Annotated in this window: 46 protein-coding genes and 1 pseudogene (1 of these 47 running past the window's edge); 13 read left to right on the forward strand and 34 right to left on the reverse strand. The window is 45.0% G+C overall.

What is annotated here, in order from left to right:
* On the reverse strand, window positions 1-289 hold a 289-nt coding region (locus FTU42_RS08920), incomplete at its 3' end, for a helix-turn-helix domain-containing protein (protein WP_180083288.1).
* Between the two features lie 991 nt (window positions 290-1,280).
* Between FTU42_RS08920 and FTU42_RS08925 the strand changes: the two genes are divergently transcribed.
* Entirely contained in the window at window positions 1,281-2,150 is an 870-nt protein-coding gene (locus FTU42_RS08925) for an SDR family oxidoreductase (RefSeq protein WP_180083289.1), read from the forward strand.
* A gap of 184 nt (window positions 2,151-2,334) precedes the next feature.
* Window positions 2,335-2,505 (forward strand): hypothetical protein, encoded by a 171-nt coding sequence (locus FTU42_RS08930; RefSeq protein WP_005096870.1) that lies wholly within the window; start codon window positions 2,335-2,337, stop codon window positions 2,503-2,505.
* Between the two features lie 89 nt (window positions 2,506-2,594).
* On the opposite strand, the gene FTU42_RS08935 is transcribed toward FTU42_RS08930, so the two are convergent.
* The 6 genes from FTU42_RS08935 to FTU42_RS08960 all read right to left on the reverse strand — a co-directional run bounded on the left by FTU42_RS08935 (window position 2,595) and on the right by FTU42_RS08960 (window position 9,824).
* On the reverse strand, window positions 2,595-3,656 hold the full coding sequence (locus tag FTU42_RS08935; RefSeq protein ID WP_005096872.1) for an enoyl-CoA hydratase/isomerase family protein: 1,062 nt from the start codon (window positions 3,654-3,656) through the stop codon (window positions 2,595-2,597).
* 20 nt (window positions 3,657-3,676) lie between these two features.
* Window positions 3,677-4,450, reverse strand: a complete 774-nt coding sequence (locus FTU42_RS08940; protein ID WP_005096874.1) for an enoyl-CoA hydratase — start codon at window positions 4,448-4,450, stop codon at window positions 3,677-3,679.
* A 19-nt stretch (window positions 4,451-4,469) separates the two neighbouring features.
* Window positions 4,470-5,597, reverse strand: coding sequence for an acyl-CoA dehydrogenase family protein (locus FTU42_RS08945; RefSeq protein ID WP_180083290.1), 1,128 nt, complete (start codon window positions 5,595-5,597; stop codon window positions 4,470-4,472).
* A 59-nt stretch (window positions 5,598-5,656) separates the two neighbouring features.
* Complete coding sequence (locus FTU42_RS08950) at window positions 5,657-7,306, reverse strand: AMP-binding protein (protein WP_005096878.1); 1,650 nt, start codon at window positions 7,304-7,306, stop codon at window positions 5,657-5,659.
* Between the two features lie 86 nt (window positions 7,307-7,392).
* The gene (mmsB, locus tag FTU42_RS08955) at window positions 7,393-8,283 is read right to left on the reverse strand and encodes a 3-hydroxyisobutyrate dehydrogenase (RefSeq protein ID WP_180083291.1); all 891 of its coding nucleotides are present in this window, start codon (window positions 8,281-8,283) and stop codon (window positions 7,393-7,395) included.
* A gap of 11 nt (window positions 8,284-8,294) precedes the next feature.
* A complete protein-coding gene (locus FTU42_RS08960) occupies window positions 8,295-9,824 on the reverse strand; it encodes a CoA-acylating methylmalonate-semialdehyde dehydrogenase (RefSeq protein ID WP_005170980.1) in 1,530 nt (509 codons plus the stop codon).
* Window positions 9,825-10,000: 176 nt separating this feature from the next.
* Between FTU42_RS08960 and FTU42_RS08965 the strand changes: the two genes are divergently transcribed.
* Together FTU42_RS08965 and FTU42_RS08970 are read left to right on the forward strand one after the other, a co-directional pair.
* On the forward strand, window positions 10,001-10,885 hold the full coding sequence (locus FTU42_RS08965) for a LysR family transcriptional regulator (protein ID WP_180083292.1): 885 nt from the start codon (window positions 10,001-10,003) through the stop codon (window positions 10,883-10,885).
* Between the two features lie 150 nt (window positions 10,886-11,035).
* Window positions 11,036-11,713: a type 1 glutamine amidotransferase domain-containing protein gene (locus FTU42_RS08970; protein WP_005096885.1), complete on the forward strand. Its 678-nt coding sequence runs from the start codon at window positions 11,036-11,038 to the stop codon at window positions 11,711-11,713.
* A gap of 86 nt (window positions 11,714-11,799) precedes the next feature.
* On the opposite strand, the gene aliA is transcribed toward FTU42_RS08970, so the two are convergent.
* The 4 genes from aliA to FTU42_RS08990 all read right to left on the reverse strand — a co-directional run bounded on the left by aliA (window position 11,800) and on the right by FTU42_RS08990 (window position 16,289).
* A complete protein-coding gene (gene aliA / locus FTU42_RS08975; RefSeq protein ID WP_180083293.1) occupies window positions 11,800-13,455 on the reverse strand; it encodes a cyclohexanecarboxylate-CoA ligase in 1,656 nt (551 codons plus the stop codon).
* 51 nt (window positions 13,456-13,506) lie between these two features.
* Window positions 13,507-14,664 (reverse strand): cyclohexanecarboxyl-CoA dehydrogenase, encoded by a 1,158-nt coding sequence (aliB, locus tag FTU42_RS08980; RefSeq protein WP_005096887.1) that lies wholly within the window; start codon window positions 14,662-14,664, stop codon window positions 13,507-13,509.
* Window positions 14,665-14,676: 12 nt separating this feature from the next.
* Window positions 14,677-15,459 carry a 2-ketocyclohexanecarboxyl-CoA hydrolase gene (badI, locus tag FTU42_RS08985; protein ID WP_180083294.1) on the reverse strand — a complete coding sequence of 261 codons (783 nt, stop codon included), beginning with the start codon at window positions 15,457-15,459 and terminating at the stop codon, window positions 14,677-14,679.
* A 62-nt stretch (window positions 15,460-15,521) separates the two neighbouring features.
* On the reverse strand, window positions 15,522-16,289 hold the full coding sequence (locus FTU42_RS08990; protein ID WP_180083295.1) for a glucose 1-dehydrogenase: 768 nt from the start codon (window positions 16,287-16,289) through the stop codon (window positions 15,522-15,524).
* Window positions 16,290-16,714: 425 nt separating this feature from the next.
* Between FTU42_RS08990 and FTU42_RS08995 the strand changes: the two genes are divergently transcribed.
* Window positions 16,715-17,206, forward strand: a complete 492-nt coding sequence (locus FTU42_RS08995) for a MarR family winged helix-turn-helix transcriptional regulator (RefSeq protein ID WP_005170960.1) — start codon at window positions 16,715-16,717, stop codon at window positions 17,204-17,206.
* 81 nt (window positions 17,207-17,287) lie between these two features.
* Here the strand turns inward: FTU42_RS08995 and FTU42_RS09000 are convergent, their stop codons facing one another.
* Window positions 17,288-18,559: an MFS transporter gene (locus FTU42_RS09000; RefSeq protein WP_074382789.1), complete on the reverse strand. Its 1,272-nt coding sequence runs from the start codon at window positions 18,557-18,559 to the stop codon at window positions 17,288-17,290.
* A gap of 332 nt (window positions 18,560-18,891) precedes the next feature.
* On the opposite strand from FTU42_RS09000, the gene FTU42_RS09005 reads away from it, so the two are divergent.
* The gene (locus FTU42_RS09005; RefSeq protein WP_180083296.1) at window positions 18,892-20,115 is read left to right on the forward strand and encodes a CaiB/BaiF CoA-transferase family protein; all 1,224 of its coding nucleotides are present in this window, start codon (window positions 18,892-18,894) and stop codon (window positions 20,113-20,115) included.
* Window positions 20,116-20,193: 78 nt separating this feature from the next.
* Here the strand turns inward: FTU42_RS09005 and FTU42_RS09010 are convergent, their stop codons facing one another.
* From FTU42_RS09010 to FTU42_RS09045, 8 genes are all read right to left on the reverse strand, one after another.
* On the reverse strand, window positions 20,194-21,876 hold the full coding sequence (locus FTU42_RS09010; protein WP_100357182.1) for an AMP-binding protein: 1,683 nt from the start codon (window positions 21,874-21,876) through the stop codon (window positions 20,194-20,196).
* 76 nt (window positions 21,877-21,952) lie between these two features.
* Window positions 21,953-23,449 carry an NAD(P)/FAD-dependent oxidoreductase gene (locus FTU42_RS09015; protein ID WP_005096896.1) on the reverse strand — a complete coding sequence of 499 codons (1,497 nt, stop codon included), beginning with the start codon at window positions 23,447-23,449 and terminating at the stop codon, window positions 21,953-21,955.
* Between the two features lie 15 nt (window positions 23,450-23,464).
* Entirely contained in the window at window positions 23,465-24,304 is an 840-nt protein-coding gene (locus FTU42_RS09020) for an alpha/beta fold hydrolase (RefSeq protein ID WP_005170949.1), read from the reverse strand.
* A gap of 135 nt (window positions 24,305-24,439) precedes the next feature.
* Window positions 24,440-26,242: an acyl-CoA dehydrogenase C-terminal domain-containing protein gene (locus tag FTU42_RS09025; RefSeq protein ID WP_180083297.1), complete on the reverse strand. Its 1,803-nt coding sequence runs from the start codon at window positions 26,240-26,242 to the stop codon at window positions 24,440-24,442.
* Between the two features lie 211 nt (window positions 26,243-26,453).
* Window positions 26,454-27,434, reverse strand: a complete 981-nt coding sequence (locus tag FTU42_RS09030) for a nitronate monooxygenase family protein (protein ID WP_180083298.1) — start codon at window positions 27,432-27,434, stop codon at window positions 26,454-26,456.
* 11 nt (window positions 27,435-27,445) lie between these two features.
* Entirely contained in the window at window positions 27,446-28,234 is a 789-nt protein-coding gene (locus FTU42_RS09035; RefSeq protein ID WP_180000070.1) for an enoyl-CoA hydratase-related protein, read from the reverse strand.
* Window positions 28,235-28,269: 35 nt separating this feature from the next.
* A complete protein-coding gene (locus FTU42_RS09040; protein WP_100328626.1) occupies window positions 28,270-29,193 on the reverse strand; it encodes a glyoxylate/hydroxypyruvate reductase A in 924 nt (307 codons plus the stop codon).
* Window positions 29,190-29,945: a class II aldolase/adducin family protein gene (locus FTU42_RS09045; RefSeq protein ID WP_180075435.1), complete on the reverse strand. Its 756-nt coding sequence runs from the start codon at window positions 29,943-29,945 to the stop codon at window positions 29,190-29,192. Before FTU42_RS09045 ends, FTU42_RS09040 begins: the two co-directional genes overlap by 4 nt.
* A 110-nt stretch (window positions 29,946-30,055) precedes the next feature.
* Between FTU42_RS09045 and FTU42_RS09050 the strand changes: the two genes are divergently transcribed.
* Window positions 30,056-30,493: a PaaI family thioesterase gene (locus FTU42_RS09050; protein ID WP_005170934.1), complete on the forward strand. Its 438-nt coding sequence runs from the start codon at window positions 30,056-30,058 to the stop codon at window positions 30,491-30,493.
* 126 nt (window positions 30,494-30,619) lie between these two features.
* Here the strand turns inward: FTU42_RS09050 and FTU42_RS09055 are convergent, their stop codons facing one another.
* The 3 genes from FTU42_RS09055 to FTU42_RS09065 are packed head-to-tail and all read right to left on the reverse strand — an operon-like array spanning window position 30,620 to window position 34,153.
* The gene (locus FTU42_RS09055; protein ID WP_005170929.1) at window positions 30,620-31,831 is read right to left on the reverse strand and encodes a 3-oxoadipyl-CoA thiolase; all 1,212 of its coding nucleotides are present in this window, start codon (window positions 31,829-31,831) and stop codon (window positions 30,620-30,622) included.
* Between the two features lie 25 nt (window positions 31,832-31,856).
* Window positions 31,857-33,377, reverse strand: a complete 1,521-nt coding sequence (locus FTU42_RS09060; RefSeq protein WP_180075434.1) for a 3-hydroxyacyl-CoA dehydrogenase — start codon at window positions 33,375-33,377, stop codon at window positions 31,857-31,859.
* Between the two features lie 2 nt (window positions 33,378-33,379).
* Window positions 33,380-34,153 (reverse strand): enoyl-CoA hydratase, encoded by a 774-nt coding sequence (locus FTU42_RS09065; protein ID WP_005170924.1) that lies wholly within the window; start codon window positions 34,151-34,153, stop codon window positions 33,380-33,382.
* Between the two features lie 447 nt (window positions 34,154-34,600).
* On the opposite strand from FTU42_RS09065, the gene FTU42_RS09070 reads away from it, so the two are divergent.
* The 3 genes from FTU42_RS09070 (at window position 34,601) to FTU42_RS09080 (ending at window position 38,609) form a co-directional block, all read left to right on the forward strand.
* Entirely contained in the window at window positions 34,601-35,899 is a 1,299-nt protein-coding gene (locus FTU42_RS09070; protein ID WP_005170921.1) for an MFS transporter, read from the forward strand.
* A gap of 227 nt (window positions 35,900-36,126) precedes the next feature.
* Entirely contained in the window at window positions 36,127-37,392 is a 1,266-nt protein-coding gene (locus FTU42_RS09075) for a DcaP family trimeric outer membrane transporter (protein WP_180075431.1), read from the forward strand.
* 17 nt (window positions 37,393-37,409) lie between these two features.
* Window positions 37,410-38,609: an MFS transporter gene (locus FTU42_RS09080; protein ID WP_005170915.1), complete on the forward strand. Its 1,200-nt coding sequence runs from the start codon at window positions 37,410-37,412 to the stop codon at window positions 38,607-38,609.
* A gap of 24 nt (window positions 38,610-38,633) precedes the next feature.
* Here FTU42_RS09080 and FTU42_RS09085 read toward each other — a convergent pair whose 3' ends face one another.
* From FTU42_RS09085 to FTU42_RS09110, 6 genes and pseudogenes are all read right to left on the reverse strand, one after another.
* Window positions 38,634-41,219, reverse strand: coding sequence for an EAL domain-containing protein (locus FTU42_RS09085; protein WP_180072863.1), 2,586 nt, complete (start codon window positions 41,217-41,219; stop codon window positions 38,634-38,636).
* Between the two features lie 133 nt (window positions 41,220-41,352).
* Window positions 41,353-41,733: pseudogene (locus FTU42_RS09090) on the reverse strand (CoA-transferase); the annotation flags it as partial.
* Window positions 41,733-42,404 carry a 3-oxoacid CoA-transferase subunit A gene (locus FTU42_RS09095; RefSeq protein ID WP_005170906.1) on the reverse strand — a complete coding sequence of 224 codons (672 nt, stop codon included), beginning with the start codon at window positions 42,402-42,404 and terminating at the stop codon, window positions 41,733-41,735. The gene FTU42_RS09095 and the pseudogene FTU42_RS09090, both read right to left, overlap by 1 nt.
* 41 nt (window positions 42,405-42,445) lie before the next feature.
* A complete protein-coding gene (locus FTU42_RS09100) occupies window positions 42,446-43,726 on the reverse strand; it encodes an MFS transporter (RefSeq protein ID WP_005170902.1) in 1,281 nt (426 codons plus the stop codon).
* Between the two features lie 251 nt (window positions 43,727-43,977).
* Window positions 43,978-45,177, reverse strand: a complete 1,200-nt coding sequence (locus tag FTU42_RS09105; RefSeq protein WP_159515765.1) for an acyl-CoA dehydrogenase — start codon at window positions 45,175-45,177, stop codon at window positions 43,978-43,980.
* Window positions 45,178-45,208: 31 nt separating this feature from the next.
* The gene (locus tag FTU42_RS09110; protein ID WP_180075430.1) at window positions 45,209-46,363 is read right to left on the reverse strand and encodes an acyl-CoA dehydrogenase family protein; all 1,155 of its coding nucleotides are present in this window, start codon (window positions 46,361-46,363) and stop codon (window positions 45,209-45,211) included.
* 480 nt (window positions 46,364-46,843) lie between these two features.
* Between FTU42_RS09110 and FTU42_RS09115 the strand changes: the two genes are divergently transcribed.
* Window positions 46,844-47,680 (forward strand): IclR family transcriptional regulator, encoded by an 837-nt coding sequence (locus FTU42_RS09115; RefSeq protein ID WP_005170895.1) that lies wholly within the window; start codon window positions 46,844-46,846, stop codon window positions 47,678-47,680.
* Between the two features lie 220 nt (window positions 47,681-47,900).
* Window positions 47,901-49,613, forward strand: a complete 1,713-nt coding sequence (locus FTU42_RS09120; protein ID WP_074382773.1) for an electron transfer flavoprotein-ubiquinone oxidoreductase — start codon at window positions 47,901-47,903, stop codon at window positions 49,611-49,613.
* A gap of 300 nt (window positions 49,614-49,913) precedes the next feature.
* Here FTU42_RS09120 and FTU42_RS09125 read toward each other — a convergent pair whose 3' ends face one another.
* From FTU42_RS09125 to betI, 5 genes are all read right to left on the reverse strand, one after another.
* Complete coding sequence (locus FTU42_RS09125) at window positions 49,914-52,112, reverse strand: OsmC domain/YcaO domain-containing protein (RefSeq protein ID WP_180075429.1); 2,199 nt, start codon at window positions 52,110-52,112, stop codon at window positions 49,914-49,916.
* A gap of 363 nt (window positions 52,113-52,475) precedes the next feature.
* Complete coding sequence (locus FTU42_RS09130) at window positions 52,476-53,246, reverse strand: hypothetical protein (protein ID WP_100535111.1); 771 nt, start codon at window positions 53,244-53,246, stop codon at window positions 52,476-52,478.
* 147 nt (window positions 53,247-53,393) lie between these two features.
* Entirely contained in the window at window positions 53,394-55,061 is a 1,668-nt protein-coding gene (gene betA / locus FTU42_RS09135) for a choline dehydrogenase (RefSeq protein WP_180075847.1), read from the reverse strand.
* A 15-nt stretch (window positions 55,062-55,076) separates the two neighbouring features.
* The gene (gene betB, locus FTU42_RS09140; protein WP_180083299.1) at window positions 55,077-56,552 is read right to left on the reverse strand and encodes a betaine-aldehyde dehydrogenase; all 1,476 of its coding nucleotides are present in this window, start codon (window positions 56,550-56,552) and stop codon (window positions 55,077-55,079) included.
* Window positions 56,553-56,566: 14 nt separating this feature from the next.
* Window positions 56,567-57,154: a transcriptional regulator BetI gene (gene betI, locus FTU42_RS09145; RefSeq protein WP_005170886.1), complete on the reverse strand. Its 588-nt coding sequence runs from the start codon at window positions 57,152-57,154 to the stop codon at window positions 56,567-56,569.
* Window positions 57,155-57,414: 260 nt separating this feature from the next.
* Here betI and FTU42_RS09150 point away from each other — a divergent pair, with 260 nt between their 5' ends.
* Window positions 57,415-57,671 carry the start of a choline transporter gene (locus FTU42_RS09150; protein WP_100535114.1) on the forward strand. The gene runs 1,780 nt beyond the window's last position, so 257 of the gene's 2,037 nt are visible here — the first part of the coding sequence; the start codon lies at window positions 57,415-57,417; its stop codon lies beyond the right edge, outside the window.

The following is a 57,671-nucleotide window of genomic DNA, read 5'->3' on the forward strand; positions in this document are numbered from 1 at the left end:
CATGTACGGTGGTGAGCTTTTCATGCGCTAAAGTGGGTCCGAAACCATGGAGTTGGTCAGAAACAATATTGAGGCACTTGAGTCTGAGTTCTTCAGGAAGTTTGGAATTGCTGATTTGGCCACGACCAGCATGGGCTAATGCAGCGGGACCTTGAGCTTGGTATTTCTGCAGTAAGCGTCTGATCTGACGTTCTGAAATATGAAGTAGCTGAGCAGCCTGGGATTGAGTTATGCGTTGATCGCAGATTTCCTGCAAGACCGACAATCGTTTAAGTTCTTTATCCGACATAGACACCAACATATCAAACCGTCCGCTAACGAAATTGCAAAAGTGCATATTCTAAAAGCGGACATTTTTACTTTGGAGAAACCGGACATTTCTATTTTGGAGTTACACACTGATTTCGTATAATGTATATTATGTTAAATTGAGTACATGATACTTTAAGTTCATCTATCTTCTACTGTTCATAAAAGTTAATTTTGAAATTTTCAGCTTCATTACTTTTTAATCTCAACAGCTCATTTCTTTATAGAGATATGCCTCAAAATCTTAATGAGGTGAATCTCATATTTCCTTTTTTTCAAATGAAATTTCTCATGCACTATTAGGTCAGCTATTACATTTAGTGTGACCATGTTAGTTTGGCTGCTTCAACACCTTCATGTAATTTTACTGGTGTATCTTCTTGCTAATATATTTATTGACCCTGCCAAACCTGGTAAAGGCCTATCCTTATCTGAAGTATGATCTGCTAGAGATTCTAGCCCATATACATCTGGTAAATCATGAATAGTTTCTCTTTCAATGGGGTTTTCTGCTTTATCTTTATTATTTTAATAAGTTTGCAATATTGCTGCTTTTTAAGCTTTGCAATATCTAAAGCATTTTTTTGCTATTTGTTAATTAGATAATTTCACAAAAGTTTTATCTACTTGCTCTTTAGATAAATTTTAATGAATATAATAATTACTAATTTATTCAATAATTTCAGATGTTTGATTAAATATAAAGCTATATCCTAAAAGGACATAAAAGCTATGATAGAAATGGTTGCTCAAAATGTGAGAGATAGAATGCTGTAAACCATAGGCGGTATTCTGTTCTATTAAGATTTAGACAATGGCGGTATCTAGTTTTACTTAAAATCATGTCAATCACAGCTCTATGAATAATTGATAAATCTCGAATGCATTCTGTTATTAAATGTTGAGACCGAATGCATAAAGCTAGAAAGCCTCTAAGATATTTCTAAACTTTGTACAGAAAAAGGGAAAACATGAATAACTATCCTGAAACCCCTGCTTCAAATGAAACTCAAGATCATCAACCTGGTGTGCAAACCAAAATGGATCCTGCACCGGAAGTCATCAAACCGAATTATAAAGGTAGCGATAAACTTAAAAGTAAAATCGCCCTGATCACAGGTGGCGATAGCGGTATAGGTCGGTCAGTCTCGGTCTTGTTTGCCCGTGAAGGTGCTGATATTGTGATTTGTTATCTGGATGAAGATCAGGATGCTCAAGATACCAGAAAGATGGTAGAGGATGCAGGACGGCGTTGTTTACTGATCAAGTGTGATTTACAAGATCAAGATGAAATCAAGAAAATGGTTGAGCAGACGCTTCAGGAATTTAAAACCATTAATATTCTGGTCAATAATGCCGGGGTTCAATATCCGCAAAAAAGTATTAGCGATATTTCTCCTGAGCAACTTTTTAAGACCTTTAATGTGAATATTCTGTCGATGTTTCACTTGACTCAGGCTGTGATTCCGCACATGCAAGAAGGTGACAGCATTATTAATACCACCAGTATTACCAGTTATCATGGACATGATGAACTGATTGATTACTCAAGTACCAAAGGTGCCATCACCACATTTACCCGCAGTCTTTCCACCAGTTTGTTAAAAAATAAAACCGGGATCCGGGTCAACGGCGTAGCACCCGGCCCCATCTGGACTCCCCTCATTCCAAGCAGTTTTGATGAAGAACAGCTCAAAGAGTTCGGTAAACAGACACCCATGGGTCGGATGGGCCAGCCTAGTGAAGTCGCACCAGCGTATTTATTTCTAGCGAGTGAAGAAGCCAGTTATATTTCCGGTCAAGTCATTCATGTTAATGGAGGCAGTATCATTAACGGTTAATTAGAATTTGAAGATAACAGTCAGTGAGAACCGTTATCTTCATTCATTTATTCTTCAGGTTTCCTATCACTTAAAAGATGCTGGTTTTATAAAATAATTTCAACAAATACATGACAGATATTTACCGCCATAGAAACAGGTCATTGTTATAGTAATTTCAGCCAACCTTGATGAGGACAGCAATATGCCTAGAGGTGACAAATCCGCCTATACCGATAAACAAAAACGGCAGGCCGAACATATTGAAGAAAGCGAAAAAGAACGCGGTCATTCTGAGGAGGAAGCCGAACGTATTGCCTGGTCTACTGTCAACAAGCAAGATGGCGGTGGCAAGAAAAGGAAAAAATCCCATTAAGAATAGAAAGTTAGGGTAAAACCCTATGTTGAAAGCTCGGCGAAAAACCCTCTCATTACTGCGTATGAGAGGGTTTTTAATCTGAATCTTTAATATGTATTTTCTACGCGCTGTTGAGTCCAAACCGGCCAGAGTTTTTCCAGCGTTTTTTCAAATTTCGAATTATCGGTTTGCCATTGTGGATTTTTATCTTTATCAATAATCAGTGCACGTACACCTTCAATAAAGTCGCCTTGCTCCAACCAGACATCCTGCAGATCTCGCTCCAGTTGCATACATTTTTCCAGCGATAAATTTTGTCCTGCCTGCTGTAACTTCAGACTCGTTTGCTTGGCCATGACTGGACGTTGCTGCAAGATGACCAGCATTTTATTGGCCCACTCCTGATCGGTAGCACTACTTGCATGTGCCAAACTCTGTTCGATCTCATCGAGGTTTGGATGGCCAAAATGCTGACTAATCAGATCTGCACGTTTTTGCAACTCGCTTTCTACCGGATGGGTAATGTACGCACTGATGATTTTCTGGATTTCAATCTGATTTAATACCGGTGCAGCAATCAATGCGGTTTCTAGTTCAGCAAAATTTTCACTCGGTACATGATAATCGACCAGATCCAGATATAGCGCATCACTGCTGCTGATCTGCTCCCCTGTCAACGCCATATAAATGCCTACATCATCCAGTCGGGAGAGAAAGTGGGTGGCTCCCACATCCGGGAAAAATCCAATCGCGGTTTCTGGCATGGCAAAGCGTGATTTTTCACTGCTCACTTTAATATGACAGGCTTGAGCCAGACCAAAGCCACCGCCCAGAACATAACCATCCATCATCACGATGACAGCCTTTGGAAAATTGCGCAGTGTGCTCAGCATGCTATATTCAGTGGCAAAAAAATCCTGATATTGGGTATTGCCTGCCTGATAGCTGTCATACAGATAACGGATGTCTCCTCCGGCACAGAATGCCTTGGGACTGTTAGAATTGATCAGAATCGCTTGCACCGCTGGATCATGGCGCCACTGATCTAGTTGTGACTGAATCCCTTGAATCATCCGCAGGGTTAAGGCATTTAAATGACTGGTGCGGTCCAGGCTGATAATGCCTAAACGTCCTTGTACCCGAATCGCTAAATTATTTTCATCACTCATTTTATTTTCCTATTTTTGTTTTATTGATGGGTGAATTTGGCTGGGCGTTTTTCGACAAAAGCCTGCATGCCTTCCTTTTGATCAGCACCGGCAAAAATGGAATGGAATATCCGTCGTTCAAAGCGTAGACCTTCGGCCAGACTGACTTCAAAAGCCCGATTAATTGATTCTTTAATCATCATCACGGCCGTAAGCGACTTTTCAGCAATTTTTTCGGCAGCTTGCAGAGTTTGTTCTAGTAACTCTTCTTTGGCAAAGACACGTGCCACTAACCCACTTTGCTCGGCTTCTTGCGCGCCCATGTGACGTGCAGTCAGACACATTTCCATGGCTTTGGCTTTACCAATCGCCAAGGTTAAACGTTGCGTTCCGCCAATGCCGGGCAATACCCCTAAAGTGACTTCAGGCAAACCAAATTTTGCATTATCAGCGCAGTAAATAAAATCGCACATTAAGGCCAATTCACAACCACCGCCCAAGGCATAGCCACTCACCGCAGCAATTAAGGGCTTACGGCGCTGGGCAATCCGGTCGGCCAGACTGAAAAAATCATCCAGATAAATTTGCGGAAAGTTTAAATCTGCCATTTCTTTGATATCTGCACCTGCAGCAAAGGCTTTTTCCGAACCAGTGATGACAATACAGCCAATCTGCGGGTCTTTTTCCAGCTGATCCAGCGCCTGATTCACCTCAACGATCAATTGATTATTCAAGGCATTTAAGGCTTGTGGACGATTTAAAGTAATCAGCCCGACCCCGTTACGCTGTTCGAGTAAAATAGTTTGCCATTGCATGATAAAAATCCCTTTAAAATTATAAACTACGTGCAATTACCAGACGCTGAATATCGCTGGTGCCTTCATAAATCTGACAAATACGTGCATCGCGATAAATGCGTTCAATCGGAAAGTCTTTCAGATAACCGTAGCCACCAAAAATCTGTAAGGCCTTGGAACAGACACGTTCTGCCATTTCCGAAGCAAAGAGTTTGGCCATAGAGGCTTCGGTTAAACAGCTTTTACCTGCTTCCTTTTTACGTGCAGCAAAATGGACCAGTTGTCGCGCCGCTTCAATTTCGGTGGCCATGCTGGCCAGCCTGAAAGAAATCGCTTGCTGTTCAAAAATCGGCTTACCAAAGGCCACGCGATCATGTGCATAAACAGTCGCTTCTTCCAATGCAGCGCGAGCCAGACCCACTGCTTGTGCGGCAATACCAATCCGTCCACCTTCCAGATTAGCGAGAGCAATTTTCAGACCTTCACCTTCTGCACCGAGTCTTAAACTTTCATGAATGCGGACATCGGTTAAAGAAATCTGACAGGTATCCGAAGCATGCAGACCGAGTTTTTCTTCGACCCGAATCACTTCATAACCGGGAGTGTCGCGTGGGATTAAAAATGCACTCATGCCTTTTTTTCCCGCACTTGGATCGGTCACGGCAAAGACAATAATCATCCCGGCATTATGACCCGAGGTAATAAACTGTTTGGCGCCATTGATAATATAGTGATCGCCATCTTTGACTGCACGGGTTTTAATCGCTGCAGCATCCGATCCGGTATGCGGTTCGGTCAGGGCGAAGGCACCAATCATTTGCCCTTGAGCCAAAGGTTTTAGAAACTGCTGCTTTTGCTGTTCCGTTCCAAACTTGAGAATCGGCACACAACCCACCGAGTTGTGTACGCTCATGATGGCGGACGTTGCACCATCTGCCGCTGCCACTTCTTCGAGGGCCAGTACATAAGCCAGCGTGCCTGTACCTGAACCGCCCCACTCTTCTGGAATCAGCATGCCTAAAAAACCTAGCTCACCCATTTGAGACAAGGTCTGTTTAGGAAATATGCCTTTTTGATCCCACTCGCCGGCAAAAGGTTTAATCTGTTCCTGAGCGAAGCTTTTGGCCATATCCTGAATCAGTTGTTGCTCTTCCGTAAATTGCATGGATGCTTCCTTCAATCTCTTTATTTAATATTTTTATTCAATCTGCTGGCTTTGGCTAGTTATGCGGTCTTTACCTGCTGCTTGTTGATTTCCTGATTACGCAGTAAGAAACGCTGAATCTTGCCACTCGGGGTTTTTGGCAATTCTGTGACGAATTCAATCAGGCGCGGATAGGCATGCGCAGACAAACGCTTTTTCACAAACTGGCCTAGTTCTTCTTCCAGATGAGATGAAGCTGCAAAGTTATTCGCCAGAATCACAAAGGCTTTAATCACTTCGGTACGTTCAGGATCAGGCACGCCAATGACTGCTGCTTCAATCACGGCATCATGTTCCAGCAAGGCACTTTCCACATCAAATGGCCCCACGCGATAGCCTGAGGTGGTAATGACATCATCACTACGTCCAACAAAGCTCATACTGCCATCAGCATGAATTTCCGCGGTATCACCGGTTAAATAGTAATGTCCAACAAAGGGCGATTTACGGCTTTCTTCATAACCCGAGAACCACATCATGGGTGATTGACTGATATCCACTGCCAGGACGCCCGGAACGTCAGCCGTTAACTCATGACCTTGTTCATCGACGACTGCAATCCGGTAACCCGGGCTGGCAAAGCCTGCCGAACCTGAACGGACCGGATGTTGTAGCGCATGATGATTACACACCACCATCCCGACTTCAGTCTGGCCATAATGGTCATAAATTGGCACATCCAGCACCTCTTTAAACCAGCGGATCACTTCCGGGTTTAAAGGTTCTCCAGCACTGCTGACCACGCGCAACTTGCCCCGTAGCTGTGCCATCTGTTCAGCATCTGCTGCCATCATCATGCGGTAAGCGGTCGGCGCACCGGCCAGATTGGTAATGCCATATTGCTTGACAATGTCGCAGACACTTTCGGCATTGAAACCACCCTCATAAAACAGGGTCGAGTGTCCGAGCAATAACGGGCCGGTAATCCCATAGTACAAACCATAAGCCCAGCCCGGATCAGCAATATTCCAGAAAGCATCATCTTCGGTTAGACCGATGGCATTGTGCATATAGCCAGCAAAAGCAATCAGGGCTTTAAGTGGAACTTTTAAGGGCTTGGCCGGTCCAGTGGTTCCAGAGGTAAACATCAATAAAAATGGCTCATCGATACTGAGCATTTCCAGTTCACAACCTTCAGCCTGGCGATTTAACACAGTCCAAAAACTGAGGTCCTGTGGATAACGCTCTGCCTCGGTTTCAACATGTACGGTGACGATCGTGGGACAAGCACTAAGATTGGATAGTTTCTCCCGATTCGCCAGATCAGTCACTACCAGCTTGCTTTGCGCCAGCTGAATGCGATGTTCAATAGCTTTGGGACCAAAGGCTGTAAATAAAGGTTGATACACTGCACCAATCCGCCAGGTCGCTAAAATGGTAATGATCAGCTCCGGAGTCCGCGGTAATAATCCGGAAACGCGGTCGCCTTTGCCAATGCCTTGAGATTTTAAGAAATTTGCAAACTGGCTGGAATATTTCTTGAGTTCGCGAAAGCTATACTGTTCTTTACGGCCATCTTTACCGTACCAGTGTAAAGCAATTGCATCGGAATCTGCATGGCGGTCGCAGCATTCATAACAGGCGTTCAGCGCCTGCATCGAACCGGACAGATACTGCTTTGCCACTGCATCTAAATCAAAATTTTCAATTGTTTTTTGATAATCTAACATGTTAAACCTCAGCCTGAATTTATCGTTATTACTGACAAGGTATTGTTGATGAAGCGAATCCTTGCTCCATCTGGATATTTTAAGTTTTAAGCAGGTGGCGTGGTGTATTGATGCATGATGCTGGAAAAATCCAGATGTGCATCCCCTTCCTGACAAAGCTGTTGATAGAGTTTCTGCACCATGCTACCCAGAACCACCGGTTGGTCCACCTGTTGCGCTGCATCGACAGCCAGGCCCAAATCTTTAAGCATCAGCTGTGCTGCAAAACCATCGGTATAACCCCGTGATGACGGTGCATTGGCACAGATATCCGGCCAGGGATTATAGATTTCAGAACTCCAGCAACGTCCGGTGGAACTATTGATTACCCCGGCTAGTGCTTGCGGATCAATTCCCAGTTTGGCCCCAAGTGCCATGCCTTCTGCGACAGCAGTCATGGAAATCCCCAGAATCAGGTTATTACAGATTTTTGCAACCTGTCCTGTTCCCACCGCACCACAATGCACCAGATTTTTTCCCATACAGCCAAGGACCGGTTTTACGGCCTCAAAGGTGGCATCGTCTGCACCCACCATAAAGGTCAAGGTACCGTCTTTGGCGCCCAAAGTCCCGCCAGAGACTGGCGCATCGCAGACGCGAATCTGTCTGGCCTGCGCTGCTGCAGCAACTTCCTGAATGGTTTGCGGGTCAATGGTACTGCTGTCGACACACAAACTGCCCGCCTGAAGCACGTTCAGAATACCGTGCTCACCGAGATAAACTTCACGTACATGCTTGGCTGCAGGCAACATGCTGACCACAATATCTGCCTGTTTTGCGGCAGCTTGTGGACTGTCACAAACGATACCGCCCGCTTCGGCAAAATGCTGTAAAGCGACTTCACTCAAGTCATAACCAAAAACCTGATGCCCTGCCTTGAGCAGGTTCTGCGCCATCGAGCCGCCCATGTTGCCCAAACCAATAAATGCAATCTTCATGCTGATGCTCCTTAGCGCAGGCTAATCGTGGTATTGACGCCTGTGGTTTCCTGATCATCTTCAAACCAGCGGCTGGTAATGGTTTTGGTCTGGGTATAGAACTGCACTGCCTGCTTGCCATAAGGACCTAAATCCCCCAGTTTTGAACCACGCGAACCGGTAAAGCTGAAGAACGGCACAGGTACAGGAATTGGAATGTTAATACCGACCTGACCGATATCAATCTGGTGCTGGAATGTGCGTGCAGTATTGCCATTTTGGGTAAAGAGTCCAACGCCGTTACCGAATGGATTGGCATTAATCAGCTCAATCGCTTGTTCTAAAGTATCAACATGTATGATCGCCAGTACCGGACCGAAGACTTCTTCTTGATAAATGCGCATATCGGTCGTGACCTGATTAAAAATCGTTGGCCCGACAAAATTGCCTTTTTCATAACCCGGAACATTTACATCACGGCCATCCAGCAGCAGTTCAGCGTCCTGTTCAACGCCACTGTTAATTAAGTCTATGACACGGGCTTTGGCACGGGTCGAAATCACTGGCCCAACATCAGTATTCGGTTCATGCCCGGCATTCACCTTTAAGGTTTTGGTTTTAGCCACCAGTTCATCGACCCAGTGCTTGGTGTCCCCGACCATCACGGCCACCGAAAGCGCCATACAACGCTGACCGGCTGCACCAAATGCTGCACCGACCAACGCATTTAAGGTCTGTTCTTTATTGGCATCCGGCATCACCACGACATGGTTTTTCGCGCCCATCATCGACTGTACACGTTTACCGTGCTGGCCGGCCAGATTGTAGACATGCGTACCCACAGCGGTTGAACCGACAAAGGAAATGGCTTTGATGTCACGATGGGTACACAGCAGATCCACCACTTCTTTACCGCCATGCACTACATTCAGCACACCAGCAGGTACGCCTGCCTCAATTGCCAGTTCCACCAGCATCATGGTCGATAGCGGATCCTGTTCCGAGGGCTTTAAGACAAAGGTATTACCGCAGACAATCGCCATCGGGAACATCCACAGTGGAATCATCGCCGGAAAGTTAAACGGCGTAATTCCCGCACAAACACCGAGTGGTTGCTGCAAGGTATAGGTATCGACCCCACGTGCCACACCTTCAACATATTCACCCATTTGTAGTGAACCAATAGAACAGGCATGCTCCACCACTTCTAAGCCACGCTGAATGTCACCTTCGGCATCAGCCAGGGTTTTGCCCTGTTCCGCCGTTAATACTTGGGCAATACTTTTTAAGTTAGTACGAATCAGATCCTGCAGCTTCAACATAATCCGCATACGTGCCTGAATCGGGGTTTGGCGCCAGCTGGCAAAGGCATTTTGTGCGGCAGCAATCGCGGCATTGACTTCTTCTGCAGTTGCAAATGGTACCTGACCCAAAACTTCTTGAGTGGCAGGGTTGATAATATCTTGCCAATGACTGGTTTTTGATTCGACAAATTCACCATTAATGAGGAGTTTTGCGGTGGTGAATCCGGTACTTTGCTGTGGATGATGAATGGCGTTCATGGTCGCTCCGTGCTGGTTTGTTATTGTCGTTGTGTCTGCCTTTACTGGCTGTTTTAAACGTATTATTTTTACGCTGTTTCAGCAGACTAACAAAGAACACTTTGACCACCAATAGAAATTGATGCACGATAGATGTGCAAATATGCACAGGGATTTAACAGGATGTTAAATAGAAGATGAAAGTAGATTGGGATCATTTACGTTTCTTTTTGGTTTTGGCACGTGCCAAAACGCTCACCAATGCAGCACGCTTGATTGGGGTGGAACACAGTACCGTGGCACGGCGGATTCAGGCGCTGGAAAACACCTTGGGTACTCAACTGTTTAAACGCGAAGCGACAGGGTATGAGCTGACCTCGGAAGGTCTGGCATTGGTGCCGCGTGTGGAACTGATGGAACAATCCTTTATCCAGATTGACAAACGCAACGATCCCTTGCAAGGCCGGGTCCGGATTGGTGCACCAGAAGGTTTTGGTACGGCATTTTTAGCGCGCTTACTGGCCGAGTTCTCCCAGCACTACCCTTTACTGACCATTGACCTGATTCCGGTGCCGAAAGCGATCAAACTTTCGCATCGTGAAGCCGATATTGTAATTGCGATTGACCGGCCCAAATCGGGCCCCTATATCATTACCCGTCTGTCGAATTACTGTCTAAAACTGTATGGCAGTCAGCATTATTTACAGAAAAATCCGCAAATTAAAAAACTGGAAGACCTCAAGCAGCACCGTTTTGTCGATTATATTGATGATCTGGTCTATAGCACTGCACTGTATTCGCTGGAGCGTCTTCCCTTGCAGGTCAGTGCCTGTTTTCGCAGTAACAGTATTCTGGCCCAGCAAATTGCGGTCAGTGCCGGTGCCGGGCTAGCTATTTTACCGAAATTTTTGGCCCATGATAAAAGCGAACTGCAACAGGTTCTGGGCGATCAGGTCAGTTTTACCCACACTTTCTGGATGCTGACGCTGGTCGATCTGCAACACGAACCGAAAATTAAACTGGTCTGGGATTTTCTGCGTAAACAGGCGGACCTTCAGCAAGACCTGTTAATGGGCAGATAATTGCGCTATAAATACAGCCTTAAGTTAATTCAACTCAAACACAAACGTATCGATACAGCAAATGAACGTATCACAACATTCCTGATGCCCGCGACTTGTTAAATTAACAAGCAGCCATTCGCAATATTTAATGAGATACAGGAAAATAATATGAAAATTCTGATCGTTCTGACTTCACATGACACGCTTGGCGATACCGGAAAGAAAACCGGATTCTGGCTGGAAGAACTAGCTGCACCTTACTATAGCTTTGTTGATGCAGGTGCAGAGCTAATTTTGGCTTCTCCTGCGGGTGGCCAGCCGCCCTTAGACCCAAAAAGTAATGAACCGGATGCACAGACTGAAACCACCCAGCGTTTTGAAGCAGATGAAGTGGCCATGCAGCAGCTTGCCAATACATATAAATTAAGTGAAGTCTTAAATCAGGATTTTGATGCAGTGTTCTATCCCGGTGGTCATGGTCCATTATGGGATCTAGCCGAAGACCAGAACTCTATTTCCTTGATTGAGCAGACTTTGCAGGCCAATAAACCTGTGGCATTGGTTTGTCATGCGCCGGGCGTACTTCGTGATGTTCAAGATGCTGAAGGTCGCTCGATTGTCGAAGGTAAATCGGTCACCGGTTTCAGTAATAGCGAAGAAGACGGCGTGGGCCTGACCGATATTGTGCCATTTCTAGTGGAAGACATGCTCAAAGAAAAAGGTGGCCAATATTCCAAAGCTGAGGATTGGCAGGTTTATGTCCAAGAAGATGGTCTGCTCATTACCGGACAAAATCCTGCCTCTTCGGCTGCGACAGCTGAAGCTTTATTGAAGTTATTAAAATAACGCGATAAATCAATTTAAGGTTTGGCTTCCCATTTCAATCTATAGCAAAAACTCCTGAATATATTTCAGGAGTTTATCTTTAACGATCAATTGGCTGAGGCAAGATGACTGGCCAGCAGTTCACGAAGTTTAAACTTCTGGATTTTTCCAGACGGCGTCATTGGAATATCTTCCCAAATCTCCAAACGCTCTGGAATATACTGCATCGCCAGATTATGGGTTTTCAAAAAGTTGACGATATCACTTAGTTCTAATGGCTGACTTGGATCTTTAAGCTTGATAATCGCACAGGCTCTTTCACCGAGTCGTTCATCGGCATAAGCCACCAGCGCCACGACGGCAATATTCGGGTGTTTATACAGCAGAGATTCAATTTCTGCGACCGGAATATTTTCTCCACCACGAATAATTACATCTTTTTTGCGCCCCCAAATCCGGATATAGCCTTGCTCATCCTGATAGGCAATATCTCCGGTATCAAACCAGTCATCTGCATCGGTATCATTTAAATGTGCACGTTTTAAATAACCGCCAAAACTTGAACAGGCACGAATCATTAAGCGTCCCGGCTCATTCAGCGGTTTAATTTCTCCCGCTTTATTGACGATTTTGATCTCTACACCGGGCAAAGCAATCCCATCCGTATTAAAGGAACGTTCATCCTCATCTTCAGGTCGTGTGGTGGTAATTGCGCCGCACTCGGTCATGCCCCAAGCAGAAATCACTTTGACACCTAAGGTTTCCCGTGCTTTTTGTACCAATGAGCCTGGAATCGGTGCACCTGCACACAAGAAGGTTTTCAGGCTGCTGACCTGATTCTGCTGCTCCGCAACGGTGGTAGACAGGTCATTCAGGAATGGTGTGGACGCCATGGTGAAACTGACCTGATGCTGGTGAATTAAATCGACAGCTTGTGATACATCCCAGACATCTTGCAACACCACTTTGGCATTCAGTTCAATCGGCATCATCAGGCCATACATAAAGCCGGTTTGATGCGCCATCGGTGAGGCCATGAGTACCACATCATCTTCATTTAAATGTAGCCGTTTTGCATAGGGAACAATATTGGAAAATAAAGTGTTGGCGGTATGCATCACCCCTTTCGGCTCACCGGTAGTGCCTGAGGTAAAAATCAGCTGGGTAATATCATCAGGACGAGCTTCAAGCTGATCTAGGTTTGTAACGGCGGAAGAATCTTGCTCAAGACCATGATTGACCAATACCCGATCAAAATTATTCTCTTCAAGACCATTGACCACCACCACATGTTGCAAGGTCTCAATTTTAGTCTTTAAGTGATTTGCCAACTGTTCATGATCAAAATTACGGAAGCTTTTTGGTACGATAAATACTTTGGCTTCACCATGTTTCAGCATGAATTCCAGTTCCCGTTCCCGGAAAATCGGCATCAATGGATTCAGTATGGCGCCGATTCGACTACAGGCCAGATACAGCAAGGTAAATTCCCACCAGTTCGGCAACTGACACGAGACCACATCATTTTTAGTCACGCCCAATTGCTTTAAACCTAAAGCAATTTTATTGGTCATGTTCCAGAGATCCTGATAGCTAAACACTTGCTCCGTTTGATCTTCTACTTTAAAACTGACCAGTGCGGTTTTATCTGGATTCTTGTCGATGGTCTGACGCAGAGAATCAATAATGGTTTTATTTAACCAGTAGCCTTCTTTCAGCATTTTTTCTTTTCTGGAAGCTATAAGAACTGCATCGAATTCCATTCGGTTACTCCTGATTTTAATTATATCGGCCAGGGCTGAGCTCAATATGAGCTAAGCTGGTACCGCTTTGCGTCCTGCTTTTTTACGCGCAATAATGGTTTTCATGATCTGCGCTGTTCCGTCACCAATCTGGAAGCCGAGTACATCACGCATGCGCTGTTCCATCACACCACGGTCATATCCGGCATGACCAAAGGTCAATAAGCATTGATGAATCACGTCATAGGCCAGTTTTGGCCCCCACCATTTACACATTCCAGCTTCGGAAGTATGTGGCAGATGATTGTCTTTGAGCCATAAGGTTTGCAGACAGAGTAAACGCGCGGCTTCTACCTGGGTTTCATACTCGGCCAATGGATGCGATACGCCTTGAAATGCTGTTAAGGGCTGACCAAAGGCTTCACGTTGCGCCGCATATTCCCAGGCTTCATCCAGACTGACACGTGCAACAGCCAGAACCTGTAAACCAATCAAGGCACGTGAAAAGTCAAAGCCTTGCATGACCTGCACAAAACCTTTGTTTTCATCACCTAAGCGATGATTGACCGGAACGCGAACATTATCAAAGAAGATTGAACCGCGACCAATGGCACGTTGCCCATGACAGTCAAAACGCGTGGTGCTAATGCCAGATAAATTCATGGGAACCAGAAGTGCTGTCACGCCATGTGCGCCGTCCTCATGGGCACCAGTACGGCCAAACACCACCGAAGCATCGGCCTGATCGGCAGCCGAAATCGAAGTCTTTTCGCCATTAATGATATATTCATCGCCGTCACGTTCGATTTTTAAACGCAGGTTGGCAGCATCTGAACCGCCACGCGGCTCGGTCAAGGCAATCGAAAAAATTGCTTCACCGGCGGTCAGTTTCTTCAGCCACGGTTCAACCACTTCGGGTTGACCATGTTCCGCCAGAATCTGGCCATTTAGCGAAGCGAGCAGATTGATATAGGAAAAACTTAAATCCGCTTTGGCTACCGCTTCATGAATAATGCCTGCTGCCAGACGTCCCATGCCTTGGCCGCCATATTGTTCCGGAAGTTCCGGTGCAATAAAGCCCATCTCTCCCATTTTTTTGACCAGATCACGATCAAACACCCGACTTTGATCGCGTTCTAAAAAACCGGGGGCAATATATTTTTGCGCAAACTTTTCAGCAGTTTCTGCTAAAAACTCTAAGTCTTCCGTAATATAAGGATTTTTAGTCATGCTGTATCTTCCTTATTTATAAAATTTACGAAATTCAGGCTGGCGCTTTTCTTTGAGTGCATTGACGCCTTCACGCGATTCTTCCGTGTCGTAATACAGTTTTAGTGCATACATGCCCATACCGGCAATCCCCGCCTGATGTGCGGTATCCATATTGAAGCTACGTTTGGCAATGGCGATGGCTGTCGGACTACGCTGGCAGATTTCTTCGGCCCAAGCCTGTACTTCAGCATCAAGTTGATCTGCAGGTACACATTTATTGGCAAGACCCATTGCAACCGCTTCTTGGCCTGTATAGCGACGGCATATATACCAGATTTCACGGGCTTTTTTCTCACCGACTACACGTGCTAAATACGCTGTGCCATAACCCGGATCGACTGAACCCATTTTCGGTCCCACCTGACCAAAAATGGCATTCTCTGAACAAATGGTCAGGTCACAAATAGTCGCCAAAACGTTACCGCCACCTATCGCATAACCTTGTACACGAGCGATCACCGGTTTAGGCACATCACGCATTGCGGTATGTAATTCTTCCATTGGCAAACCAATGGTGCCACGGCCATCATAGTTTCCATCATGCGCGGATTGATCCCCGCCAGTACAGAAAGCACGATCACCGGCGCCAGTCAGTACAATCGCACCCACTTCACGGTCATAGCCGGCCTTGTTTAGGGCCTTGATTAATTCATCACAGGTGGTGCCACGAAAGGCATTCATTTTTTCTGGGCGATTGATGGTGATCCAGGCCACACCGTTTTTCACTTCATATAAAATATCTTCAAAATTCATTGTTATAACTTCCTGTATTTATCTATCTGACCTTATTTTTCGTATTTTCTAGCAATTTTTGCTTAACCACTCATGGTTAAACCACCAGAAACACTGAGTACTTGCCCGGTAATAAAGCTGGCATCTTCACTTAAAAAGAATGCAATCGAAGAAGCTAAATCTTCCGGCTGGCCTAAACGACCAAGTGGAATAGCACGAGTGAAAGCCTCACGTAATTTTTCTGGATTCGATGCACCCTCGGTGACACCTGCCAGTAAGGCTGTATCGGTTGGTCCGGGACAAATCACATTAATTTTGATGTTATGACGAGAATGTTCACGGGCCAGTGTTTTTGAGAATGAAAGCAGTCCGCCCTTACATGCAGCATAAACCGCTTCACCTGAAGAACCGACTCGGGCAGCATCAGAGGCAATGTTGACAATACTGCCAGAATTGCGCTCGACCATACCTTTCAGAACGGCAAAGTGCATATTCAGCATACCGACCAGATTGATCTGAATCAGTTTTCCCCATTCTTGCGGATTCGTTTTGATAAAAGGTTTGAAAATATCCCAACCGGCATTATTGACCAGACCATCAATCGGGCCAAGCTCGGCTTCTACTTGCTGTACAGCCTGCTCGACCACATCGCGATCGGTAATATCACACTGCACCGCCAAAGCTTGATTATTGTGCTGATTAATGTCCTGAGCCAATTGTTCAGCGGCTGCAATATTCATATCAAAAATCGCAACTTTGGCACCTTCTTCCGCCAGACGGCGACAGGTTGCCGAACCAATTCCACCTGCGCCACCAGTCACGATGATTACTTTGTCCTTTAAGCCTTTCATTTAGCTCTCCCTGGTATATTTTTATCTGATTCTGATTAACTATTGTTCATATATCGCCTGTTATCACTAAAATAGGATTAGAATATTTTTATGTCAATATATTTACATAAATTAAAATTAAATATTTATTTAATCATTTAATATCAATAAATTAACTTTTTAACAGAATAAATACATTGACATATATTGGCTTTGATCTTAACGTTTAGCATTAAAACACAGGTATGTGACAGCATAAAGAAAGATGTTGGAACGCCTACACAATCCAGAGAATGGAACGCTAAAAATGTAGACCATAAGCAACCTAAGCCTATATCGAACGTTTCCTCATCATAGAGCGATATAAAACGGAATTTGATTTCTAGCAGATACCTTTTAGGTATAATGCTTCTTATTTAAACGCTTTGATCAGGGTGATCTTTAAAATGAGTGATACTGTGTCAAAAAAATATGATCAATCCTTATACTCTGCCCACAATAGACTTTTTTTCAGGCTGTTTCAGGTGGGGAATACGCTGGATCGCAAATGCTCGAATGAACTGGGAATTTCTCCAGTGCATTGGGCTGTACTGGGAGCCTTGTCTCGGCCGCGGGTAAAATCAGGGATGTCATTTTCTGATTTGACCGAATACCTCGGTGTAAGCCGGCAAAATCTGGACGCAGTTTTAAAACGTCTGGAACGTGATGGTCTGGTTGAACGGATTATCAGTGAGCAAGACAGACGTGCTAAAAATGTCGCGCTGACCAGCGAAGGCTTTAAAACCTGGGATAGTTTGCAGAATGATTTTTTTGATTTTTATGGACAGGCTTTGAACAAGCTGACTTTTGATGATGCCATTACTCTGATTCACCTTCTTAATAAAGTCAATGACGGCCTGAAAAATATTCATTTGCCAAAAGAAATGAATGCAGAATAAAAAATGAGAAGCACGATGCTTCACTTTGATTCATATAAAAATGAGCCCGAGCAGGCTCATTTTTACAGACTTTATGAATAGTTATGCTTTTTGCGGATCATATTGACGGTCCTTGATAAAGATCCCGGATACAGCACCACATAAGAAATATGCACCGCCCATAATCAGGAAGCCCAAACCGATAGAGCCACCACTTGCAGCCGCCCCGATAATTGCAGGTGCAAACATGGCGCCAATACGCCCGGCATTATAAGCACCACCAACCGCAGTACCACGAATCGAGGTTGCAAAGCTTTCGGTCATGTAGGTGGCATTAATCGCATAAGGAATACCGTACAGGAAACCAAAGAAAATCAGCAGATAGGCAATATTGTCAGGGCTATTAAACAGTACAATCACCGGCAGGAAGATCGCTGTGCCAATAGCACCAAAGGCAAAGACAAAACGGCGTCCTAAACGGTCTGCTGCAAAGCCAGCCAGAACCTTGCCGAAAATCATGGCGACATAAGTCCCAATCATATAACCTGCCATCGATTTAAAATCCATATGTAATTCAGATTCTAGATAGGCCGGCATCCAGTTGTTGACGCCGTAATAACCAAACTGTAAAAAGCCAGCGGTTAAAATCCACAGGATAAACATTCTGCGGTTTCTAGGATCGGCAAAAATTTCCTTGGTGGTACTTTTTTTAACAGGTCGATTTGCCGTTACATCTGCAGGCGCATATAAACGTTGCAGTCTGGCCCGCTGCCAAGACTCTGGTTCTGGCACCAGTTTCTGGATAAAAAATGCCATGGCGGCTGGAATAATCGCGACAAAGAACAGCATCCGCCAGCCGTAGTCTGGAATAATCCAGCCAGCAAGCAAGGTCGCCACAATATAACCGACTGTCCAGCCTGCCTGTAAGGTTCCCAAGACTGTTGTCCGATATTCAGTAGGTACATATTCTGCCATCAATGTATTGGCTGCAATATATAAAGCGCCAATTCCGAATGCAGACAGAAAGCGTAATAGCGCGAACTGTTCAAAATTCTGGGTAAAACCCAGTGCCGCAGTCAATGTAGAAAAAATCAGGATGGAAATGACCACGGTGCGTACCCGGCCTAAATGGTCACAGGCCCAACCGCCCATAAATCCGCCAATGGCCATCCCGGCCAAAGTGAAACTTCCCAGTGCTCCTGCCTGTAAATTGCTTAAGCCAAACTCAGCTTTGAGACTGTTCAAGCTAAATGACAGCAATAACATGTCTGCGCCATCGACCAGTAAGGCCAGAAAAGCAAATATAAAGGCAATTTGCTGGGTTCTTTTGGTCGTGGGCTTGATTTTTCCTAATTCTGTTGCGAGATCCGTCATTGTAAATATCCTTGTTATTGCTTATTTCGTATTGATGTTTTAATTGCCATCTTGCACATAGACGGGTTGCTACAAATGCAATCCTGACAATTTTTAGCTCCTGTTTTTCTTGGTTTCTCTGAGAGATTTTCAGATCTCCTTTTATTTTTGCTGTTCCTGTCGAGCCCAATCAAGGTAATTAAGATAAGTTGAATTTTCAACAATATTTGATATTAAGTTTTGTTATACGAAATTAGTTATCGCTAATTTGATTATTAAATCATTTTAAGATATTTTGATATGAGGATTAGAAATTAGATGATATTGAATACAATAAAACAGGGAGTGTAAGGATGGGTGCTTTAACAGGCTTTCGCGTACTGGATTTAAGCCGTATTTTAGCCGGCCCGTGGTGCAGTCAAATTTTGGCCGATTTAGGCGCCGAAGTGATTAAAATTGAAAAACCTAATCACGGGGATGACACGCGAATCTGGGGCCCGCCCTGGCTAAAAAATGACAAGCAGGAAGATACGCATGAATCGGCATATTATCTTTCTGCCAACCGCGGTAAACATTCAGTTGCCGTGGATCTGTCTACGCCTGAAGGTCAAGAGATCATTAAAAAAATTGCCCAGCAAAGTGATGTGGTCATCGAGAATTATAAAGCGGGTTCTCTAAAAAAATATGGTCTGGATTATGAAAGTCTGAGTCAGTTAAATCCGCGTCTGGTGTACTGTTCAATTACCGGCTTTGGTCAGAACGGCCCACGTGCACACGAACCAGGTTATGATTTTATTATTCAGGGCATGGGTGGCATGATGAGCGTCACCGGTGAACGCGATGACTTGCCGGGAGGCGGCCCGCAAAAAGCCGGTTTGGCCTTTGCCGATCTGACTACCGGTTTATATTCTGCAATCGCTATTCAGGCGGCATTATTGTCCCGGGAAAAAACCGGTGAAGGTCAGCATATTGATATGGCGCTGCTGGATACTCAGGTTGCTTCTCTCTCCGTTTTGGCCATGAATTACTTGACCTCAGGAAAAGTGCCAGGACGTTTTGGAAATGCCCATGCCAATATTGTGCCTTATCAGGTCTTTAAGGCACAGCAAGGTGAGTTTATTATCGCCTGTGGCAATGACCTGCAATTCAAGGCCTTGTGTCAGGCAGTGGGCTTGGCTGAGGTCGCCGAAGATCCTCGTTTCCTAAAAAATTCAGGACGGGTGATGCATCGTGAAGAGCTGACCACAGTGCTACAGGCACATTTCTATAAGCAACCCGCACAAACCTGGGTGGATCTGATTCATGCAGTCAAAGTTCCGGTTGGTATGATTAATAACCTGAAGCAGACTCTGAAAGAAGAACAGGTATTGGCACGTGAGATGGTCATCCAGATGCCACACACTTTACGTGAAGATTACACCTCGATTGGCTCACCGATTAAACTTTCCAAGACCCCGGTAGAGTATAAAAAAGCGCCACCCTGTTTAGGTGAAGATACCGATGTAGTCTTAAGCCAGTTTTTAAGCCCGGATGAAATAGATGAGCTGAAAAGCAAAAAAGTCATCCAGCAGCGATAAGCTAGCAAGCAATAAAAAAGGAATCTTTATGATTCCTTTTTTATTTTCACCGTAATTAGCCAGATTTTCTATTCTTTTTTAACAGGCTTTGGTATTGGGCTGAACAGTCCGAGGCAGTTCACGACGCAAAATTTTGCCGACCGCAGACTTTGGCAATTCAGATACGAATTCTATATATTTTGGCATTTTATAACTGGTCAGTTGCTGTTTCAGGAAAGCCATGACCTCGTCCTGAGTCAGGTTGGCGTCCTGTTTCACAATAAATGCCTTGGGTACCTGTCCGGATTTTTCATCCTCAATCCCGATCACGGCACATTCCAGTATTTTGGGATGTTTGGACAGTACGCCTTCCAGCTCATTCGGATAGACATTAAAACCGGAAACCAGAATCATGTCCTTTTTACGGTCTAGAATGGTGATATAACCCTGCTCATCCATACAGCCGATATCGCCTGTCAGAAAGAAGCCGTCTTTCGTAAATGCCTGAGCCGTTGCTTCCGGTTGCTGCCAGTAACCTTTCATCACCTGAGGTCCTCGAATGGCGATTTCTCCAGCCTGCTGAAACTCAACCGGCTTGGCCTCATCGTTTAAAATCAGGATTTCGGTTCCTGCCAGTGGCAAACCAATGGTGCCACTAAAGCGTCGGCTCAGCGGTGGATTAAAGGTCGCAGTAGGTGATGTTTCAGAAAGTCCATAACCTTCATAAATCTGGCAGCCTGTGATTTCATGCCATAACTCGGCAGTGCTTTTTAAAATAGACGATCCACCACCTGTGGTGGTTTTAAGACGTGAATGATCCAGCTCACGAAATCGAGGATGATGTCCCAGCGCGTTAAACATGGTATTCACGCCCGGAAAAACAGTCGGTGGGTGTTTCTGATATTGATCCAGCAAAGCATCCAGATCTCTCGGGTTCGGAATCAGGACATTGGCGAAACCGCGACTCAAACCATAACTGAACAGGCAGATAGTAAAACCATAAATGTGATACAGCGGTAAGGCACAGAACACATATTCATCTTCGGTAGCATAGCGATCTCCGAAATGACTGATAAAGACCGTACTGTTCTGCGCGATATTAAAAAGAATATTGCGATGGCTCAGTTCAGCACCTTTGGATACACCCGTTGTTCCACCAGTATATTGCAGAATGACCGTATCTTTCTGATGCTGTACAGGCGTCTTAAAATCGATCGTTTCGACTTGATCAATCGCCTGTTTAAAGTCAAAAAACCGTTTATCTGGATATTCTGCAGCCTGACGAGAAACTGTCACGGGCTGATCCTGAATAAAATCCATCGGATGCGTTGAAATCACATATTTGAGTGCAGGACATTCATCTAGTGCTGTTAATTGCTCCAAAGTCTGTCCCAGAATAATCAAGGCTTCTGCCCCTGAATCCTGTAGCTGATGATACAGCTCGCGCTGAGTGTACATCGGATTGACATTGACCAGCACATAACCGGCACGAATAATGGCAAAGGTCGCAATCGGGTACTGAATAATATTCGGCAACATTACTGCAATACGGCCACCAGCTGCCAGCCCCAACTCCTGCAAATAGGTGGCGAATTTCTGGCTATATACGTCGATGTCTTTATAGCTGAACTTGCGATTCCGATAGATAAATGCAGTTTTATCCTGAAATTTAACTAAATTATCAGCAATCGTCATGCTCAGGGTTTTCTCGGGATCTGGCCGGGTAAATTCCGGATTGATATTCCACTTTTTATATTCTTCCATCCATGGCTGATTTTTCATTACAGCACTCCTATCTTTGCTTTAAATTTATTTCGTATTGTTAAAACTCTAAGGTTTCAATTTTCCTAGCAGGCTTTTACACCAGTTTTTGCTGCATTTGCTCCAGATACTGGTAGTGATAACCGCTACGAATAAAATGCTGATTTTTATTTCTGAATGAATGCGCATAATCTGGCCAGACCAGAGTCAACTTGCGGCTGACCGGATCCAGATACCAGCTTTTACAGCTTTCCGATAGCCAGACACTGCCTTGAGACAGTTGCTGCAGCTCCTGCATATAACTATTTTCAGCATGCTGATCAGCCTCGAAAACCTGAATCTGATTCAGCTCAAAAAATTGCAAGGCATCCAGCACCAGATCAAATTGGGTTTCCAGAAAATAAAGCGCTGAATTATGACCACTGCCGGTATTGGGTCCATTCAGGATGAACAGGTTTGGAAAATTATGTACGGTCGTTGACTGATAGCCCTGCATGCCGCTAGACCATTGTTGTTCCAGACTTAGGCCATGTTTACCGACGACCTTTGCCGCATAAGGTGGACGTGCTGCTTCAAACCCAGTGGCAAATACAATGATATCTGCAGGAAATTCATGGCCGGATTTGCTTATTACGCCATCTTGGCTTACTTCTGCCAAGGCCGAGTCTTCAAGCGTGACATGCGCTTTTAAAAAGGTTGGATAATAATCATTAGAGAGCAATAAGCGCTTGCAACCCGGCTCATAATGCGGAGTGAGTTTATGCTGTAACTCAGGGTCTGAAATCTGATGTTTTAAAAATTGCAGACAATTTTTCTTGACCCGCTCGATCTGGCTTTTCAGATTACGACGCTGGGCAAAATTGTATTCATTGCCCCAGAACAACGAGTGTCTGAGTGCTGACATACTGTCCGGATCTTTGCGGAAAAGCTGTTTTTCTGACTCAGAATAAGCCCGGTCTGGCCGCGGTAATATATATGGCGCACTACGTTGCAAGACGGTCAGGCTTTTGGCCATTTTGGCAATTTCCGGCACAAGCTGAACTGCTGAAGCTCCAGAACCGACCACAACCACGCGCTGATTATCCAGATTCAGCTGATGATTCCAGCGCGCGGAATGCATCACTTGGCCCTGAAATTCTGCCAGACCCGGAATTTGCGGGAGATGTTCATCCGCAAGATGTCCGGTTGCTGTGATTAAAATTTCTGCCTGATACAGACCTTGAGAAGTCTGAATTTCCCAGATACGTGCTTTGGCATTCCAGCTAGCTTTTTCCAGTTGAGTTTGAAAGTCGATATGTGGCCGGATATTTTCCTGATCACAGCACTGGATTAAATAACGCTGAATTTCTGCCCCTTGCGGAAAGACACGCGACCAGTCCGGATTTTTAATAAAAGAAAAAGAATATAAATGAGATGGCACATCACAGGCGACACCGGGATAGGTATTATCACGCCATGTTCCACCGACTTCTGCGGCACGTTCAATGATTTTAAAGTCGTGAATGCCCTGCTGTTTCAGACGGATTGCCATGCCCAAACCACCGAAACCGCTGCCTACGATTAAAATCTTGCTGCGCTGTACTGGAGCTTGCATTATTTTTCTCCTATTTTAAGGCATCGACGGCTGGATTTTTTGATTTGCCGGATACTGCTGTGGATGCTGGCTAAACTGGTTCACCAGTTGCAGCACTTCTGCAGGCGCTTCGATATACAGTGCGTGTCCCGACGCAATTTCGATATAACGACTGTCCTGTATTGAGGCAAACAGCAGCTTTGCTTGAGCCAGAGGTATCATGCGGTCTTCATGGCAAGCGACGATTAAGGTCTCCGCACAAATGTCCGGCAAGATCGAGGTAATATCAATGCGATAATTCAGTTCACGTTGTTTGGCTGCATCTTGGGAAGGTTTAACAAAGCGTGCCAGATCAAGCACCTGTTGTTCGCTACGGGCACATAGATAATCATCGCTATACAGGCAATAATTGACAAAATGCGGCAAGGCAGCGGATTGTTCATTAAATAACTGTTGCCAGATGCTTGTCCGCAGTTGCTGCACCGAGCTGGTCTTTGCCCAACCGGCTAACAGAATCAAGCGCGCTACGCGCTGTTTGAGACTCGCGGCGACTTGTGCAGCAATCACGGCACCGAGTGAATAACCTACGACTGTAATAGTTTCATCTTCTGCAACTGCATGCTGAATCAGTGCTTCGACCTGCTGGCTGAAATCGCTAATCGCCAGATCAGCTTTATCAGGTGTGTGCAAATCAATTGATAACACCCGCTGATGCATGCCCAGCATCGGAAAAATATAACTAAAATGCTTGTCGGTATTTCCACCTGTGCCATGAATCAGAATAATGCTGGGAAATGCAGAACGCTGTCCGACTTCGTGATAGTTAAGTTGCAAATCAGCATAAGGAAACTGTCGAGTAATCACGTCTAAATCCATATAGACTCCTGATCTTGTTGTTTTATAGTCTGTTCAACCGCAGAGAAAAAAACTGATATTGAATACAGTTGAGATGCAAAACGGGTTATTAAAAAAAGACCCACGATCAAGAGAGGCGATCGTGGGTCAAAAGGTTTAATCGAATTTGAACTCTTCAGCTTCAAGCAGGAACAGGCTTTCACCACCCGCTAGAATATTGGCAGTATGCGTTGCAGTTCTTGGTAAAATCCGTGCAAAGAAGAATTGTGCAGTTTTGATTTTTGCTGCATAGAACGGATCGGTATGACCTTGTTCAATTTTCTGCTGTGCCGTAATCGCCATTTTTAGCCATAAATAAGCCGACACCACATAACCGGAGAAATATAAATAATCGACTGAGGCCGCACCAATTTCATTGACAGACTGTTGTGCCTGAGTCTGAATGGTTTTGGTGAGCTCCAGCCACTGTTCGGTTAGCTGGCTGACTTGTGCAACTTGCTGGCTTAATTGGGCATGTTGCTGATGATCTTTCACATAAGCCTGAATCTCATCGGTCAATGCAGTCAGCAAGCCAAGCTTTGAACCCAGAACTTTACGCGCCAATAAATCAATCGACTGAATTTCAGTGGTGCCTTCATAAAGGCTGGCAATACGTGCATCACGGGCAATCTGCTCCATGCCATGCTCGGTAATATAACCGTGACCACCGAAGACCTGCATACCATGCTTCGCCGCTTCCACGCCTGTTTCAGTCATGAGTGCTTTGGCAATTGGGGTGAGTAATGCCAGACAGTCTTCAGCTGCTTTTTTCTCATCGGGATTATCGGTTGCTTCAGCAATATCGGCATAGGTCGCCAGATAATAGGCCAGCGCACGTGAACCTTCTGCAAATACCTTTTGAGTCAGCAGCATGTTACGTACAGCCGGATGCACAATAATTGGATCTGCTGGCTGGTTGGGCGCCTTGGCACCTTCCAAAGAACGCATGGCCAGACGGTCTTTGGCATAAGCCAATGCGCCCTGATAAGAAGATTCTGCTGCTGCCAGACCCTGAATCGCTGTACCAATACGCGCCGAGTTCATAAAGGTAAACATGCAGTTCAGGCCGCGGTTTTCAGGCCCGATCAGAAAACCTTTGGCATTGTCAAAATTCAGTACACAAGTCGCATTCCCGTGAATCCCCATTTTGTGTTCAAGCGCGCTGCAGACCACGCCATTACGCGAAGCCACATTGCCCGCTTCATCCAAATTGTATTTCGGCACGATAAACAGCGAAATACCTTTGGTACCGGCAGGCGCATCGGGTAAACGTGCCAGTACGATATGCACAATATTTTCAGCCAGGTCATGTTCACCGGCAGATATAAAGATTTTCTCACCGCTGATGCTATAACTGCCATCTTCATTTGGCACTGCTTTGGTACGGATTAATCCCAGATCTGAACCAGCATGCGATTCGGTTAAACACATGGTTCCAGTCCAGCGGCCGGCAATTAAAGGCACCAGAAATTTCTGTTTTTGCTCATCGCTTCCGTGGTGTTCCAGAGTGCGCATAGCACCGTGTGATAGGCCCGGATACATGCCCCAAGACCAGTTGGTCGCGGTAATAATTTCTGAAATCGCGATACGGTATAAAGTCGGGAAGCCTTGGCCGCCATATTTTTCATCACCGGTTAATGAGGTAAAGCCAAGTTCCACATATTTATCATAAGCCGCTTTAAAACCATCTGGTGTGGTTACCACGCCATCTTGTAAACGGCAACCCTGCTGATCGCCTGTGGCATTAATCGGTAGCAGTTCGTTTTGGCAAAAATCGGCAGCGACTTCCAGATATTGCTCCATAATATCCATCGATACTTTGTCTGCGAACCTGGTATATCCCTGATATTTCTGTTCCACATTGAGCAAGTCTTTCAGCACAAACGTCATGTCTTTTAATGGCGCAATATAATTTCTCATCGTAATTCCCTTGCATGAGTTTTTAATTTGTATATTTATGACTTAAAATTTCATAATACGAAATTATGTTTTAAATCCAATATAATATAAGTCCCAGTATAAAATCTAGTCATTCTGTGAAATTTCCTATTTAAAAAATAAAAATATTCAACATGAAAAAAAGCCATTCATGCTTGAATGGCTTTTTATTGAGTGATAACGCTTAGATGATCTAGCGCGGGAAAAATTGAGCCAAACGTTGATAAATAATCTGCTCGGCATCCTGCATGATATTGTCAATCAGCGCCTGACAGGTCGGAATATCATGAATCAATCCCATCACCTGTCCAGCGGTCAGTACGCCCGCATCTACATCGCCATTTTCCAGCGCAAGCTTGCCTTTTAAACCACTGACATAGGGACGAATCTGTTCAAACTCCAGACCTGGATCTTCACTCATTTTCACCACCAGCTCAGATACTGCATTTTTGGCAACACGCGCAGTATTTCTAAACTGCCGATACAGTAGATGTGTCGCCCTTTCATCATTGTCGACATAAAACTGTTTGATGTTCAGATGGATTGGCGCTTCCTGAGTCGCACAAAAGCGTGTGCCCATATTGATGCCTTCTGCACCCAAAGCCAATGCTGCGACCAGACCACGACCATCAGCAAAACCGCCACTGGCCACAATCGGTACAGTAAGCTGATCTGCTGCCGCAGGAATCAGGATCAGGCCAGGAATATCATCTTCACCCGGATGCCCGGCACATTCAAAACCGTCAATCGAGATCACGTCCGCACCGATTCTTTGCGCTGAAAGTGCATGACGAACCGAGGTACATTTATGAATCACAATGATGCCATGCTGTTTAAATGCCTCAATATGTTCGTGTGGCTTATTGCCTGCTGTTTCTACGATCTTGATACCGCTTTCAATAATGGCCTGTCGATATTCGGCATACGGCGGCGGATTCACAGCGGGTAATAAAGTCAGATTCACCGCAAAAGGCTGATCAGTCATGTCACGGCAACGTGCAATTTCCTTGACCAGTGCTTCTGGCGTTGGTTGCGTTAGTGCCGTTAATGTTCCCAAGCCGCCAGCATTAGATACAGCACTGGCCATTTCCGCTGTACCGACCCACATCATGCCACCCTGAATAATCGGATAGCGAATCCCTAAAAGCTCGGTTATACGGGTCTGAATGTTCATGCAAGCTCTCCTTAGCATCCGGTAAATTGTGCAGGGCGTTTTTCGAAAAAAGCCTGGACGCCTTCTTTATAATCCTGACTGTTTAGCGCCAGATATTGCAGGTTTTGTTCCAGCTCCAGTTGCTGGTCGATGGTATTTTCAGCACTGCGTTGCAAGGCCTGTTTGGTTAAAGCCAGTGCATAAGTCGGCTGTTGTGCCAGTCGCTGTGTAATGTCGTCGATATAAACATCAAATTCTGTATCTGGAAGCATTTTCCAGATCATGCCCATTTCGGCAGCCTCTTTGGCATGTAAGGGTTCACCGAGTAAAGTCAGTGCCATGGCACGTGCATAACCGATTAAATGTGGCAACATCCAGGTGCCACCAGCATCGGGAATCAAGCCGATTTTGGAAAAGGCCTGAATAAATCGGGCACTTTCCTTGGCAATGACCAGATCACAGGCCAGCGCGATATTGGCACCTGCACCGGCAGCAACTCCATTTACTGCTGCAATCACCGGTTTGGGACTCTCACGGATCAGCTTAATCAAGGGATTATAATATTTGGCCAGCGAACCTTGTGGTGGCAAAGGCACCTTGCCGAGCTGTCCGGCACGTTCTTTTAAGTTCTGTCCCGCTGAAAAGGCCCGACCATTGCCACGAATCACAATCACCCGTATATCCGGATCTGTATTCCAGCTTTTCAGCACCTGCTGCACTTCCTCATGCATTTTCCGGTTAAAACTGTTAAGTGACTCCGGGCGGTTAAAGCTTAAAGTCGCGATGCCTTGCTGAACCTGAGTTTGAATCGTATCCCACATTCGCAATCTCCTTATTTTTATCTGTATCCCTACAATTAATAACCTTTGTTGACATCTACCTGATGACACAACTCCAGACCCTGCTTGAAACGGCGGTCATTCTCCAGAATCTGTTCCACCACTACCGACATCGGCGCATGTGAGGCCACATGTGGGGTTACGATAATTTTTTCATGCTGCCAGAATGGATGCTCGGCAGGCAGTGGCTCCTGTTCAAACACATCGACAATTGCACCTCGTAGATGACCTGAATCCAGCACCTTCAATAAATCCTGTTCGATTAAATGCTGGCCTCTCCCGACCTGAATGAGAGCTGCCTGTTCAGGGAGTTGCTGGAATAATTCAGTAGATAGAATGCCGGTATTCTCTTCTGTAAGTGGCAACAGGTTAATCAGGATCTGGCTTTGAGCCAGGAAATCGGACAACTGTTCTGAACCGACATAGCTTTTAACCTGTTTAATCTCTTTCGGGGAATTGGCCCAGCCCGAGACCTGATAGCCCATGTCGGCAAAACGTTCTGCTACATAAGCCCCCATATGCCCAAGGCCCATAATTCCGATCTGGATATGCTGGCTATAACTCTGACGATACTGCTTCCATAGCTGCTGCTTTTGTTGCTGAATCATGCGGTCAAAATAACGCTGAAAATACAGCACACCCCAAAGCAGATAATCAAACATGCCTTTTTGATGATGCGGATCGAGTACCCGGCACACGGCTTGATCCGGTCGTATCTCATTCAAGTTTAAATGCTCGACCCCGGCCGCAATCGAATGGATCAGGCCAAGTTTTGGAAGCTGCTGCAATTTCTCCAGATCTGGAAACCAGCAGGCGGCCGTGGTCGCCTGCTCTGCTTCCGGGCTGTCCACTGTACAAAAACTGTCCTCAGGGGCATATTTCTGAAAAGACTTGACCAGAATGGCTTCAATGTTCGGCACAGTACTGGAAATCACAATCATGATGCATACTCCGTATATTGATGCTCAATCAGGGATAAAGCAGCCTGCCAGGCACGCTGTAAAATCGGTTCTACCAACGGACTGGCGAACTGTTTGGCGGTTTTAATCCGCACGTCTTCACTTGGATAATGTAATTCAGCACCGCCACTTAAAGCCTTGACCTGTACCTGACAGGCGCGCTCCAGAAAATAAATTTCATGAAAAGCCCGTGCAATGGTTTCGCCAGCCGTTAATAGGCCATGATTACGTAAAATCATGGCACGATGACCAGCTAAATCCTCAATCAGGCGTTCCTGCTCATCTGTTGACAGTGCCACGCCTTCATACTCGTGATAGGCCAACTGCTGATAAAATTTCAGCGCATGCTGGGAAATTGGCAGAAGTCCATGTTTCTGGGCAGAAACGGCTATCCCATCTGCGGTATGTGTATGAATGACGCAATTCAGATGAGGATGTGCTTCGTGAATTGCGGAGTGGATCACGAAGCCAGCCATATTCACCGGCTTGTCCTGTTCATAGCTTTCTACGACCTGTCCTGCATGATTGATCTTGACCAGCGTTGAGGCACGCATTTTTTCAAAAGCGACGCCATACTGATTAATCAGAAAGCAGTCTGGCTGATCGGGCACTCTTAAACTGATATGGGTATCAATCAGGTCGGTCATCCGGTAATGCGCAATAATGCGATAAAGCGCTACAAGCTCACAACGTGCCTGCCATTCAGCATCTGTAACCAGAGTTTTTATTGTCATGATTCCATCCTGGAAAAATATAGCATTTTGATCACTATCTGTTATATCATAATTTTAGAAAAACAGAATATTATTTCATAAGGCGAAATAAATCATTACAAGGAGTTGCTATGCCAACATCACAATTAAACGGACTTGAATATCTCACTGCCATCAAGAATGGGGAAATTTCCAGTTCAGCCATGAGTGAAATTATTCCCATGCGTCTAACGTTGGTGCGTGAGAACTATGTGGAATATGAAGTACGCCCCGATCAGCGCCATTACAATTTACAAGGTGGGATTCATGGCGGTTTTTGTGCAACGGTTTTAGACAGTGCGACCGGTGCTGCCGTGCATACGACGGTTGATGCCGGGGTAAGTTTTTCGACCATCGATCTGAATGTGAAAATGCTGAAAGCCATGAAAAGTGGTGAAACCTATACTGCCATTGGTGAAGTCATCCGGATCGGACGTAATGTACTCACTTCAGAAGGCCGGATTGTCGATAAAGAAGGTAAAGTTTATGCCTTTGGTTCAGCGACTTTATTGGTGACTGGACGCAAATAGTCTTTGAACTGATTTAAACATTCCCTGCATGTGCAGGGATTTTTATTTCTCTATCTATATAAATAGCGCAATAAAAAATGCCATGCATATCATCTATACATGGCATGAAGGTGATAACTCAAGCGGTTAAGCTGCTTCAGGGTTTTCAATCACCATTGCCAAGCCTTGACCCAGACCAATACACAGGCTGATCACGGCATATTTTTTACCGGTACGCTGTAACTGACGCGCAACGGTTAAAGCCAAACGCGCACCCGAACAGCCCAGTGGATGGCCAATCGCAATTCCGCCACCATTTGGGTTGACACGCGGATCATCAAAAGCAACATCCAGACCTTTCAGGCAAGACAATACCTGACTGGCAAATGCTTCATTGATCTCGATAATGTCCATATCGTCCAGCGTTAAGCCTGCACGTTTTACGGCTTTTTTGATTGCTTCAATTGGACCTGCACCCATGATGCGTGGCTCAATCCCAGCCGCGGCTGAAGACAGGATCCGCGCCAGAGGTTTTAAGCCGTACTGTTCCTGAACTTTTTCACTGCCGATCATCAGTGCTGCAGCGCCGTCATTGATACCTGATGCATTCCCCGCAGTCACCACCCCACCTTCAAATAGCGGTTTTAACTTGGATAATGCTTCAAATGTTGAAGAAGCACGTGGATGCTCATCTTCAGTGACCTGTTTAGGCGGCAATTTTCGTCCTTGAGAAACTTCAATTGGAGTAATTTCACCTGCAAAGAAACCTGCTTCTTTTGCTGCCTGATATTTTGCCTGTGATGCAGCGGCGAAAGTATCTGCCTGTTCACGTGAAATACCAAATTCTTCAGCCACATTATCACCAGTTTCCGGCATGCTGTGTGCGCCAAACTGTTCAGTGAATTTACGGTTCGGAAAACGGGTACCAATGGTCGTATCATAAATTTTGGCCTCACGTGAATACGCGCTTTCTGCTTTACCCATCACAAAAGGCGCACGTGACATGCTTTCTACACCACCGGCAATATACAGCTCACCTTCGCCTGCGGTAATCGCGCGCGCCGAATCAATCACTGCCCCTAGACCCGAAGCACATAGACGGTTGATGGTCTGTCCGGGCACAGTGACCGGCATACCGGCTAACAATGCTGCAAAACGTGCCACATTACGGCTATCTTCACCGGCCTGATTGGTGCTGCCAAAGATGACATCTTCTACATCTGCTGCCGGAATACCGGTTTTTTCCAGCAGATTTCTAATTACGGTTGCTGCCAGATCATCTGGACGGACACTTGCCAGACTTCCTGCATGGCGACCAATTGGTGAACGTAACCCATCATAGATATATGCATTTAACATGAATGTTATTCCTTTAACTTTTTAATTAATGTGTGCTATGGACAAGTGCTAAACCGAGCTGAACACGGCGACGCAGCCAAGGACTTGGACGGTAGCGCTGGTCACGGGTAATCGCGGTCATGCGATCCAGAATTTTCAGGATTTTTTCAGCACTCAATACATCACCCCATTCAATTGGGCCATGCGGATAACCGAGGCCTAATTTCACGGCAATGTTAATGTCTTCTACCGTAGCTACGCCTTGCTGGGCAATATCACAACCAAGGTTCACAATCATCGCCAAAGCACGCTGCGCCACAAAGCCGACACTTTCCTGAATTGTGCTCGCAGTCACGCCATCCAGATTAAAAATCGATTGTGCGGCATGAGTCAGTTCAGGCTTGGTCACAAGAGTTGGCATTAAAGTGCGATGTTTATTCAGACCATAGAGCAGGTCGATGCAGACCACTTGCTGAGGTGTCACCTGATAACGGACAGCGGCTGAAGTTGCATCTTCACCATAAGTGGCAATTAAGATTAAGGCATCTGCCGAAGGTGTTTCAGTTTGTTCGATCTGAATATTGAACTGTTGCAGATACTGCTCAAGCGCCTGACGATCTTCACTATATTCTGTGCCTAGCCAGACTGCTGGATAGTGATCGAGCTTTTCAACCAGTGTTGGAGCCACATCACCTACTTTGCTACCTGAAGTGTAATCATAGAAGCCTTTACCGGTTTTACGACCGAGCTGTTTGGCAATAAAGCGTTGACGGGTAATCACACTTGGACGGTAACGTGCTTCTTCATAATACTGGTGATAAATCGATTCACTCACCGGATGCGATACATCCATACCGGTCAGATCGCCTAGCTCAAAAGGTCCCATTTTAAAACCGATCCCATCGCGGTAAATCCGGTCAATCTCATAAAATGGCGTGACATTTTCATTCAGAATGGCATAGGCTTCACTGCCAAAGGCCCGACCGGCATGGTTAATGATAAATCCTGGGGTATCTTTGGCTTTGACCGGGCGATGTCCCATCTTGGTAGATAATTGAGTCAAGGCTTGCACAATATCAGCGCGGGTATTGAAGCCTTCAATCACTTCCACCACTTTCATCAGTGGTACCGGATTAAAAAAATGATAGCCGGCCACACGTTCCGGCTGACTGCAATTGGCAGCAATGGCACTGATCGATAATGAAGAGGTATTCGATGCCAGAATGGCTTCCGGTTTTACAAGCGCTTCCAGTTGCTGCATCAGCTTTTGCTTGATTTCCAGATTTTCGATAATCGCTTCAACAATCAGATCACAATCTTTCAAGTCTTCTAGCTGCTGCGCGATTGATAAATGGGCAATATCTTCAGCTGCTTTTTCGTGGCTAAACTTGCCTTTATCGGCCAGTGTATTCAGTGTTTTAGCCAGTTTTTCCTGCGCCTGTTCGGCTGCACCGGCTTTGGCATCAAATAACACCACATCATGCCCAGACTGAATGGCAATCTGGGCAATGCCTGCACCCATGGTGCCGACACCAATAATACCGATTTTCTGAATTTGAATGCTCATGCTTATCGTCCCTGATAATTCGGTTTACGTTTTTCAATAAAGGCCTGCATGCCTTCTTTCTGGTCTTCTGAAGAAAACAGCATCTGGAAAGACTTACGTTCCAGGCTAAGTCCGGCATTGAGCGGCACATCTTCGGCCAGTAATGCCACTTCCTTGATTTGCTCCAAGGCAATTGGCGGTAATTTTGCCAGACCTTCGGCCATCTTGATGGCAGTGGCAAGGGTTTCATTGTCCTCGGTCACTTGAGAGACCAGGCCAATTTGATAAGCTTCCGGCGCAGGTACCAGACAACCGGTCATGATGATGCGCATGGCATGAAATTTACCCACTGCACGGAATAAACGTTGAGTGCCACCTGCACCCGGCATCACGCCAACTTTCACTTCCGGTTGACCGAACTGGGCACTTTTTCCGGCAATAATAATGTCAGCATGCATTGCCAGTTCACAGCCACCCCCCAGTGCATATCCGTTTACAGCGGCAATCACCGGTTTTGAACACTGGGCAATAGCCTGCCAGTAACGTTCAGTACGGCGCTGCATCATCTGGATAGTTTCAGCAGTCGCTAATTCTTTCAGGTCGGCCCCTGCGGCAAAGTCTGTTTCGCCCCCAGTGAGAATAATGGCACGGATATTTTCATCATCATTGAGCTGTAGAAAAGCAGCAGCAAGTTTCTGACGTACTTCTGTATTCAAGGCATTTTTTGCTTCAGGCCGATGAATTTTAACCATCGCCACATGCGTCGAGATTTGCTCTATTTGAACGACCTGTTCCATTATAATCTCCATTTATTTTGTATAGCGAAACTTTATTTTGTATAAAACATATGATTTTTAGGTCATTAAATCAAGTTTTTTTAGTCCATAAACTCTAATAAGTTGTTTTTTACTAAAAATAGAGTAAAAACTCTTGTTTGGCTAGTAATTTTATGATTAATTGATTTCGCAATACGGAATTAAATATTTTAAATGTAATTTGGTTGTTTATTTAAGTAAAAAATAACCACAGAGCAAAACTAAATATTGATTTGTGAAACATAAATCCTCAGTAAATGCTGATTTTTCAGCCTGGAAATTGAAAAAATCACTGCAGCCGGATGGTGGATACGGCTCAGGCAAACAGAAGCAATCTCCTTAGATCAAGGAAAATACGTTTCCGTGAGGAATAAAATGGATGTAGTGGCAGCATAGGAATGCTGTTTTTAATAAATAGAGGATATAAGAATGACAAGCGACACGATCGTCACAGGAGACAATAAAACACCTGTCTCTTCCGAGGACACCATTAAACAGGCACCAAAACGCCTGTGGATTACAGCTTTTATCTTTGCTTTCCTGATCTTGCTGTGTGACGGTGCGGATATTGGTATTTTGGCTTTCAGCCTGACTAGTTTAAAAGCAGAATGGGGTTTAAGCTCGATGCAGGCGGGTGCTTTAGGCAGCTGGTCTTTATTGGGTATGGGGATTGGCGGGTTTGTCGGTGGATGGGCCTGTGATCGATTTGGACGGGTTCGTGTGATTGTACTGGCAACCATCACCTTCTCCCTACTGTCTGCCTATTCAGGTTTTGCCCAGTCTTATACTGAATTTGCAATTTTGCGTACGCTTTCATGTCTGGGTTTAGGCTGTTTATATATTGCCTGCAACACCTTGATGTCTGAATATGTGCCAACCAAATATCGTACCACGGTACTTGCAACACTCATGACCGGTTTTACCTTGGGCTCGCTGGTGATTACCCTGCTGTCTGGCTGGATTATTCCCGAGTTTGGCTGGCGTATGCTGTACTGGATTACCATTGCACCACTGGCACTGGGTGTCTTGATGCACTTTATGGTGCCTGAGCCAGAATCATGGAAACGTGTCCGTGAAATGAAGCGTACTGGTCAGATCGTGGATAATGATGCCAAAAAAGGCAATCCATATGTCACCATTCTGAAAGACAAGACCCATGGCAAAATGTTTATCTTGTGGTCTTTCAGTTCCGGTTTCCTGCTGTTCGGTTATTTTGGAGTAAGTAACTGGTTACCGACATATCTGGAAGCTGAATTAGGCATCAAGTTCAAGGAAATGGCCCTTTATATGGTCGGTACTTTCCTGACCATGATCTTTGCCAAAGTGATTGCCGGCTATGTGGCAGATAAAATTGGCCGCCGCATCGTATTTGCTTTTGGCACCATGGGCACCGCGATTTTTATTCCAGTGGTGGTATATCTGCATACCCCTGAAAATATTGGTGTCTTAATGCTGATCTTCGGTTTCCTGTACGGTATTCCTTATGCCATTAATGCAACGTATTTGACTGAAAGCTTTCCGACCGGGGTGCGCGGTACTGCTGTCGGCGGTGCATTTAACATTGGCCGAATTGGTGCTGTCTTTGCTCCAATCACCATCGGTTATCTGGCGATGCATGGTTCAATCGGAACCGGCCTGATGGTGATGGGTGCAGCTTATTTCCTGTGTGGCCTGATTCCTGCCCTGTTTATTAAAGACCGTTTATACGATCCACAAAAAGCAGAATAACTGACCACCTGGAGGGCGGCTCAACAAACCACCCTCCTCACACTTCATCTTTTTTGACCTTGCAAGCCAATATCTGTTTTTAGCTGAACAGAGTATTGCTCATTTGACGAGCACGATATTCATGCTTCGAAAGTCAAAATCACCTTTATTTAAATTTAAAAATTAAGGCAATCAAAAGGAAAGCGCTTTCCTTATTTACATCTGAAAATTTCTTTAGGGATTAAGAAATGAAAAAAATAGTATTAGTTACGCTTTGCAGTATCGCATCAGCACAGGCATTTTCAGCAGAGGTTTCTCCTGATCGTATCGAGTTTTTAGAAACGCAATTAAAGCAAATTCAGGCTGAGCTGGAACAACAAAAAGCAGCCCAGTTGTCCTTAAAAGCCCAACAGGAACAAACTAAAACTGCAGACGCCAAGACTTTAGGCTCAATGCTTGATAATGTCGATGTTTATGGCTTGATCCGCCTGGATGGCGCAGTAGATTTTAAGAGCACCACCGAAACGCGTGGCCGTACCATTAACCAGATCAATAAAGTGCCTTTTACTGAACCGGATTCGGTACGTTCAGATTTCACTTTAGCGGCCAGCCGGATTGGTTTTCTGGCCAAAGATATTGGCGGCAATCCAAATGTATCGGCACGTGTAGAAGCTGATTTCTGGACCAATAATGGTAAAGGTGATGGCGGATTACGCATTCGTCATGCCCATTTTAAATATTATAACTGGACTTTTGGTCAGGCCTGGTCACTGATGTCTACCCCTGAAATCAGCACAGAAGCAGTAGACTACAGTTTACTGCTCGGCGGTTCGGTTCTGCGTACGCCTCAAGTCAGTTATGCTTTCAAACTTGATCCGGAAAACACCTGGAATATTGGCCTGGAATATATGGCAAGTGGCGACCGCTCATCTGCCTTACCGGCATTCACCAGCAAATATGTGCATCAGTCTGGTCCCTTACATTTATTGGCACAAGGCTTTGTCAATGAAAAGCAGGCTCAAACGGATACAGGTGATATTAATAAAATCGGCTGGGGCGTGGGCGTTGGTGGACGCTATCTTATTGATGATAAAAACTCGGTTCAGGGCAATTATTTTCATATCGTCGGGGATCAGCGGATTGCGGCCTATTTAGTTCAGGGCTCGACCGTCGATGGCGCAGCCTGGGGTGGCGATTATTCAGTTGATACTGCAAATGATGAACTTTTACTGAATTCATTTAACAGTCTGAATATCGGCTTTACCCATAAGTTCACACCAAAATGGCGGAGCAGCATTTCCGGCAGTCTGGTCGACTTTGATGACTCAAGTGAATATGCAAGAGCAAATCCGGAAAGTAATAAACGCTTAACCGACTATGTGGCCAATGTGATTTATTCTCCAGTTCCGAATATCAATCTGGGCGCGGAATATCATCATGGTAAACGCGAAACCTTTGATGCCAAAGAAGCTGATATTTCACGGGTAAATTTATCAGCGACCTATCGCTTCTAAAGTCTGAGGAGACAAGGATGTCAGCCCAAGGGCAACCCTCACGCCGTTTCATGTTTATGATGGCCATGACCTGCGCGCTCTGCGCAGGTTGTAATTACTTTAACCAGCCCTTAATTTATTCGATTGCCCAGGACTTAAATATAAGTGTGGCGCAGTCTGGCTGGACAGTGGTCCTGACTCAGATTGGCTATGCAGCCGGTCTGTTTTTGTTTGTGCCTCTGGGTGATTTATTTGAAAAGCGTTTATATATCTGTAGCCTGATGTGCTGTACCGGCCTGGCACTGATCGGACTGTCTGCCAGCAGTAATTTGCAGATGCTGTATGGCTTTACCCTGCTTGCCTCATTTTGTTCTATTAGCACCCAGATTCTGATTCCTTTTGCCGCCAATTTATCGCAGCGTGAAAAAAGTGCCGAAGTGGTGGGTCTGCTGATGAGTGGTGTTCTGGTCGGTATCCTGTTTGCCCGAACTGTATCAGGAATGATTTCTACCTTATGGTCCTGGCATGCCGTGTACTTATTAAGTGGTTGCGCCATTTTACTTTTAAGTATTGCGATGTGGTATCAGTTACCCAAAGCGAAAAGCCAGTTACAGATGAGCATTTTACAGATCTATTATTCCTTATTTACCTTTGCCAAGACCGAACCGATGTTGATGCGACGGAGTCTTATCGGCGGTCTGGGTTTTGGAATGCTGAGCATCATTTTTACCACCATGACTTTTATTCTGGCAGAAGCACCCTACCATTTTAATGACTTCCAGATTGGTCTGATGGGCGTCGTGGGGGTAATCGGGATCTGGTCTTCACAATGGACGGGGAAAATGATTGGCCGCCATCGGGAGAAGTGGCTGGCACAGCTCGCGACAGCTGGACTGATTTTGGCCTGGATTCCTCTGGCTTTTGCACAGCGCAGTTTATGGTTATATATTCTGGGCCTGATGATTGCCTATTTTGGCATTTCATCTTTACATGTACTCAACCAGAATCTGGTCTATCGGCTTTCAGTCCAAGCCCGCTCGCGTATTAATGCCATCTACATGACCTGTTATTTTTCTGGTGCCGGGCTTGGTGCATTTCTGTCTTTAAGTTTATGGAAAATCTATGGCTGGCCGGCCTGTGTAGCACTCGGTTTTCTATTTGCCTTGCTGATGTTTGTAATTAATTATTATGACCTGAATCAAAAACACAATTTGGTGAATATCCAGCCCAGACCTTAATCACTGTACTTTCACCTTGAATTTTTAATTTCTTTGCGGATGATCAGATTCCATGGATAAATAAAGAGGCTTTAATTCAGTTAAAGGCGCAGGTTTCGCATAAAAAAAGCCTTGTAGTAAATCACAGCCTTGTTGATAAAGTAATTGGGCTTGATTCAAGGTTTCCACACCTTCAGCCACAACATCTAAATCAAGCTGATGGGCCAGATGAATGATGGATTGAACAATTGCAGCATTCTGATCATCCAGTGTCAGTTCCTCGATAAAACTCCGATCTAGCTTGATCTGGTTGATCGGCAGGCGCCGTAGATAACTCAGGCTTGAATAGCCGGTCCCAAAGTCATCAATCGCGACTTGAACACCTAAAGCACGTACCGTTTTCAAAATTTCAATGGTGCGATCTGCGCCATTAATAATCACCCCTTCGGTAATCTCAATTTTGAGCAGTTCCGGAGGCAATTGACTGCTTGCAAGGACATGTTTAAGTATTTGCAGGAAACCTGCCCTGCGGAATTGGAGCGGAGAAATATTGACCGATACGGTGATCTGACGATTGTGCTGCTTGTTCCATGCAGCAATATCTACGCAGGCTTTTTCCAGAACCCACTGGCCTACACCGATAATTTGCCCTGTTCGTTCTGCAAGCGGAATGAAAACCGCAGGAGAAATATAACCCTGCTGCGGGTGCTGCCAGCGAATCAGAGCTTCTACGCCAGTCACCTGACCATTTGCAGGATTAATAATCGGTTGATAGAAAAGATTAAACTGTTTCTGGTTGATCGCTTGCATCAGTTCCATACGCAGATTTGCATAATCTATTTCTGGTGCAGGTTTCATATTGGTTTTTTCATACCATTGCCAGATATTTCGGCCTTGTCTTTTGGCTTCCTGCATCGCCAGAACAGACTGATAAATCAGCTCAGAAGAATGCTGAATCGAACTGTCATCTGCAACAATACCAATACTGGCACTTAAATGAATCTTGTATTCATCCACGATAAAAAGCTGGGACAGCAGCTCCAGCATTTTTTCAGCAATAGCCTCGACTTCACTTTGCGCATACTCACCTGACATGAGTAAAATAAATTCATCTTCGGCAAAGCGGCATAGCACATTGTTTTCCTGAGCGAAACCCTGCAAGCGCTCACCCACACTTTTCAGAATCTGGTCACCGACCAGATGTCCCAGACTATCATTAATATTTTTAAAGTCATCCAGATCTATATACAGCAGGATTAAAGGCTGTGCGCTATCGTGCCGCTGTGCAAAAACCTGCTCTAGAATCTGCTTGAAAGCATGCTGATTCGGCAAGCCGGTTAAATGGTCATGGGTGTGCTGATGCTTGATATATTCTTCATGAATACGCTGCTGGGTAATGTCTTCCTGAATCCCCAGAAAATGGGTGCAGTTTCCGTTTTGATCAAAAATCGGGCCAAGGGTCAAACGGTTCCAGAACCAGCTGCCATCCTTACAATAATTTTTGATGGTTACCTGCGCTTCTTGTTGTTGTTTTACTGCTTGCTGGAGTAACAAAATCTGATCTGCTGCCGTATCCGCTCCATATAGGAAAAAGCAACTTCGTCCCAGAACTTCCTGTTCGGTATAACCGGTGAGTTTCAGAAAAGCCGGGTTGACATATACCATCGACATTTTTTCCGAAACATCGGTGATAAAAATCCCATTTGGACTTGCCTCGACCCCACGCTTTAATAGTCGTAGAGCTTCCTTATTTTTACGGCGTAAAGTAATGTCTCGTGCAATACCAATCACACCGGTAACTTTCTGGTTCTGGATAATCGGCAAATTGGTTAAATCCAGCCAGATAATATCTCCCTGAACGTTATAAATCGGAAGTTCATAATGTTGTGCTTTACCTTGCAGCGTTTCTGAAAATGAAACATTGGCAAGTTCCTGGAATTCGGTAGGTATAAATGCACAATAATGCTGGTTTTGAATTTGCTCCTCGGAAAAACCTGTAATTTCCTGGCAGGCAATGTTGGTATTAAGCACATAGCCCTGTAAATCCAGTTCAAAAATGATATCGGGATGATAGGTATAGAAAGAACAGTACTTTTCATTAATTGCCTGTCCTTTCTGCCGTTCATGATCAAGCTCGATCGCGAGTGCAACCAAATTCGCAGCTTGCTGTAACAGCCGGATATGAGACTCTGTCGGTATTTTAGGCGTTCGATAGTAAGTTGCAAAAGTGCCGTATAAAACATCCGATGCGCTAATGATCGGTGTTGACCAGCAGCTCGACAGTTTTTCTGCATTGATCAAAGCACGGTAAGACCTCCAGTTGGGATCTTTCATCAAGTGTGGACTAATGACGAGCTGACGCAAAAAGGCAGCCGTACCGCAAGTGCCTTGATCTGGCCCGATTTTTAAATCCTGGATTGCGCTGCAATATTCTTTTGAAAAGTGCTGTTTACCACTGATAAAGCTTAAGGTTTGCGTGTCTTCTTTATAGAGCATGATGGTGACAAACGCATCTGGAATACGCGATTCAAGCCACTGACTGATGATATCGAGAATAGGTTTAAGCTCGGTATGGCGGCCAATCAGGTTGAAAATATGAAAAATATCTTGTTCATCACAGTTACTATCCATGCAGAATATCACCTTCCTTAGCTTGCTAATATTCTAGACTTATTTTTAAAACAATCATTAGGTGTTTAGTCCCAGATTTTAATGGTGCAATATTCTCAGATAAATGGAAGGAAGCACTATGGGACAAGTTCTACACAGCAGCGGCATTACCGGTATGCCAGTTGGCCAGATCACCATTAATCGCCACTTGAAAGGCCCCCATGACGCAAATATCCAGATGCCCACCGCGCATGATATCGAAGGAATCTGCAGAGTTCATAAAACTGCCGCCTTCCAGCATGCTCACCAGTTCCTTGCCGGCATTAATCAGGTCATCATCTGCCTGTTCAGGATCATTCAAGGCCGCAAAACCCAAAACACCATTTTCAGAGTGCAGGATCACGTTCTGTTCCGGTTTTAAATGACCTGCCACACGGGTCGGTAAACCGATGCCCAGATTGACAAAAGAACCGCTTGGAATATCTTGCGCGACTTTTGCCACAATCTGTTCACGAGTACGTTTTTGAATAGTCATTATTTGATATCTCCGACCTGAACCACATGCTGTACAAAAATGCCCGGCGTTACGATAATCTCTGGATCAAGATCTCCCAGCTCCACAATCTGATGTACCTGAGCGATAGTGGTTGTCGCCGCTTTGGCCATGATCGGACCAAAATTACGCGCTGCCTTGCGGTAGGTCAAATTGCCCCAGCGGTCTGCCTGATTGGCATAGATCAAGGCATAATCGGCATGAATCGGATATTCCAGCACATAATCCTTGCCATTAATGTGGCGCGTTTCTTTGCCTTCTGCAATTTTGGTGCCGAAGCCAGTCGGCGTGAAAACTGCCCCTAAGCCGGCACCTGCTGCCTGAATACGGCAGGCCAGATTGCCCTGCGGAACCAGTTCCAGTTCAATTTTTCCAGCCTTGTACAGGTCTTCAAATACAGTAGAGTTATTGGCGCGTGGAAAGGAACAGATCATTTTTTTGACCAGTCCCGATAACAGTAAATTGGTAAGTCCACGATCTCCAGAGGCTGCATTATTATTGATAATGGTTAAATCTTTCGGGCCCAGATCAATCAGTGCTTCGATCAGTTCCACCGGTTGGCCTGCCAGACCGAAACCACTGGTCATAATGTGTGCACCATCAGGAATCTGTTTGAGAACTGTTTCGATATCCTGCGTGATTTTATTCATCATATTGCTTCCTAGCATCTTTTCTATATATTTTGATTGGTAGATCAATCGGCTTTTTGCGGATCAAATAAGCGGTCTTTAATAAAGAAAGCCGGAATCAAGCCACAAAGAAAATAGGCAATTCCCATGATCAATAAACCGGTTCCAATAGATCCACCCTGAGCAAAATAACCAATCGTCAGTGGGGCAAAAACAGCACCTAAACGGCCCACGTTATATGCACCACCAACCGCAGTTCCACGTACTTTGGTCGAGAAACTTTCCGTCATGTAGGTGGCATTAATGCCATAGGGAATACCGTAAAGAAATCCGAAAAACAGCATCAGCCAGAGAATATTGTCCGGGGTATTACCAAACACAATCACCGGAATAAAAATTGCGGTGCCCATGGTGCCAAATGCGAACACTGCACGACGGCCAATACGGTCGGCAATAAAACCGGCAATGACTTTGGTACACATCATGATCAGGAAAGTACCAATCATATACATGGTCATTTCTTTAAACTTGATGCCCAGATCCGACTCTAGATAGGCAGGTAACCAGTTACTGACGCCGTAATATCCAAACTGTAAAAATGCGGTACTGAATGACCAGAGAATGAACATGCGACGGCTAAGTGCATCTTCAAAAACCATTTTAAAAGTGTTTTTAGGTTTTTCCTGAACAATCCCGCTGGCTTTGGCATCGAGGCGCGCTTGACGTGCATCTAACCAGGCTTTGGGTTCAGGCACTAAAAAGTACATTGCGACAGAAAGTACAATAGGAATAATCGCAATATAATACAGATATCGCCAGCCAAATTCGGGCAATAACCAGCCGGCCAAAACAGTGGCGACGACCGAGCCCAGGGTCCAACCGGTCATCAGTGTGGCCAATACTGTCGAGCGATACTTGGTTGGCACATATTCCGCCATCAGGGTATTACAGGCAATATACAAGGCGCCTAGACCAATCGCAGAAGTAAAACGCAGCCACTTAAACTGATCATAGCTTTCGGCAAATCCTAGCCAGAAAGTCAATGAAGAAAACAGTGCAATGGCGATCACGATGACTCGAACCCGCCCGAACCGGTCACAGGCCCAGCCACCAAAAAATCCACCAATCGCCATACCTGCCAATGTCCAGCTGCCCAGCGCCCCTGCCTGCATACTACTTAATGAAAATTCCTGTTTCAGACTGGTCAGACTGTAGGCCAATAACGCAATATCTGCTCCATCGACCAGTAATGCCAAAAATGAGAACACAAAGGCCAGAATCCAGACTTTTTTCTTGGGTTGGTTATCATTTTCCAAATGAGGGTGTTGCGCACTGATCGTATTCATGGCGTCCTTAAAATATTTTTGAGCATTCCGGTGCTTTTATAACTTTTATCTTTCACGTAATTATTTATATGAAAGATATAGTGAACCAGGGTGATAATCCTATCATCTGCCTATCGGGTATTTAATTTATGTGCATGTTTCCACTTGATTTTTAATTGGGTATCTTATTGAAAACCTGGTATTTGTAAACAAACGGCAACAAATAGTCGGCGCTCTAGCCAGCATGTGCTGGCTAGATGTTATAGCTAGACTTAGTTACAAAATGCAGCGATGCCGGTTTGTGCACGTCCTAAAATCAGGGCATGTACATCATGAGTACCTTCATAGGTATTCACGACTTCCAGATTAACCAGATGACGGGCTACACCAAATTCATCAGAAATCCCGTTACCGCCCATCATGTCACGTGCTAGACGTGCAATATCCAGGGCCTTACCACAGTTATTGCGCTTGATCAGTGAAGTCCCTTCAACTGACGCGATACCTTCATCTTTCATGCGACCAAAACGTAATGCTACCTGTAAACCAAGGGCAATTTCAGTTTGCATATCGGCCAGTTTTTTCTGAATCAGCTGGTTTGCTGCCAATGGACGGCCAAACTGTTTACGGTCCATGGTGTATTGATGTGCGGTATGCCAGCAAAATTCTGCTGCGCCCATGGCACCCCAGGCAATCCCGTAACGGGCACTGTTCAGGCAGGTAAATGGACCTTTCAAGCCACGCACTTCTGGAAATGCATTTTCTTCCGGTACAAAGACATTATCCATCACGATTTCACCAGTGATTGATGCGCGTAAACCGACCTTGCCATGAATCGCAGGTGCAGACAGCCCTTCCCAACCTTTTTCCAGAATGAAACCGCGAATGTCACCGACATTACCCTCAGCAGAGACTTCTTTAGCCCAGACCACAAATACATCGGCTATTGGACTATTGGTAATCCACATTTTTGCGCCAGTTAAACGGTAACCACCATCGACTTTTTTGGCACGGCTAATCATGCTGCCCGGATCTGAACCATGATCTGGCTCAGTCAGACCGAAACAGCCAATATATTCACCGGTGGCCAATTTTGGTAAATACTTCTGTTTTTGCTCTTCAGAACCGAATTCGTTAATCGGCACCATTACCAGTGAACTCTGTACGCTGGCCATAGAGCGATAACCTGAATCGACACGCTCGACTTCACGCGCAATCAGACCATAGCTGACATAATTTAAACCGGCACCGCCGTACTGTTCAGGTATGGTTGGGCCCAGTAAACCAAGCTCACCCATTTCACGGAAAATAGCCGGATCAGTTTTTTCATGACGAAACTGTTCCAATACACGCGGCATCAGTTTGTCCTGACAATATGCTGCTGCCGCATCACGAATCATGCGCTCTTCTGAAGTCAGTTGTTGTTCGATTAAAAACGGGTCTTGCCAATCAAATCTAATTTTTGTCGTCATTTTAATATTTCCCTATTTTAAAATTATGTGTTTAGGCTGTTGCCTGTTTAATCATTTCACGCGCAATAATAATTTGTTGAATTTGGGTCGTTCCTTCATATAAACGGAATAAACGCACATCACGATAGAAACGTTCAATTGAATATTCACTGATATAACCTGCGCCACCATGGATTTGCAAGCAGCGATCAGCGACACGGCCACACATTTCAGTGGCAAACATTTTGGCGCAAGAGGCTTCCGTCGTCACATTCTGGCCGGCATCACGCTTACGTGCCGCATCCAGCACCATACATTTGGCTGCATAAATTTCAGCTTTTGAGTCGGCTAACATACCTTGAATCAGCTGAAAATTCGCAATCGGTTGGCCAAACTGTTTACGTTCAACCGCATAATTTAAGGCATCTTCCAGCATGCGTTCTGCCATACCCACGCTATAGCCGGCAATATGTAAACGGCCTTTGTCCAGAACGCGCATGGCTGTCTTGAAACCAACGCCTTCAACACCACCAATCAGCTGGTCTTTATGCACCCGGCAATTATCGAAAATAACATCGCAGGTATAAGAACCATGTTGACCCATTTTTTTATCAATTTTGCCTAGGCTCAAGCCCGGTGTGCCCGCTTCTACCAGAAATGCTGAAATGCCACTGGCGCCTTTGATTTCTGGATTGGTGCGTGCCATGACTGTAAATGTCGTTGCACGTGGCGCATTGGTAATAAAACGTTTGGTGCCATTTAAAACATAATAATCGCCATCTTTTACCGCATTGGTTTTTAAAGATGCAGCATCTGAACCGGAATCTGGCTCAGTCAAACAGAAAGAACCAATGATTTCGCCGGTTGCATAACGCGGTAAATATTTCTGTTTTTGCTCTTCTGTACCATCAATGACGATGCCACTTGAACCAATACCGTTGTTGGTCCCGATTAGAGAACGGAATGCAGCCGATGTCCGGCCTAATTCCATCGCAACCAGAATTTCCTCTTCCATGGTAATGCCTAAACCGCCGTATTCTTCTGGAATCGTCAGACCAAACAAACCTAGTTCTTTCATCTGCTCCACAATATGTTCAGGAATGGCATTGTTCTCTTCTACTTCATGTTCGAGAGGAACCAGTTCATTTTTTACAAAATCTCGAATCGTAGACAGAAGTTGATCGAGCATTTCCGGATCGCGAATCATATGAATCTCCATGTATATGGTCTGGGTAAATTCCTTTACCGTTTTATTTTTAGTTTCGTATTACGAAATAAATAACCATAAAAATAAAAATTCAGCAAGCAAATTCGTCAAAAAATTTATTTTTTATAAAAAAACGAAATTTATCTGGCTTTAAAATGGATTTTATATAGAATAATATTTCACAATACGAAATTATTGCTTTTTAAATTTCGCTTTACTAACGCTGCTTTCTATAAGGAGCTGACCAGAGATGAGAGCTTAAAAAGTGGTAAAATTTATTGTTTATTTAAAGGCTTTATTTTAAAAATAGCTTCACTATTTTTTGCAGTTATTTACTCTGTATAGCAGCATTTAGACATGAGATAGAATAATATTTAGTCGTTACTCATATAATTCATCTACAATTTAAATGTTTTATTTTGTATCGTGAAACTAAGTTGCTATGATATTCATTAATTTACTTCTCTATTTCTGTAGACCATGACTAAAAATAAAACAGGTGAAATACCTAATTTTGATGAAATTCGCTTAGATCCGATCTCGCATATTCATCGCGAAAACAATCCCCAATTTATTGCGTCTATTGCGCGTGGCCTTGAGATTCTAAGATGCTTTTCTGCGACCAATCAGTTGTTGGGCAATCAAGAAATTGCACAAATGACCAATTTACCAAAGCCAACCGTGGCGCGTATTACCAGTACGCTGGTATCTTTAGGCTATCTGAAACAACTTCCAAATACGACTAAATATTTACTCGATGTCGGTGTACTGGCTCTGGGCTATTCTGCCTTAAGCAATATTTCTGCGCGAACCCAGGCCTATCCATTTATGGAAGAAATGTCACGTTATGCCCAGGCGCCAGTGGCAATGGCAACACGTGACCGTCTCAATATGATCTATCTGGAAGTGGTACATACAGATACGACTTTAACCATGCGCCGTTCAGTGGGTTCAACTTTACCAATTCATTCGAGTGCCATGGGGCGTGCATGTCTGGCGGCGATGGACGTGAAAGAACGTGAATATTTATTTGATGCCATTAAAAAAAGAAATGAAGATCAATGGACAACAATTAAACGAAATCTAGAACGCGCCATTCGCGATTATCAGGATTATGGTTATTGTTTATCTCTCGGAGACTGGGCCAAAGATGTGAACTCTGTGGCCGTTCCTTTGATTCATCCCAAACATGGTATTTTAACTTTTAACTGTGGTGCACCAAGTTATTTGCTAAATCAGGAAAAACTGGAAAATGAAATTGGCCCGCGTCTGATTCACATGGTGAATAGTATTGCCATGAACCTGAATAATATGTAAGTAAAACCTCTCATTCGGGCGGCTTAGGTCGCTCTTTTTATTTGTTGCAGCCAATAATAATTAAACCGTTTTCTAATATTGAACCGGATCTTTTCAATTCTATTCATTCTACAGCAATCCAAGACTCTCAAAATCTATCCCTATAAAAAACAAAAATTAGACTTCATAAGCCATCTGGATAATGCTATAAATATCGTATAGCGAAACTGGATTTTATATTATGGAAGATATAACAAGAGAATCGATGGAGTTTGACGTCGTCATCGTCGGCGCAGGCCCTGCAGGTCTATCTGCTGCGATCAAGATCCGTCAACTTGCAATTGAAAACAACTTAAATGATTTGTCCGTTTGTGTCGTAGAAAAAGGCTCCGAAGTCGGTGCACATATCCTGTCAGGTGCGGTACTTGAACCACGTGCCATCAATGAATTATTCCCGGACTGGAAAGATCAAGGCGCACCGCTCAATGTGCCGGTGACCGAAGATAAAACTTTCTTCCTGCTTTCAGATGAAAAATCACAAGAAGCCCCACACTGGATGGTGCCAAAAACCATGCATAACGATGGCAACTATGTCATCTCGCTGGGCAATGTGGTGCGCTGGTTAGGCCAGAAAGCGGAAGAACTGGAAGTCTCGATCTTTCCGGGCTTTGCCGCATCGGACATTCTGTATCATGCTGACGGTACCGTGAAAGGCATCCAGACCGGTGACATGGGCATTGGTAAAGATGGCGAACCAACGCATAACTTTACCCCGGGTTATGAACTGCATGCCAAATACACCATTTTTGCTGAAGGTTGTCGTGGCCACCTCGGTAAACGTCTGATCGAACAGTTCAACCTGGCCAAAGATGCAGATCCACAGCATTACGGTATCGGGATCAAAGAACTGTGGGAAATTGATCCGGCCAAGCACAAAGCGGGTCTTGTGATGCATGGTGCCGGCTGGCCACTCAATGAAACCGGCTCGAGTGGCGGCTGGTGGTTATACCATGCTGAAAATAATCAGGTGACTTTGGGCATGATCGTGGATCTGTCCTACACCAATCCGCATATGTATCCATTTATGGAAATGCAGCGCTGGAAAACCCATCCTCTGATTAAACAATATCTGGAAGGCGGCAAGCGTATTTCTTATGGCGCACGTGCCGTGACCAAAGGTGGCTTTAACTCACTGCCTAAATTTACCTTCCCGGGTGGCTCTTTAATTGGTGATGATGCAGGTTTCCTGAACTTTGCCAAAATCAAAGGTTCACATACGGCAATGAAGTCCGGCATGCTCTGCGGCGAAGCGGTATTTGAAGCGATTGCGGCTGGTGTGGAAAAAGGCGGTGATCTGGCGGTTGCGCGTGTAGTTGAAGGCGAAGATTTTTTTGTCAAAGAACTGACCGCCTATAAAGACAAGTTTGATGCAAGCTGGCTGAAAGAAGAGTTATATAACTCACGTAACTTTGGCCCGGCAATGCATAAATTCGGTCAATGGATCGGTGGTGCATTTAACTTCATTGATCAGAACGTGTTTAAAGTACCGTTTACCCTACATGATCTGGTACAAGACCATGCGGCACTGAAAACTCAGGCGGCTGAAACGTTTAAACCGAACTATCCTAAACCGGATGGCAAGCTGACCTTTGACCGTCTGTCTTCAGTATTTGTATCCAATACCGTACATGAAGAAAACCAGCCTGCGCATTTAAAGCTGACTGATGCTTCGATTCCGGTGGAAGTGAACTTACCGAAATGGGATGAGCCGGCACAGCGTTACTGCCCGGCAGGTGTATACGAAATCATGGAAAATAATGACGGTTCCAAGCGTTTCCAGATCAATGCAGCCAACTGTGTGCACTGCAAGACCTGTGATATTAAAGATCCGTCTCAGAACATCACCTGGGTAACACCGGAAGGTGGCGGTGGTCCAAACTATCCAAATATGTAATTTGGATAGTTCTTGTGAATTAAAAAAATATATCTATTTCTCTGATTCACTTACCCAATCTTGAAGCAGTTCGTACTAACTCTTCACTTTAATTTTTTAGGTAATCCCAGTTCTCTCGAGAGCTGGGATTAATAAATTTTAAAGTAAATCAAAATAAGCCTGTATCACTCTATCTATTGAAATGAGATAGGAAAATAATCTGGTTTATGTCGTGCTGAAAAAATGGCTGACCCGAAGCCGGATCAGCCATTTTAAAATCAGACCTGAACGACTAAAATTTGAGTCATTCAGGGAATTGATTTATTTTGCGACAAACTTGGCACGCGCAGCATGCAGTTTTTTATAGCTATCAATCAGGCGTAAATGACGATCCAGACCTTCAAGCTTCATACTGGTTTCGCTCAAACCATGGAAACGTACTGTGCCTTCAACTGAAGCCATAACCGCGTCCATACATGCATCACCAAACATACGGCGGAAGTTATGTGCATAATCTTCCAGTTCCATCTCGTCATCAAGCAATACTTCAAGTACGACATTCATGCACTGGTAGAACAGGCCACGTTCAACGGTATTGGTATTGAACTGCAAGAACTGCTCAACCAGATCCTTGGCTTCTTCAAATTGTTGCAGCGCAAGATAAATTAACAATTTTAATTCTAGAATCGTTAATTGACCCCATTCGGTATTTTCATCGAATTCAACCCCGATCAAGGTTTTGATCTCGGTATAGTCATCCAGCTCACATTCTTCCAGACGCTCTACCAGCGCCTCAAGCTGTTCTTCATCCAGACGATGCAAGTTCAGGATATCTTCACGGAATGCCAGAGCCTTGTTGGTATTGTCCCAGATCAGATCTTCGACCAGATAGATTTCAGAATAGCCTGGCACCAGAATCCGACAAGCCGTTGCACCTAAATGTTGATAAACCGCCATATAGGCTTCATGACCGAGCTCTTCCAGAATGCCGAATAAAGCTGCAGCTTCATCTGCATTGGAGTTTTGACCATGGTTGGTGAAATCCCATTCCACAAATTCATGATCTGCTTTGGCACTAAAGAAACGCCAAGACACCACACCGCTCGAATCGATAAAGTGTTCGACATAGTTGTTTGGTTCAGTCACGGCATTTGAGCTAAAAGTTGGCTTCGGCAGGTCATTCAGACCTTCGAAGCTACGACCTTGCAGCAATTCAGTCAGACTGCGTTCAAGTGCCACTTCAAAATTTGGATGCGCGCCAAAAGATGCAAACACACCGCCGGTACGCGGGTTCATCAAGGTCACACACATTACCGGGAATTGACCGCCTAATGAGGCATCTTTGACCAGCACCGGGAAGCCCTGTTCCTCTAAACCTTTAATACCTTCCACGATTTTTGGATATTTTGCCAGCACCTGTTCAGGTACATCTGGTAAAGCCAGTTCACCTTCAATAATTTCACGCTTGACTGCACGTTCAAAGATTTCAGACAGACATTGCACCTGAGCTTCAGGCAAGGTATTCCCTGCACTCATCCCGTTACTCAAGTATAGATTTTCAATCAGATTCGATGGGAAATAAACCGTTTCACCATCGGAGTGACGTACAAATGGCAGTGAACAGATACCACGTTCAGTATTGCCCGAGTTGGTGTCATAAAGATGCGTACCCAATAACTCATCTTCAGGATCATAAATTTCAAGCGTATATTCGTCTAAGACTTCCTGCGGAAGTTCGCCATTTGGACCCGGCTTAAACCATTTTTCATCCGGATAATGTACAAATTCTGCATTGGCAATGTCTTCACCCCAGAACTGGTCATTATAGAAAAAGTTACAGTTCAAGCGCTCGATGAACTCGCCCAGTGCAGATGCCAGCGCACTTTCCTTGGTTGACCCTTTACCATTGGTAAAGCACATTGGCGACTGTGCATCACGAATATGCAATGACCATACATTTGGTACGATGTTGCGCCATGATGCGATTTCAATCTTCATGCCCAGACCGGCCAGAATGGCAGACATATTGGCAATGGTTTCTTCCAAAGGCAGATCTTTGCCCGGAATGAACGTGCTGTTTGCCGAGGCCAGACTTGGCATTAACAAGGCTTGCGCATCGGCATCAATGCTTTCGACTTCTTCAATCACAAACTCAGGGCCAGTCTGGATCACTTTCTTGACCGTACAACGGTCAATCGAACGTAAAATGCCTTGACGGTCTTTTTCTGAAATATCAGCCGGCAGTTCAACCTGAATTTTAAAAATCTGTTTATAACGGTTTTCAGGATCGACAATATTGTTTTGTGACAGGCGAATATTTTCGGTCGGAATATCCCGTGCTGCACAATATACTTTGACAAAGTAAGCTGCACAAAGTGCCGATGAGGCCAGAAAATAATCGAATGGACCGGGAGCGGAACCATCGCCTTTGTAACGAATCGGTTGATCGGCAATCACCGTGAAGTCATCAAATTTGGCTTCTTGGCGCAGATTGTCGAGATAATTGACCTTGATTTCCATGTGGACACCTAAATGTTCTTATGTGCCGCCATGGACAAATAAGATGCTGAATCTGAATGTACAAGCCGAATCACGCAGGAGAACTTGACTTAAAAATAAATCAGGGTAATAACGTAGTCATGAGACTACGGCGAACCCTTTAAGAATGGGCGCTATTATAGAGTCATTTGATGAAATTGATAACGTTTGTGAGTTTTTCCGCGATATTTTCTATAAAGCTAAGAAATAGGAACAACATGAATCAACACATTTAAAATTTGTGACGATCCATGTGTTGCTTTTAATATCGAATGAGCGCTTCTGATGTAGCTTTAACATATTTAAGACAGATAAAAATCATTTCATCTTCTAAGCTTTAAGGCCTTAAAAATCATAGCTTAAACCGAATAAAGCCAGATTTCGCTGCTTGTCACCGTAGCGGTCATAGCCCCCCAGCAGATATTCGCCTGACACACTTAATTGAGGCAAGATTGCATAACTCAGTCCAGCAGACGCATAACGGAAGGCATGCTGTTTTTGGGTATCGCCCAGTTCTCCACCTTCATATTTGCCTTCATCATTAAAATAGCTACCTGCAGCAGTCAGACTGGCATTCACACGATCATTCAATTGATGGTTCAGATTCAGCGTATAAAAGGTATCGCCCTGATTGGCATAGGCCACATCATAAAGATAGGTCGATACGCTCGCGCCAATACTGGTTTTTTCATCCAGCATACGGCTGACATTTAAACCCAACTCATTACCGGTGGTGTTTTCGCCCCCTGGATAATAATAGGTGGCATTCCAGAAATCCCAATCATAATGTTCCGAGCTGTGCGTATAGCCGACCAAAAAGTCATGCTCGAATTTATCGGTGCTATGCCCTCTGCGTCCTTGCACCTCAGCATAGGAATAACCCAATGTAGAACCCCAATAGCCCACATAAAAGTTGCCATAGGCCAAATTCAACCCTGCTTGTAGTGCAATATTATCGTCTTCCGGTGCATTGCTTAAACCGCGTGATACATATTTAGACACCACGCTCAGGTTGCCACTTGCTTGTATTTGATTGTTTTGAACGTCATTTGCAAAACTACAAATACTGGAAAATGTGACACAGCCGAAGAGCAAGGTTTGATTTAAGATTCTCATAAAATATAAAATTCTTTTTGGGTAAATAAAAGGGCTGAAAACATGATGCAGCCCTACTTAAAGATCGATTAATATCAAAATATACAGCTTATTTTAACGCATAATTAATATAAGTTTATGCCTATTTCCACCTGTAAAATAGAAATTTCAAGCTTGGCTTGAGACTCGAGCTGCCCGATAAAACGGCGCAGTCGATGCAGCTAAAGCCGGATTTCCCCGAATATGATCTGCCAGTTTCTCGGCCATCATGATGGTAGTGGCATTCAAATTTCCGGTAATAATTAAGGGCATGATGGAAGCGTCAATGACTCTGAGACCCTGCATTTCATGTACCCGGCCATAACCGTCCACAACTGCCATATCATCCTCGCCCATTTTACAGCTAGAAGATGGGTGATATGCGGTTTCAGCATGATTACGCACAAACTCGTCAATCTGGGCATCTGTCTGTACAGCTTGACCCGGACTGATTTCTTCACCCCGATAAGGATCAAGTGCTGGCTGGTGCATAATTTCCCGGGTAATCCGGATGGCATCCCGGAATTCGCGCCAATCCTGCTCGGTACTCATATAGTTAAATAAAATACTTGGATGCTCAAACGGATCTTTGGATTTGAGTTGTATACGCCCGCGGGAGGGTGAACGCATCGAACCGACATGCGCCTGAAAACCATGCTCATGAATGGCATTGGTTCCATTATAGTTGATTGCAATCGGCAGGAAATGATACTGGATATTGGGCCACTCGAACTCGTCGGAAGAACGGATAAAGCCGCCTGCTTCAAACTGATTACTGGCGCCAATACCTGTGCCTAGAAATAACCATTCAGCACCAATCATCGGCTGGTTATACCACTTTAAGGCGGGATAGAGACTGACCGGTTTTTTACACTGGTATTGCAGGTACATTTCCAGATGATCCTGCAAGTTTTCGCCCACACCCGGCAAGTCCTGAACGACCGGAATGTCCAGACTTTTTAATAATGCGGCAGGACCCACACCTGAACGCTGCAAAATTTGCGGGGAAGCAATCGTCCCGGCACACAGCAGAACTTCTTTATCGGCAAAGACCTGAATGGGTTGTAAGGCATTTTGACCTTCAAAATATTCCACGCCAATCGCCTGCTTCTGGCTAAACAGAATTCTATTGGTCATGGCATGGGTAATAATAGTGAGATTGTCGCGCCCTTTGGCCATATCCAGATAACCGCGCGCGGTACTGGAACGGCGGCCTTGCGGAGTCACGGTACGATCCATCGGGCCAAAGCCTTCCTGCTGATAGCCATTTAAATCGTCCGTTCGTGGATAACCGGCCTGTACACCAGCTTCGATCATGGCATGAAACAGCTCATTATTATCATTTTTTGGTGTTGCGACTGAAACTGGCCCGGCATCGCCATGATAGTCATTGCCGCCAATATCGCGTGTTTCCGCCTTTTTATAATAGGGCAGACATTCTGCATAGCTCCAGTGTTCCAGACCTTTCAAGCTGGCCCACTGTTCCAGATCCATGGCATTGCCGCGGATATAACACATGCCATTAATCAGTGATGAGCCACCAAGGCCTTTACCACGTCCGCATTCCATGCGGCGATTATTCATATGTGGTTCAGGATCGGTCAGATAGGCCCAGTTATAACGGCGTCCCTGTAAAGGATAAGCCAAGGCTGCCGGCATCTGGGTTCTAAAATCCAGACGATAATCCGGCCCGCCCGCCTCTAATAGCAAGACTTTGGTATCCGGATCCTCAGTCAATCGAGCAGCCAGCACATTTCCGGCCGAGCCTGCCCCGATAATAATATAATCGTAATTCATCAAGCGGAGACCTCCTTATGCGCTAAACACGGACTGGAATGGGCTCAATTCCACCTGAACCGATTTGGTCTGGGTATATTGCTGCAAGGTCATAATTCCGTTTTCACGCCCTACGCCCGAGTGTTTATAACCACCGACCGGCATTTCCGCTGGAGATTCGCCCCAGGTATTAATCCAGCAAATTCCGGCTTCAATCTGGTGAATGATACGATGCGCGCGGGCAAGATCAGGAGTCACCACACCTGCAGCCAGCCCATACTCGGTCGCATTGGCACGGCGAATGACTTCCTCTTCAGAGTCATAGCTTAAAATACTCATGACTGGCCCAAAGATCTCATGCTGGACGATACTCATATCATCCCGGCAGTCACTAAATACCGTGGGCAAGACGTAGGTACCTTTGGCCAAATCACCTTGTGTGGCACGGCCGCCACCACAAAGTAATCGTGCCCCTTCGATTTTGCCCTGCTCGATAAATTTCAGTACTTTCTGCATATGCGCAAAACTGGAGACTGGCCCAAAATTGGTTTCCGGATCGAGCGGATCGCCTATACGGATATGAGGAATACGCTGCAAGATTTTTTCTTCAAAAGCCGCTTTTAAGGTATAGGGAATGAATACCCGGGTGCCGTTGGTACAGACCTGACCTGAGCTGTAAAAATTGGCCATCATGGCAATGTCAGCGGCAAGATCAAGATCGGCATCTTCACAGATAATCAGTGGGGATTTTCCACCGAGTTCCATGGTGACTTCTTTCAGACTCGAATCTGCTGCTTGTGCCATGACTTTTTTGCCCGTCGCAACACCACCGGTAAACGAGACTTTGGCAATATCCTGATGCGCAGTTAAGTAACCTCCAATTTCGCCACTACCCGTCACGACATTAAACACACCATGCGGTACACCGGCTTCGGTATAAATCTCCGCCAGTTTGAGTGCGGTTAAAGGTGTTGTTTCACTGGCTTTGAAAATCATGGCATTGCCTGCTGCCAGTGCAGGTGCAGATTTCCATAGGGCAATCTGAATCGGATAGTTCCAGGCGCCAATGCCGGCCACAACACCCAAAGGTTCACGACGGGTATAAATAAATGAAGTCTCTCTCAGCGGAATTTGCTGTCCTTCGAGCGCAGGCAAGATTCCGGCATAATATTCGAGTACATCTGCACCAGTGGCAATATCTACTGTAGAGGTTTCGCTAAAGGCTTTGCCACTGTCGAGACTTTCAATACGCGCCAGTTCATCATTACGTTCGCGTAAAATAGCAACGGCTTTATTTAAAATCCGGGAGCGCTCGATCGCCGTCATTGCAGCCCAGACCTTCTGCCCTTTTTGTGCAGATTCGACGGCACGATCAATGTCTTCTTTGCTGCAGATCTGGATTTCCGCCAGGATCTCACCAGTTGCAGGGTTGATGCTTTCAAAGCTGCGATGCGATGTTGCATCGACATATTGGCCGTGAATATAAGGACGCTGTAAATGATAGATAGTCACTGTAATTCCCTCGCCTATTTGTGTGATTTCAATTGCTGCTGGATAAACTGGCTACACAGTTCGATCGGCATTTCTGGATCAATCTCGCCACTGATCAGTGCTCCACGTAGCCAGAAACCATCAATCAGTGCAGCTAGCCCTTGTGCCGCTTTTTCTGCTTCTGATTTGGACAGCACTTTCATAAATTCGTGCTTGAGATTGGAATGTAAGCGGTAATGGTTAACCTGTTGCAACCGATGCAAGTCCGGTTGATGCAAGCTGCTCGCCCAAAATGCCAGCCAGACTTTCATAGCGGCCTTATTGGTTTGAGGTGCAGCAAAATTACCCCGTACAATGGCAAGCAAACGTTGCTCAGGTGTGGCATCCACCTGGGTCTGCATCTCTGCCACGGTTTTACCTAACTGCTGCAATAAATAACGCATTGTTGCTTCAATGAGGCCATTTTTCCCGCCAAAATAATGGCTTATGATGCCGGTCGAAACACCGGCACGTTGTGCAATCTGGCTGATTGAGGTTTCTGCAAAACCTAGTTCATTTACAGCAGCTAGGGTCGCGTCAATAAGCTGTTGACGGCGGATCGGTTGCATACCAACTTTTGGCATAAGACTAACCTGAATAACGAATCTATAAATCGGACTCATGCTGCAATAGCAGAATGAGGTAACATTAAAAAACGTTTTTTTAATTGAACGATCAATTAATAAAAATTATAGTGCCTAGCAACCTCAGATGTACAGCGCAGTTTGTTTTGGATTTGCAAATGTTTGTAATTGATTCGGCTTTGACTCTTTAAGTGTCGAACCCTGTGTCAAATCGAACTGCGCTGTAAATCACATGACAATAAAACTACGGTCACAGATTTATGCAAAAGAAAACTGAACAAGTGCAGGATAGTCTGAATAAAGTGGTGTTTTATGTTTCAGCAACACTTATTCTGCTTTTTTCTCTCGTCACGATTTTATTCAATCAACAGGCCAATCTGGTCATCACCAATATTCTGAACTGGGTCAGTCGTACATTTAGCTGGTATTACCTGCTGGCTGCCACTTTGTATCTGGTGTTTATTATTTTTATTGCCTGTTCACGTTATGGGGAAATTAAATTAGGGCCTAAACATTC

It is taken from the genome of Acinetobacter sp. YH12102, assembly GCF_013419125.1.
Lineage (GTDB): Bacteria > Pseudomonadota > Gammaproteobacteria > Pseudomonadales > Moraxellaceae > Acinetobacter > Acinetobacter pseudolwoffii.

Excerpts from the sequence above, each read along its gene's own strand:
- FTU42_RS08925 (WP_180083289.1), top strand. The coding sequence starts at position 1,281 with ATGAATAACTATCCTGAAACCCCTGCTTCAAATGAAACTCAAGATCAT.
- FTU42_RS08930 (WP_005096870.1), top strand. The coding sequence starts at position 2,335 with ATGCCTAGAGGTGACAAATCCGCCTATACCGATAAACAAAAACGGCAG.
- FTU42_RS08935 (WP_005096872.1), bottom strand. The coding sequence starts at position 3,656 with ATGAGTGATGAAAATAATTTAGCGATTCGGGTACAAGGACGTTTAGGC.
- FTU42_RS08940 (WP_005096874.1), bottom strand. The coding sequence starts at position 4,450 with ATGCAATGGCAAACTATTTTACTCGAACAGCGTAACGGGGTCGGGCTG.
- FTU42_RS08945 (WP_180083290.1), bottom strand. The coding sequence starts at position 5,597 with ATGCAATTTACGGAAGAGCAACAACTGATTCAGGATATGGCCAAAAGC.
- FTU42_RS08950 (WP_005096878.1), bottom strand. The coding sequence starts at position 7,306 with ATGTTAGATTATCAAAAAACAATTGAAAATTTTGATTTAGATGCAGTG.
- mmsB (WP_180083291.1), bottom strand. The coding sequence starts at position 8,283 with ATGAAGATTGCATTTATTGGTTTGGGCAACATGGGCGGCTCGATGGCG.
- FTU42_RS08960 (WP_005170980.1), bottom strand. The coding sequence starts at position 9,824 with ATGAACGCCATTCATCATCCACAGCAAAGTACCGGATTCACCACCGCA.
- FTU42_RS08965 (WP_180083292.1), top strand. The coding sequence starts at position 10,001 with ATGAAAGTAGATTGGGATCATTTACGTTTCTTTTTGGTTTTGGCACGT.
- FTU42_RS08970 (WP_005096885.1), top strand. The coding sequence starts at position 11,036 with ATGAAAATTCTGATCGTTCTGACTTCACATGACACGCTTGGCGATACC.
- aliA (WP_180083293.1), bottom strand. The coding sequence starts at position 13,455 with ATGGAATTCGATGCAGTTCTTATAGCTTCCAGAAAAGAAAAAATGCTG.
- aliB (WP_005096887.1), bottom strand. The coding sequence starts at position 14,664 with ATGACTAAAAATCCTTATATTACGGAAGACTTAGAGTTTTTAGCAGAA.
- badI (WP_180083294.1), bottom strand. The coding sequence starts at position 15,459 with ATGAATTTTGAAGATATTTTATATGAAGTGAAAAACGGTGTGGCCTGG.
- FTU42_RS08990 (WP_180083295.1), bottom strand. The coding sequence starts at position 16,289 with ATGAAAGGCTTAAAGGACAAAGTAATCATCGTGACTGGTGGCGCAGGT.
- FTU42_RS08995 (WP_005170960.1), top strand. The coding sequence starts at position 16,715 with ATGAGTGATACTGTGTCAAAAAAATATGATCAATCCTTATACTCTGCC.
- FTU42_RS09000 (WP_074382789.1), bottom strand. The coding sequence starts at position 18,559 with ATGACGGATCTCGCAACAGAATTAGGAAAAATCAAGCCCACGACCAAA.
- FTU42_RS09005 (WP_180083296.1), top strand. The coding sequence starts at position 18,892 with ATGGGTGCTTTAACAGGCTTTCGCGTACTGGATTTAAGCCGTATTTTA.
- FTU42_RS09010 (WP_100357182.1), bottom strand. The coding sequence starts at position 21,876 with ATGAAAAATCAGCCATGGATGGAAGAATATAAAAAGTGGAATATCAAT.
- FTU42_RS09015 (WP_005096896.1), bottom strand. The coding sequence starts at position 23,449 with ATGCAAGCTCCAGTACAGCGCAGCAAGATTTTAATCGTAGGCAGCGGT.
- FTU42_RS09020 (WP_005170949.1), bottom strand. The coding sequence starts at position 24,304 with ATGGATTTAGACGTGATTACTCGACAGTTTCCTTATGCTGATTTGCAA.
- FTU42_RS09025 (WP_180083297.1), bottom strand. The coding sequence starts at position 26,242 with ATGAGAAATTATATTGCGCCATTAAAAGACATGACGTTTGTGCTGAAA.
- FTU42_RS09030 (WP_180083298.1), bottom strand. The coding sequence starts at position 27,434 with ATGAACATTCAGACCCGTATAACCGAGCTTTTAGGGATTCGCTATCCG.
- FTU42_RS09035 (WP_180000070.1), bottom strand. The coding sequence starts at position 28,234 with ATGTGGGATACGATTCAAACTCAGGTTCAGCAAGGCATCGCGACTTTA.
- FTU42_RS09040 (WP_100328626.1), bottom strand. The coding sequence starts at position 29,193 with ATGATTGTGATTTCCAGTACTGTGCCGAACATTGAAGCCATTCTGGTC.
- FTU42_RS09045 (WP_180075435.1), bottom strand. The coding sequence starts at position 29,945 with ATGACAATAAAAACTCTGGTTACAGATGCTGAATGGCAGGCACGTTGT.
- FTU42_RS09050 (WP_005170934.1), top strand. The coding sequence starts at position 30,056 with ATGCCAACATCACAATTAAACGGACTTGAATATCTCACTGCCATCAAG.
- FTU42_RS09055 (WP_005170929.1), bottom strand. The coding sequence starts at position 31,831 with ATGTTAAATGCATATATCTATGATGGGTTACGTTCACCAATTGGTCGC.
- FTU42_RS09060 (WP_180075434.1), bottom strand. The coding sequence starts at position 33,377 with ATGAGCATTCAAATTCAGAAAATCGGTATTATTGGTGTCGGCACCATG.
- FTU42_RS09065 (WP_005170924.1), bottom strand. The coding sequence starts at position 34,153 with ATGGAACAGGTCGTTCAAATAGAGCAAATCTCGACGCATGTGGCGATG.
- FTU42_RS09070 (WP_005170921.1), top strand. The coding sequence starts at position 34,601 with ATGACAAGCGACACGATCGTCACAGGAGACAATAAAACACCTGTCTCT.
- FTU42_RS09075 (WP_180075431.1), top strand. The coding sequence starts at position 36,127 with ATGAAAAAAATAGTATTAGTTACGCTTTGCAGTATCGCATCAGCACAG.
- FTU42_RS09080 (WP_005170915.1), top strand. The coding sequence starts at position 37,410 with ATGTCAGCCCAAGGGCAACCCTCACGCCGTTTCATGTTTATGATGGCC.
- FTU42_RS09085 (WP_180072863.1), bottom strand. The coding sequence starts at position 41,219 with ATGGATAGTAACTGTGATGAACAAGATATTTTTCATATTTTCAACCTG.
- FTU42_RS09095 (WP_005170906.1), bottom strand. The coding sequence starts at position 42,404 with ATGATGAATAAAATCACGCAGGATATCGAAACAGTTCTCAAACAGATT.
- FTU42_RS09100 (WP_005170902.1), bottom strand. The coding sequence starts at position 43,726 with ATGAATACGATCAGTGCGCAACACCCTCATTTGGAAAATGATAACCAA.
- FTU42_RS09105 (WP_159515765.1), bottom strand. The coding sequence starts at position 45,177 with ATGACGACAAAAATTAGATTTGATTGGCAAGACCCGTTTTTAATCGAA.
- FTU42_RS09110 (WP_180075430.1), bottom strand. The coding sequence starts at position 46,363 with ATGATTCGCGATCCGGAAATGCTCGATCAACTTCTGTCTACGATTCGA.
- FTU42_RS09115 (WP_005170895.1), top strand. The coding sequence starts at position 46,844 with ATGACTAAAAATAAAACAGGTGAAATACCTAATTTTGATGAAATTCGC.
- FTU42_RS09120 (WP_074382773.1), top strand. The coding sequence starts at position 47,901 with ATGGAAGATATAACAAGAGAATCGATGGAGTTTGACGTCGTCATCGTC.
- FTU42_RS09125 (WP_180075429.1), bottom strand. The coding sequence starts at position 52,112 with ATGGAAATCAAGGTCAATTATCTCGACAATCTGCGCCAAGAAGCCAAA.
- FTU42_RS09130 (WP_100535111.1), bottom strand. The coding sequence starts at position 53,246 with ATGAGAATCTTAAATCAAACCTTGCTCTTCGGCTGTGTCACATTTTCC.
- betA (WP_180075847.1), bottom strand. The coding sequence starts at position 55,061 with ATGAATTACGATTATATTATTATCGGGGCAGGCTCGGCCGGAAATGTG.
- betI (WP_005170886.1), bottom strand. The coding sequence starts at position 57,154 with ATGCCAAAAGTTGGTATGCAACCGATCCGCCGTCAACAGCTTATTGAC.